Source organism: Streptomyces sp. ISL-36, from assembly GCF_018614205.1.
Lineage (GTDB): Bacteria > Actinomycetota > Actinomycetes > Streptomycetales > Streptomycetaceae > Streptomyces.
The window spans coordinates 1-57,671 of record NZ_JAGGOS010000069.1; the positions used below are offsets into that span (position 1 = coordinate 1).

Here is a 57,671-nt window from a genome sequence, read left to right on the forward strand (position 1 = left end):
CCAGGGCCTGCTCGTTCGGCATCTGCTCAGCCACGGCCGTAGGTCTCCTCTGCCTTCCAGAAGTAGATGAATCCGCCCGCGAACGTCACCAGCGCCCATCCGGCGGCGAGCGCCCAGACATGGGCCGGCAGCTGGTCGGCGGTGAAGCTCCCGACGAGTGCGAAGCGCATCAGGTCGATGTAGACGGCGGCGGGATTGGCCTGCAGAGCCGTGATCAGCGCGTCCGGGAGGCGGCCGCTCTCCGCCAGGTGCCGGATGGACCACATGGCGCCGGAGACGTACATCCAGGTGCGCAGCAGGAACGGCATCAGCTGCGCGATGTCCGGGGTGCGGGCGGCCAGGCGGGCCAGGGCGAGCGAGGCCCCGGCGTTGAAGAGCGACTGCAGGAGAAGTGCGGGGACGGCCAGGAGCCAGCTCCGGCGGGGGAACTCGCCGAAGCAGAACAGGATCGCGATCAGGGCGCAGAGCGACAGCGCGAGCTGCTGGAGCTGCTGGAGCGCGAGGGAGAGCGGAAGGCTCGCACGGGGGAAGTGCAGCGCGCGGACCAGCCCGAGGTTTCCGCTGATCGCGCGGGTGCCGCTCATGATCGACTGCGAGGTGAAGGTCCAGACGAAGATGCCCGTGATCAGGAACGGGACGTAGTCCGGGATGCCCTGCTGGACGTTCATCAGGACGCCGAAGATCAGGTAGTAGACCGCCGCGTTGAGCAGCGGGGTCATCATCTGCCAGAGCTGGCCCAGTCTCGCCTGGCTGTACTGGGCGGTGAGACGGGCGGTCGCGAACGCGCCGATGAAGGCGCGGCGCGACCAGAGCTGCCGGATGTACGAGGGGAGCGGGGGGCGGGCGCCGCTGACCGACAGGCCGTGGCGCAGGGCCAGTGCGCGCAGATCCTCGGCGGGGACGGTGGGCGTGGTGGGCGTAGTGGGCGTGGTGGGCGCGGCGGGGAGGGTGGGCACGGTGGTCGCTTTCGGGCTCCTTGACGACGGGACGGGTCCGTATCGTCGTTACGGGGAGGGTAGGGCGACCGTACGTCGGAACGCAACCGTCTCGTCGTGACGTGAGCGTTGGCTATCATCCTGGTCATGACCGAAGCCCCCGGCCCCGGACCCGCCCGCCGCGCCCCCGCCGGAGCCGCCGTGCTCCGCGAGGACGTCACGGAGGCCATTCGCGCCGCCGTCTTCGAGGAACTGGCCGCGGTCGGGTTCGCGCGCATGTCCATCGAGGGCATCGCCCGCCGCGCGGGCGTCGGCAAGACCGCCGTATACCGGCGCTGGAAGTCCAAGCTCTCGCTCGTCCTCGATCTCGTCGGCGCCTTCGCCGTCCAGGGGATGCCCGCGCCGGCGACCGGTTCCCTGTACGGGGACGTGCGCGCCCTCCTGGAGGTCGCCTCGCACGCCCTGCGCCACCCCGTGGCCTCGCAGGTGATCCCGGACCTGCTGGTGGAGGCCGCGCGGCAGCCGGAGATCGCCGCGGCGATCAGGGCGGCCCTGCTCGACGGCCAGCAGGGAGTGGTGGCGCAGGTGGTGCGGGAAGCCATCGGCCGCGGCGAACTCCCCGAGGGTGCGGACCCCGACCGGGCGCTCGACCTGGTCGTGGGACCGCTCTACTGGCGGCTCGTGGTGGTGCGAGGCGACCTTCCCCAGGGGTACCTGGACGATCTCGCGCGGTCGGCGGTGGCGGCGCTCATCGCCTGAGCCCAAGGCCCGAGTCCGAGACCCGACTCCGAGGCGTGAGTCCGAGGCGTGAGCCTGAGGCCCGAGCCCGAGGCGTGAGCCTGAGGCCCGAGTCCGAGGCGTGAGCCTGAGACCCGAGTCCGAGGCCTGAGCCCGAGACCCGAGACCCGAGCCTGAGGCCCGAGTCCCAGGCCCGAGCCCGTGGCGGCGCCCCTACTTCACCGCGCCCGCCATCACCCCCGACACGAACTGCCGCTGGAAGGCGAAGAAGACCGCCAGCGGAATCACCATCGACACGAACGCGCCCGGCGCCAGGACGTCGATGTTGTTCCCGAACTGCCGCACCTGCTGCTGCAGCGCCACCGTGATCGGCGGCGACTCGGAGTCCGCGAAGATCAGAGCGACCAGCATGTCGTTCCAGACCCACAGGAACTGGAAGATGCCGAGCGAGGCGATCGCCGGCCCGCCCAGCGGCATCACGACCCGCGTGAAGAGCCGGATCTCCCCCGCCCCGTCCAGCCGTGCCGCCTCCAGCAGCTCCCGCGGGATCTCCGCGAAGAAGTTCCGCAGCAGGAAGATCGCGAACGGCAGGCCGAAGGCGGTGTGGAAGAGCACGACCCCCAGCGTCGTCTCGAAGATGCCGATCGTGCCGAAGAGCTTCGAGACCGGGACGAGCGCGACCTGCACCGGTACCACCAGGAGCCCCACGACCACCAGGAACCACCAGTCCCGGCCCGGGAAGTCCAGCCACGCGAAGGCGTACCCGGCCAGCGAGCCGATGACGACGACGAGGACGGTCGCCGGCACGGTGATCAGCACGGTGGAGAGGAGTGAACCCGTGATCGTGTCGTTCGAGAGGAGGGCGGAGTAGTTCTCGGTGGTCAGCTGCGCCGGGGTGGTGAAGACCTGCCACCAGCCGCTCTCGCTGATGTCCGACGGTCCGCGGAGCGAGGAGAGCAGCAGCCCGACCGTGGGCATCAGCCAGAAGAGCCCCACGAGGACGAGGAAGATCCGCATCACACCGCCGGCGGCGCGGGCGGCGATCCGTGAGCCCAGGCCGCCTCCGTTCGACGCTGTCACCGGCGGGCCTCCCTTCGCATGCGGCGGATGTTGAAGGCCATCACCGGCAGTACGAGCAGCAGCAGGAGCACGGCGATGGCCGAGCCCACCCCGAGGTCCGCGTCCGTACCGAAGGACGAGCGGTACAACTGCAGCGCTAGCACGTTCGCGTCGTCCTGCGCCGAGCCCGGCGCGATGATGAAGACCAGGTCGAAGACCTTCAGCACGTTGATCACCAGGGTGACCAGGACGACGGCGAGGACCGGTGCGAGGAGCGGCACGGTGATCCGGCGGAAGACCTGCCACTCGTTCGCCCCGTCGACCCGGGCGGCTTCGAGGAGTTCACGGGGCACGCTCGCGAGACCGGCCGCGATCAGCACCATCGCGAACCCGGCCCACATCCACACGTAACTGCCGATGATGGCGGGGGTGACGAGCGAGGGGCCGAGCCACTCCACGCCGTTGTACTGCTCCCGGAAATTGCTCGCGGGCAGCCGCAGCCGGGTCCCGTCGGCGGCCGCCGGAAGGCTGAAGGTGCCGTCGGCGGCCGCCGTGGTGGACGCGACCACCGTGCCGTCCTCCCGTACGGCCTCGATACGCAGCCCCTTGAGGCCGCGCTCCTGCGGGTCGACGACGTTCGGCTTCCCGCCGCCGCCCTTGGTGAAGTCCAGCCAGGCGGCGCCGGTGATCCGGCCCTCCTCGGCAGGCGGTTCGTGCGCAGGCCGGGCGTCCTGCGGCATCTGCGCGGGCGCGACTCCGACCAGCGGCAGCCGCGCGATCTCTCCGGCACGGACCGGGTTCTTGGTGACGTACGCGCCACCGCCCGCCGCTTCCAGGGGGTGGACGGGCAGCGGACGCGCCTTCGGGAAGACGGAGGACTCGGCGAACGTGTCGTGGACACCGACCCAGACCGCGTTCGCCACGCCGCGGTCCGGGTCCTGCTCGTAGACCAGCCGGAAGATGATTCCGGCGGCGAGCATCGAGATCGCCATGGGCATGAAGACGATCAGCTTGAACGCCGTTCCCCAGCGCACCCGTTCGGTGAGCACCGCGAAGATCAGGCCGAGGGCGGTGGCGACGGTCGGGGCGAGGACCACCCAGATCGCGTTGTTCTGGACGGCGGTGAGGATGGTGTCGTCGGTGAAGAGCTCGACGTAGTTGTCGAGCCCGGCGAAGGCATCACCGGACTTGTCGAAGAACGAGCGGTAGACGGAGTACCCGATCGGGTAGACGACGAGCGCGCCGAGCAGCAGCAGGGCGGGGAAGAGGAACCCCACCGCCACTGCCTTACGGGTGCCGGTGACACTCCTGGTCGGTCCGGGCGGCTTGGGGGCCATGGTCATGGCGCCTCAGCTCTTGTACGCCTTGGCCGCGTCGGCCTCCAGCCGTGCCTGGGTCCCCGCGATGTCCTTGGGGTTCTTCAGGAAGTCCTGGAGCGCCTTCCACTCGCCCTTGCCGGGCGTCCCGCCGAACGACTGCGGCATCTGGTCCGACATGTCGAAGCGGAAGTCGTCCCCGGCCGCGATGAGGGCCTTGGCGATCTCGCGCTGCACGTCGTTGGGGTACGCCGCCGGGTCCAGGCTCTTGTTGGGCGAGATGAAGCCGCCGGCCTTCGCCCAGATGGCGGCCGCGTCCGGCGAGGCGAGGAAGGTCAGGAGCGCCTGCGCCCCCTTGGTGTCCTTCAGCGCCACGGCCGCGTCGCCGGCCGTCACCACCGGGGACTCCGCGCCCTCGCCGACGGCGGGGAAGGGGAACACCTTCGCGTCCGTACCGATCTTCGCACTGGTCTGCGCGATGTTGACCGTCACGAAGTCGCCCTCGAAGACCATCGCCCCCTTGGGCTGGTCGCCGCCGGTGAAGGTCTGGGTGACCGAGGCGGGGAACTCCGTCTGCAGTGCGCCGTCCGCGCCGCCCGCGAGCAGATTCGGCTTGCCGAACAGCTCACCGAGCGTGGTGAGCGCCCGGGTGACCGAGGCGTCCGTCCACTTGATCTGATGCTTGGCCAACTGGTCGTACTTCTCCGGGCCCGCCTGCGAGAGGTAGATGTTCTCGAACCAGTCCGTCAGCGTCCAGCCGTCCGCGCCGCCCACCGAGACGGGGGTGACGCCGGACGCGGAGATCGTCTCGGCGGTGGAGAGGAAGTCCTTCCAGGTCTTCGGCTCGGTGGCTCCCGCGTTCTCGAAGGCCGCGCTGTTGTACCAGATCAGGGACTTGTTGGCGGCCTTGAAGTACACGCCGTACTGGGTGCCGTCGACGGCGCCGAGATCCTGCCAGCCCTTGGAGTAGTGGGCGGCGAGCTGGGCCTTGGCCTCCGGGCCCACCGGCTTGATCCACTTTTGGGCGGCGGCCTGCTGGATCGCGCCGACCTGGGGGAGCATCGCCACGTCGGGCGGGGAGCCACCGGCGATCTTCGTACCGAGGAAGTTCACGATCGGGTCCTGGGCGGGCACGAAGGTGACCGTGGCGCCGGTGCGCTTCTCGAACTCCTTGAGGACCTTGGTGAAGTTCTCCTGCTCGGGGCCGGTCCAGACGGCCGCGACTTCGATCTTCTCGCCCTTCAGGGAAGGCAGGGAGAGACTCTTGCCGCCGGGGCTGCTGCTCGGCGGTTCGCCGGGGTCGGTGCCGTCGGCGCCGCCGCACCCGGCGAGGGTGAGGGCGCCGAGGGCGGTGAGGGTGGTGATCGCCGCCGCGGCCCTGCGTGTGCGAGGTGTACGAAGAGTTGTACGCATTGCTGCCCCGTCTCTCCTGTGCGCGTGCTCGTCCCGTGCGCGCGTGCTCCTGCTCATGCTCGTGCCGACAGGTCTACGCCGGGCGCTGGGGGCCCGCAATACCGCCTCGGGTGGGAACAGGGCGATCGTGATGGGCTCGTGACGTCCTGTCAGGCGGGTGGGGGCGGGTGGGGGCGGGTGTGTGCGGGCGCACGGACGGTGCGGCGGAGGTGAGCCGTCGGTGGACCGCGGCTCACCCGTCGGTGGATCTTTGTCGGCGCCGGGGTGGTGGTGTCGGTGGTGGTGGTGTCGGTGGTGGTGGTGTGTCAGCTGCGGACGGCGGGGGTGAGCGGAGGAACCGGCGTGGCGTCGACGGAGCGGGCGGCCCGGTCCAGGGCCGAGGCCAGCAGCGCCAGGTCGGTCGGGCCGTTGCCGAGTTCGCGGACGGGTCTGCGGGTGGGCGGGTCGCCCATCCGCTCCCACTCCAGCGGAACCACGGTCGGCCGGAGCGTCGCCGTGCGAGGGATCCGGCCGGTGACCCGGCCTGTCTGGAACGGGGTCACCCGCCCGTCGGGGTGCCCCAGCCTGCCCCGGCCGGGCGCGGGGTCGTCGGGGCCGGCCGCCACGGGGGCGGCGTCGAGCACGACCCGCAGCCGGGCGCCGTGGGCCAGTTCCGTGTCCGCCGTACGGTCCGGGCGGGCCGAGGCCGCGATCAGGTGCACGCCGAGCCGCTCGCCGCTGCGCGCCACGGCTTCGAGAGCCCGCACGACGGACCCGGCGGCGGGGCGCCCCGGCGACCCGAGAGCGGGTGCCACGAGCGCGTCGAAGTCGTCGACGAGGACGACGAGCCGGGGGAGGGGCGCGCCTGCCTCCCACGCGGCGGCGGTGCCGCCGGCGCCGCTGACGGGGTCGGCTGTTTCCGCGCGTGCCTCGGAGCGTGGCTCCGAGCGTGGATCGACCTGTGGGTCGTGACGCGGGTCGTGACGCGGGTTCTGGCGCGGGTCGTGACGGGGGTCGGTCCGCAGGTGCAGGGTCGCTCCGTTGTGCGGGTCGCGTTCCCCGCCGGGGTGGGGCACCCGGCCGGAGGTCTCGCCGTCAGGGGCCCGTCGGGGCAGCCTGCCGCTCGGGCGGTCACCGAGGTCGTCCGCGCCCGGCCGCGCGGTGCGGGTGCTGGGCCGGTCTCCGAGGTCCGCGTCACTCGTACGGAGGGTGCGGCCACTGGGGCGGTAGGTCAGTTCGTCGGCGCCCGTGCGCACCGTCCGGCCGCTGGGGCGGGCCTGGAGGTCGTCGCCGACCGGCTGGGGTTCGCGGGGGTCATGGGCGCCGGGGCGGGCGCCGATCGCTCCCGCGCCCGTGCGCAGGGTCCGGCTGCTGGTTCGGTCGGCGGAGGAGCGGTCGGTGGCCCGGTCGGCGGAGGAGTGCTCGGTGACGGAGCCGTTGGTGAGGGAGCCGTCGGCCGTGCGGGAGACCCGGCCGCTCGGGGTGTCGGCGAGGGCGCCCGGCGTGCGGGCGTCGGGGATGCGGGCGGTCGTGCGGGCGCCCGGCGACACCGTCTCCGCCGCGCTCGGCGTGCGCTGGCCGATCAGACGAGCGGCGCCCCGGCGGTCGGCGAAGTGCCCGTCCCCCAGGATCTCCGCACGGCGCTTCAACTCGGCGCCCAGCGCCTGCGCGAACTCGCGCATCCGCACCGGGTCCGAGGCGACCAGATGCTCGGTGACGTGCGGCAGCTCCGTACAGGCGGCCAGGCCCTCGCCCCGCTCGCCCCCGGCGCCGTCGACCAGGAGCAGCCCGAGCCGGTCCGGGCGGCCTCCGGCCGCCAGGGACGCGGCGATCGACCGGAGCAGCTCCGTGCGTCCACTGCCCGCAGGCCCTTCGATCAGCAGGTGCGGACCCTCCTGGGTGAGGTCGACCGAGACCGGCCCGCGCGGTCCGGCGCCCAGGACGGCCGTCCCGTCGCTCGCGGAGGCCCAGCGGGCCATCAGCGAGGCGGGGGTGGCCCGGGCGAGACCGAGCTCGTCGAGCAGCCGGGCCGACCGGGGGAGCGCCGCGGCGGAGGCCCGCCCGTGCGGGGCGGGCGCGTCGGTGCGCAGCGGGGCGAGCGCCCGCGCGAAGCGCTCCGCCCAGGCGACCGAGACCGCGTCCACCACACCGACGGTGCCGTGTCCCGCGGCCCTGCCTCCCGCCGTACGCAGCAGCCGCAGCGCCGTCGCCACGTCGCCGCTGAGCAGGGCGACCGCCCCGCACTCGCGGAAGGCGAGCGAGGCCGCGCACGCGCTCTCGTAGGTCGCCGCGACCGGGGAGACGGGCGAGGCGGCCGGAGCCTCGGCCAGACAGAGGAGGTGGATGCCCGCCGCCCTCCCTGCTCCGGCGAGCCGCGCGGTCGTCTCGCGCAGGGCCGCGGAACCTGGGTCGCCGTCCACGATCACGATCGTGACCGGTCCTTCGTGGCGCGCCGCCGCCTCGGCGACGGCCGCGCGGTCGGCGCTCGGCCAGCCGGGCCCGAGCGGTCCGTCGTCCAGCCGCCGGGTGAGCTCGGACGTACGGGCGTGGGCCTGATCGCGGTCGTACGCGAGGAGGAGGCGGCAGTCCTGGCCGTGCGCCGGGCGGAGGTGCGGGAGCCAGCCGAGCCAGCCCCAGGCACGGCGCCGTTCCTCCAGGGAACGGTTCCGGTCCGCGCTGATCAGCACGATCTCCAGGTCGGAGGGCGCGTGCAGGGCCGCGAGCTGGGCCACGACGGAGCGGGCGAGCCCGGCGAGCCGGTTGCCGGGCCCCGCGAGCCCGAGCGATCCGACCTCCCGCAGGCCGACGGTGACCGGCACACCGGCGAGCTCGGCCCGGTCGGTCGTGCCGAGCCGGACCACCAGGGCCTCGGGATGGTCCGTGCTCCGCTCCCAGAGCCGAGGGCCGGGACCGAGAGCGGTGAGCAGCACGGCGGCCGGGTCGGGCCAGGTCTCGGCGGACGGCAGCCGGCCGGCTGCCAGGGCCGTACCGGACGAGGCGCCGGCGGTTTGGGCACCGGCCTCGGCCGTCGCAGGCAGCTCCTCCTCCTTGGCACCCGCGAACCGCCGGGCCCAGGCTCCTATGCCGCGCCTGCCCCGAGAGGCCTGGAGGGGGGCCTGGCGCCGGGTCTGCCGGGTCCTGCTGTGTCCTTCGCCGCCATCGCCCTCGCCGTCCCGGCCGTCGGCCTCGGCGCGTGCGTGGGTGGGGGAGCCGCCGTGCGTGTCGTCCTGGGACCGCGGGCCCGCGCCGGAAGCGAGGCCGCGGCCGGGACCCGGCTCGGCCACCGTGCCGGAGCCGGCGCCGTACGTCTCGTACGTACCGGGGGCCGGGCCGCCTCGGCGGTGACCGTGACCGTCCTGCTCCGGCCGGGCGCCGGCCCCGTGGCCGTGCCCGAGCTCGTACGCACGCCCTGGCGCGGGCGCCTGCCCGTGCCCGTACGCGCCGCGGTCGTGTCTGCCGGAACCCACGGACGCGTCCGCACCCGCACCCGTACCCGCACCCGAGTCCGAGCCGATGCCCGAGCCGGTGTCCGTCCCGTTGGCGCCGCCGTAGCGCGCCCCTGAGCCCCCGCGCCCGCCCGCGCCGGAGCTCGCCCCGGTCCCGTACGCCTCCGCCTCCCGCGTGGCCGCTGTCTCCCGCCCGAGATCCACCCGCAGGTGGCCCTCGCCGTCCGGGGCCGTCGCCAGCGAGTCCGTACCGCAGCCGCCCGGTTCCGCGAGGCGGAGGGCGGACTCACCGAGGCGGAGCAGGGCGCCGGGCAGCAGCCGGACCGGGCGGGCACCGACCGCCGCGCCGTCCAGGGTCGTGCCGTTCGTGGAGCCGAGGTCCGCGACCGTGATCCGGCCGTCGCCTCCGACGGTCACCGTGCAGTGCACCCGGGAGACGTCCGGGTCGTCGAGCGGCACATCGGCGTCCAGGGAACGGCCGACCCTGATCGGGCCGCCGTGCAGCAGATGCACCCCGCCCGCGTCGGGCCCCGCGACCACATGAAGCCGGGCCTGGGCTTCCTCACCGAGCCGCTCGTCCTCGCCGGGGACCTGGAGCGTGAGCACCGCACCGTCGACGAGCGGCGGCTCGCCCAGCGCGCAGCGGCGGGTGTCGAGCCGCTCACGGCCCGCGTAGAGCACGGTCGTGCCGGAGGTGGAGGCGTCGGGGCCGGCGACGGCAGTGGCCAGCGCGGAGGCCACGGCGGAGAGGGCCGTCCCCGCCGGAGCGGTGACGAGCACGTCGCAGGCGCGTCCGGCGCCGTGGCCGGCGTGCGGCGCGAGGACGGTCAGCCGGATCTGCATCGCCGTCAGCGGTCCCTTCTGCGCGTGGTGCTCGGCAGGGGAACCGCCCCGTCTCTCCCCCCACCCGGCACGGACGCGTCGTCCGGTACAGGTCGGCACGGCGCAGGGGCTCCCGACCCCTGATGCGACGTGCTGGAGGCATCCTCGCACCTGCCGCCGACAACACGCCCGCGGGTCGCCTCCAAGTGATCTTGAATGGTCGGCTGTGGACGTAAAAGTGCCTGGTTGGGCACGTCGGGCGTCGCTTCTCGCAACCCGCGGTACGACAAACGCGTCTTGTTTTCGGACAAGTCCGGCGTCGGAATCAGCCAGGGACGACCGCTGGGTGACCCGTTCGGCGGCACTAAAGTGGGTCGGACACCCGGAGGGGTCACAACACATACAGGGACCCCGGGGACCACCCAGGACCACGATCAGCAGGGAGCGCGTGACGTGCGGCCAATCGGCAGCAAGTACCTGCTCGAGGAGCCGCTCGGACGCGGCGCCACGGGCACCGTCTGGCGAGCCCGCCAGCGGGAGGCGGCGGGCGCCGAGGCCGCCGTTCCGGGCCAGCCCGGAGAGACCGTGGCCATCAAGGTCCTCAAGGAGGAGCTGGCCAACGACGCGGACATCGTGATGCGCTTCCTGCGCGAGCGCTCCGTGCTGCTCCGGCTCACCCACCCCAACATCGTGCGCACCCGGGACCTGGTCGTCGAGGGCGATGTCCTCGCCCTCGTCATGGACCTCGTCGAGGGCCCGGACCTGCACCGCTACCTCCGTGAGAGCGGCCCGCTCACCCCGGTCGCCGCCGCGCTCCTCACCGCGCAGATCGCCGACGCGCTCGCCGCCAGCCACGCCGACGGTGTGGTCCACCGCGACCTGAAGCCCGCGAACGTCCTGCTCGCCGAGCGCGACGGCCAGATGCACCCGATGCTCACCGACTTCGGCATCGCGCGCCTCGCGGACTCCCCGGGGCTGACCCGTACGCACGAGTTCGTCGGCACGCCCGCGTACGTCGCGCCGGAGTCCGCCGAGGGCCGCCCCCAGACCTCGGCCGTCGACATCTACGGCGCGGGCATCCTGCTCTACGAGCTGGTCACCGGTCGTCCCCCGTTCGCGGGTGGCACGGCCCTCGAGGTGCTGCACCGGCACCTCAGCGAGGAACCGCGCCGTCCCTCGACCGTCCCCGGCCCGCTGTGGACGGTGATAGAGCGCTGCCTCAGCAAGAACCCGGACCAGCGGCCCAGCGCCGAGAACCTGGCCCGTGGGCTGCGTGCGGTCGCCGCCGGCATCGGCGTCCACGCCACGCCCGCGCAGATCGAGGCGGCCGACGGCGTCGGCGCCCTGCTCGCGCCCGACCCCTCGCCCGCTCCGGTCCCGGAGACGCCCGGAGCGGCCGATCCGACCCAGGTGCTGCCCAGCGGCGGTGGAGCGCACCAGTACGACCCGGCCGCGGCGACGAGCGTCATGCCCACCAGCGGCCCGACGGGCGGACCGGGCGGCGGCGCCGATCCGACCGCGGTCATGCCTCCCGTACCGCCGCAGCCTCCCCAGGCTCTGCAGGGCGAGGAGCCGCACCCCTGGCAGAGCCAGCTGCGCGCCGCCCGGGACCGCAACGAGCAGACGCAGGTGCAGTACCTGGATCCGAGTCAGGACCCGCTGCGCCGTCGTCCGCAGCGCCAGCCGCAGCCGCCGCAGCATCAGCCGCAGTCGCAGCAGTACGCGCAGCAGCCACCGCAGTACCAGCAGCCCCAGCGCCCGCCGCAGCGGCAGCAGTACGCCCCGCAGCACCAGCCTCAGCACCAGCAGTCCCCGCAGCAGTACGCGCCGGCCCCGCAGCCCCGGCAGCAGTACGCGCCTCCGCAGCCGCCGCCCCAGGCGCCGGCCCCGCGAGAGCCGCGGCAGCCGCGGCAGCGCAGCGCGAATCCGATGCGGATCCCGGGGCTCGGGTGCCTGAAGGGCTGCCTGGTCACGATCGTGCTGTTCGTGATCGCGGGCTGGCTCATCTGGGAGCTGACCCCGCTCCAGAGCTGGATCGCCGAGGGCAAGAGCTACTGGGAGGCCATCGGCGACATGATCTCGACCGTGTCCACCTGGGTCTCCGACCTCGGCGGCACGGACAGCGGCGGTACCACCGGCGGTGCTACCGGCGGTACGGGGCAGTAGGAGACGGCAGTACTGCCGATTTATCGACTTCCGAGGGGTGATTTCCCCTCGGAAGTGACGGCGGGCGCCCGCGGACGCGTAACTTTGTCGCGACCGCCAGCCGCTGAGGGAGCAGTCTTGGCACGGAATATCGGCAGCCGCTACACGGCCCACCAGATCCTCGGGCGGGGCAGCGCCGGCACGGTGTGGCTCGGCGAGGGCCCCGAGGGCCCCGTCGCCATCAAGCTGCTGCGCGAGGACCTGGCATCGGACCAGGAGCTCGTCGGCCGCTTCGTCCAGGAGCGCACCGCCCTGCTCGGGCTCGACCACCCCCGGGTGGTCGCCGTCCGCGACCTCGTCGTCGACGGCAACGACCTCGCGCTCGTCATGGACCTGGTCCGCGGCACCGACCTCCGCACCCGGCTCGACCGGGAACGCCGGCTCGCCCCCGAGGCGGCCGTCGCGATCACCGCCGACGTCGCCGACGGCCTCGCCGCCGCGCACGCCGCGGGGGTCGTCCACCGGGACGTCAAGCCGGAGAACATCCTCCTCGACATGGAGGGCCCGCTCGGCCCCGGCGGCGCCCATCCGGCGCTCCTCACCGACTTCGGCGTCGCCAAGCTCATCGACACGCCGGGCCGCACGAAGGCGACCCGGATCATCGGTACGCCCGACTACCTGGCCCCCGAGATCGTCGAGGGCCTGCCGCCGCGCGCCGCGGTCGACATCTACGCCCTCGCGACCGTCCTGTACGAGCTCCTGGCCGGCTTCACGCCCTTCGGCGGGGGCCACCCGGGCGCCGTGCTGCGCCGCCACGTCACCGAGACGGTCGTCCCGCTCCCCGGCATCCCCGAGGAGCTGTGGCAGCTCATCGTCCAATGCCTCGCCAAGGCCCCGGCCTCCCGCCTGCGCGCCTCGGAGCTCGCCGCCCGCCTGCGGGACGTCCTGCCGCTGCTCGCCGGGATCCCGCCGCTCGACGTGGACGAGCCGGACGCCGAGCCCGCTCCGGAGACGCAGGAGGAGGACCCGTATCCGACGCGCGCCGAGGGCAGCGCCCCGCGCCGCGCCGCCGTCCCCCTGGTCCCCGGCGCCTCACCCGACTCCAACCGGGACACCCACACCTCCATGCGGGTCCCCGCCCCCGACGAGCTCGCCGGCGGCCCCCTGGGCACGGCCCGCGCCCCCCGCCCGGCCGGCGCCCGGCGCCCCGGCTCGGCCCGCCACAAGGCGGAGGCGGTCCGCAAGCGCCGTATCACCCTGTCGATCGCGGCGGTCGTGGTCATCGGCGCGCTGGGTGCGGGCGGCTACCTGGCGACCGCGGGTGACTCCGACGCACCGCCGCAGGACTCCAAGACCTCGTCGCAGCCCCAGGAGCCCTAGGGGTCACGGCCATGGGGAGGGACGGGGATTTGCGGGGAGCCGTTACGCTGGACGCGTGGCAGTCGTCGATGTATCCGAAGAGCTGAAGTCCCTCTCCTCGACCATGGGGTCGATCGAGGCCGTCCTGGACCTCGAAAAGATGAGGGCCGACATCGCCGTGCTCGAAGAGCAGGCCGCGGCCCCGTCCCTCTGGGACGACCCGGAGGCGGCGCAGAAGATCACCAGCAAGCTTTCGCACCTCCAGGCCGAGGTCCGCAAGGCCGAGGCCCTGCGCAGCCGGATCGACGACGTCGGTGTGCTCTTCGAGCTCGCCGAGGAGATGGACGACCCGGACACCCGCGCCGAGGCGGAGACGGAGCTCGTCTCCGTCCGCAAGGCGCTGGACGAGATGGAAGTCCGTACGCTCCTCTCCGGCGAGTACGACGAGCGCGAGGCCCTGGTCAACATCCGCGCCGAGGCGGGCGGCGTCGACGCCGCCGACTTCGCCGAGCAGCTCCAGCGCATGTACCTGCGCTGGGCCGAGCGGCACGGCTACGGCACGGAGGTCTACGAGACCTCGTACGCGGAAGAGGCCGGCATCAAGTCGACCACCTTCGTGGTGAAGGCCCCGTACGCCTACGGCACGCTCTCGGTCGAGCAGGGCACGCACCGCCTGGTCCGCATCTCCCCCTTCGACAACCAGGGCCGCCGCCAGACCTCCTTCGCGGGCGTCGAGATCCTCCCGGTCGTCGAGTCGTCCGACCACGTCGAGATCGACGAGTCGGAGCTGCGCGTGGACGTCTACCGCGCGTCGGGCCCGGGCGGCCAGGGCGTCAACACGACCGACTCGGCGGTGCGCATCACGCACCTCCCGACCGGCATCGTGGTCTCCTGCCAGAACGAGCGCTCCCAGATCCAGAACAAGGCGAGCGCCATGAACGTCCTCCAGGCCAAGCTCCTCGAGCGCCAGCGCCAGGAGGAGCGCGCCAAGATGGACGCCCTGAAGGGCGACGGCGGAAGCTCCTGGGGCAACCAGATGCGCTCGTACGTCCTCCACCCGTACCAGATGGTCAAGGACCTGCGGACCGACTTCGAGGTCGGCAACCCGCAGGCGGTCCTGGACGGCGAGATCGACAGCTTCCTGGAGGCGGGCATCCGCTGGCGCAAGCAGACGGAGAAGTAGGAAGCGCTCCTTCCGCACGACGCCGGGCCCGTCACACCTATGCGTGTGACGGGCCCGGCGTCGTTGTCCGTCGAGCCGGCGCTACAGGGGCAGATCGTCGGGGAGGACGCGGAAAACCTTGTGGCGGCCGAGGGTGTGTACCGCGCGGAAGTGGCGGCGGTCGAGGGTGAGAACGGCGTCGGTGTCGTAGTCGGCGGCGAGCGCCACGTTGACCGCGTCGGCGAGGTCGAGGCCCAGCGCCGCGTAGCGTGCGCGTACGGACTGGGCGGCCCCGAGATGGTCCTCGGTGATCTCCGGCACGGAGACCCGGCCGCGCCGCATCCACCGCCGGATGTCGTCCACGGCGCTGACCGCCGCCTCCCGGCCGAGCTCGCGGGTCGCGACGTGGTCGAGCTCGGCGAGGAGAAGAGGGGACATGATGAGGAGCCCGGCGGCCATGATCGCTTCGTTCGCCGCGTGATGCTCGGGGTGGGTGGAGTCGAGCGCGGCGATGAGGCCGGACGTGTCGGCCACGACGATGATCACGCGGCGGTTCCGGTCTCCCGCTGCACCGCGTCGGCGACCGCTTCCCGGACATCGGGTCGGGAGGGTGTACGGCCCGTCCCCTCGAAGGTCCGCGAGAAGAGCGGCTCCTCCCAGACGCGGTTGGCCATGGCGGCGAGGTGGATGCCCTGCCGGATGATCTCGGCCTCGCTGATGCCGCGACGCGTGGCCGCCTCTTTGATGATGGCGAGGTCTTCGGGGTCGGCGTAGACGTTGGTTCGCTTCATCGGCATGTACCAAGCGTAGTCCATGTACCAGATTGATGTATGGGGCAGGGGGCGGGGTGCTGTCGACGACGAAGGCGCCGGACCGGTCGGCGGACGGTACGGGTGATTCGCGGGCGCAAGCGGAAACGGGTGTTGCAGGGCGCTTTGTCGACAAGGGAACTGGCGTGGGGCGGGCGGAAGTTCGGCGTTTACGTCACAGTTGCATCCCCGCATGGCGGGCAACTGGTGATCTTTCGGGCATCGCACGCGCAACGACCTTGACGCGTATGCGGAAACTCGGAAGGGTGGCACGCGGCATGCGTATCTCTGGGGCGCGTGTGAACGGGGGCCGGGTCAGTGAGAGTGACCGCACCCCAGTGTCCGAGCCCCCGAGCGCTGCTCCATGACGAGATGAGCTACTGGGGGTAGCAGCCAGATGACCAAGAAGACGCGCGTTCGTATCGCGCGGATAGCCGCCGGTGCCGTGATTGCCGCCGGCGCGTCGCTCACCGCGGCGGGCGCCGCTCAGGCCGTCGGTGGCGAGCTGACCATCGGTTTCGATGTCGAGCTGCCGGACGCGGACCCGACCTGCATTCCGGGCGAGCCCGGCTGCGAGGTGCCGCCGACGACTCCGCCGACCGTGCCGCCGACGACGGAGCCCACCACGCCGCCGACTGTGCCGCCGACCGTGCCGCCGACGATTCCGCCGACCGTCCCGCCGACGACCCCGCCGACGACGCCGCCCACCACGCCGCCGACGACCCCGCCGACGACGACGCCCACGACCCCGCCGACGACGGAGCCCACCACGCCGCCGACGACGGAGCCCACGGACGGGCCGACGACCAGCCCGACCACGCCGGGTGACGACTCCACCGAGGGCCCGGGCACCTGCACCGTCGACCTCGACGGTGCCGAGTGTGTCGACAACAACCCCGACACCAACAACGGCGGCTCGACCCCCGTCGAGCAGGGCAAGGCCAAGGAGGAGCTGGCCGAGACCGGCGCCGCCGAGACCTCGTTCCTGATCATCGGTGCCGCCACGATGATCGCCGGTGGCATCGGCTTCCGGATGCTTCCGCGCCTTGTCGCCGGTGGACGTACCGCCGTCTGAGGCATGTGACGCAACGACGAAGGGCCGGGGGACTTCCCCCGGCCCTTCGTCGGCCTACAGGCCCTTTCCGGCCCGTACATACGTCTCGCTAGGTGGTCTGCAGCGCCGCGAGCAGCGCCACCGCCACCACCAGAGCGACGATCAGAGTCAGCAGCTTCGCCGGAGTCAGGCCCGTCGACGGGTCCAGGCGTTCCCGGTTCGCGCGGCAGACGCGGCAGCGGCCCTCTGCGACGGGGGCCGCGCAATTGGCGCACACCAATCGGTCGTAGGTCATGCGCTCTCCTCTCCCGCACGGGGATCCACACCGGCTCAACGCTCGGCGGCACCCGGGCGTTCCCCCTACCACTGTGCCAGCTCCGGAGCGTTTCGGCGCGCCCCGTCGGATTGCACCCGTTCCGCCCGAAAGGACGAAAAGGATAAAGCACGCAAGCCCGGACCGCGACTGCGCGGGCCATCCCCGGTCGCGTAAGGTCGCGCACACCTACTCCCGGCCGACCGTGGTGCATCCGTGATCCGATTCGACAACGTCTCCAAGTCCTATCCGAAGCAGAACCGCCCCGCCCTGCGGGACGTGTCCCTGGAGATCGAGAAGGGGGAGTTCGTCTTCCTCGTCGGTTCCTCAGGCTCCGGAAAGTCGACTTTCCTTCGGCTGATCCTGCGCGAGGAGCGCTGCAGCCACGGCCAGGTGCACGTCCTCGGCAAGGACCTGGCCCGGCTGTCCAACTGGAAGGTGCCGCACATGCGCCGCCAGCTGGGGACGGTCTTCCAGGACTTCCGCCTGCTGCCCAACAAGACCGTCGCCGAGAACGTGGCCTTCGCCCAGGAGGTCATCGGCAAGCCCCGCGGCGAGATCCGCAAGGCCGTGCCCCAGGTCCTCGACCTCGTCGGCCTCGGCGGCAAGGAGGACCGCATGCCGGGCGAGCTGTCCGGTGGTGAGCAGCAGCGCGTCGCCATCGCCCGCGCCTTCGTCAACCGGCCCATGCTGCTGATCGCCGACGAGCCCACCGGCAACCTCGACCCGCAGACCTCCGTCGGCATCATGAAGCTGCTCGACCGCATCAACAGGACAGGGACCACCGTCGTCATGGCGACGCACGACCAGAACATCGTCGACCAGATGCGCAAGCGCGTCATCGAGCTCGAAAAGGGCCGTCTCGTCCGTGACCAGGCGCGCGGCGTCTACGGATACCAGCACTGAGCCCGTAGCCATCAGTCAGTAGGAGAAGGCAGAACCCATGCGCGCTCAGTTCGTGCTCTCCGAGATCGGTGTCGGTCTTCGGCGCAATCTCACGATGACCTTCGCCGTCATCGTCTCCGTAGCCCTCTCGCTCGCCCTCTTCGGCGGCGCGCTGCTCATGCGCGAGCAGGTCAGCACGATGAAGGACTACTGGTACGACAAGGTCAACGTCTCCATCTTCCTCTGCAACAAGAACGACGCGGCCACCTCCACCAAGTGCGCCAAGGGCGCGGTGACGGCCCAGCAGAAGGAGCAGATCGAGGCCGATCTGAAGAAGATGGACATCGTGGACACGGTCATCCACGAATCCACCGACGAGGCGTACAAGCACTACAAGGAGCAGTACAGCGACACCGCCATCGCCTCCGTCATCACGCCGGACCAGATGCAGGAGTCGTTCCGGGTCAAGCTGCACGACCCGGAGAAGTACAAGGTCGTCGCCACCGCCTTCGCCGGCCGGGACGGGGTCGAGTCCGTCCAGGACCAGCGCAACATCCTGCAGAACCTCTTCGACCTGATGAACGGCATGAACATCGCCGCGCTCGGCGTCATGGGACTGATGCTGGTCATCGCGCTCATGCTGATCGTCAACACGGTGCGCGTCTCCGCCTTCAGCCGACGGCGTGAGACCGGCATCATGCGGCTGGTCGGCGCCTCCAGCTTCTACATCCAGATGCCGTTCATCATGGAGGCCGCCTTCGCCGGACTCCTCGGCGGCGCCGTCGCCTGCATCATGCTGCTGGTCGGCCGGTACTTCCTGATCGACCACGGCATCGCGCTCGCCGACAAGATGCAGCTCGTCAACTTCATCGGCTGGGACGCCGTTCTCGCCAAGCTGCCGCTCGTCATCGCCATCGGGCTGCTGATGCCCGCCCTGGCCGCTTTCGTGGCGCTGCGCAAGTACCTCAAGGTGTGACAAGCGACGCGTGAGTGAGCGGGGCGCCGTACGGTCAACCACCGTACGGCGCCTTTCGCTTGTCCTAGAGTGGGCGCCATGCCGGCCGGCCCCGGGCTGCGTCCCGACCACTGTCTCCGGCCCCGCGGAGTCCTCCGTGGGGCCGCTCTGACGTTGGTCTTCGCCGGGGTGCTCGCCACCGCCGCCGCCACCGGATCGCTGCCCCGGCAGGAGCCGGACGCCGTGAAGACCGTACGGGCCACGCCCTCGCGGGCGACCGTCGACCGGACCGCCCTCGCCCGCGCCGCCGCCGAGGCGATGGCGGACGGGAAGTCCGGCAAGAAGGCCGCCGAGGAGTTCGTCAGCCGCAGCGGCGACCGCTGGGGCGCGGTGTACGACCAGGCGGAGTACGAGGAGTTCGAGCAGGCCCTCGACGGCTCGTACACCGGCGTCGGGCTCTCCGCGCGCAAGGCCGGCCCGGGGCGGGTCGAGATCAGCCGTGTCCGGGCCGGTGGTCCCGCCGCCCGCGCCGGACTGCGCGCCGGCGACCGCCTCGTCACCGTCGACGGGCGCCCCGTCGGCGGCCTCTCGGTCTCCGAGGCCGTCTCCCTGCTGCGCGGCGACGGCGTCCCCGGCACCACCGTCGTGCTCGGCGTGGAGCGCGGCCGCTCCGCCTGGACCGAGACCCTGAGCCGGGCCCGGCTGTCCACCGAGGACGTCATCGTGCGCCGCCTCGACGACGGGACGGTGCTGATCAAGGTGTCCGCCTTCACCAAGGGTGCGGGCGAACGGGTACGGGCGGCGGTACGCAGCGCCCCGGCCGGCTCGGGAGTCCTGCTGGACCTGCGGGGCAACGCCGGAGGCCTGGTCACCGAGGCCGCCGTCGCCGCCTCCGCCTTCCTCGACGGCGGCCTGGTCGCCACGTACGACGTCGACGGCGAGCAGCGCGCGGTGTACGCCCAGAGAGGCGGGGACACCGTCCGGCCCGTGGTGGCGCTGGTCGACGGCGGCACGATGAGCGCGGCCGAGCTCCTGACCGGCGCCCTCCAGGACCGCGGCCGGGCGATCACCGTCGGTTCGCGGACCTTCGGCAAGGGCGCGGTGCAGATGCCGAGCACCCTGCCCGACGGTTCCGTCGCCGAGCTGACCGTCGGCCACTACCGCACCCCCGCCGGGCACGGCGTCGACGGCCGCGGCATCACCCCGGACCTGACCGTCGGCGACGCCGGCGGCGAACGGGCCGAGGAACGGGCGAGAACGGTATTGAGTGGCCTCGGAGGGGGCTCGTAGTGCGAAAATGGCCGCACTATGGCAAAGGGACTGGTCAACGTACAGGGCAAGCCGGCGGCGAAGAAGGACAAGGAGCCGGAGCGCAAGCTCATCGCGCAGAACAAGAAGGCGCGGCACGACTACCACATCATCGACACCTACGAGTGCGGGCTCGTGCTCATGGGCACCGAGGTGAAGTCACTCAGGATGGGCCGGGCGTCGCTGGTCGACGGCTTCGTCCAGATCGACCGGAACGAGGCGTGGCTGCACAACATCCATGTCCCCGAGTACTTCCAGGGGAGCTGGACCAACCACGCCGCGAAGCGGAAGCGCAAGCTGCTGCTGCACCGCGAGGAGATCGACAAGCTGGAGTCGAAGTCGCAGGAGACGGGACACACGATCGTGCCCCTCGCGCTGTACTTCCTCAACGGCCGGGTCAAGGTCGAGATCGCGCTCGCCAAGGGCAAGAAGGAGTACGACAAGCGGCAGACTCTCCGCGAGAAGCAGGACACGCGGGAGACCAACCGCGCGATCGCGGCGGCGAAGCGGCGCCAGCGGGCCGCGCAGGCCTGACGCCGGGGCCACGCAGGACTGAGCCGGCGGCCCGGCCGCTGCGGCCCGCGGGAATACGCTGGCGACGGCGCGCGTTGGTCACGTACGATGGGGCACGCACCTCACAGCGGGTGCGCGCATTGAAAAATCAACATGGGGATGATCGGTTTCGACAGCGGATGTCGAAGCAGGGGAAGCGTGTCGAGGAAGCGGCAATGATCTCGTAAACCATATGTCGCAACCAATAATCGCCAACTCCAAGAGCGATAACTCCCGCTTCGCCCTCGCTGCCTAATTTTAGGTAACGAGTAGAAGCCTCTGTGAGGAGCGTCAGCCCGGGGGTGGTCCCGACCCGGATCCTGGCGTCATCAAGGGATCTAAACCTCTAGCCCCGGTCACGGGGGCCTGAGGGAAATCAAACAGTGACTGAGCCCGTCGGAGACTTGTCCGCGTGATCTCCGGGGCTGAGAAACTCCTAGCGGACTGCACACGGAGAAGCCCTGATTCTGCACCGTTGGACGCGGGTTCGATTCCCGCCATCTCCACCGAGCGTCCGAGTGGGTCACCCCGCCCGGACACCTCATCCCATGTGGGCCGAGGCCCGGCAGTCGTCACGACGACCGCCGGGCCTTTGTCATGCCGGTCGTCGCCACGCACAGCGTGAGCGCCAGGGCCGCCGCGACGGTCGGGGTCAGGAAGGCGTACGTCGTCGTCGGGGCGTGCTCGACCGTCCAGCCGCCGAGGGCCGAGCCGGCCGCGACGCCGCCGAGGAGAGCGGTCACGGCGAGGGTCATGCCCTCGTTGAGCCGGCCGGGCGGCGTCAGGCGCTGGACCAGGGTCATGCCCGTGACCATCGTCGGCGCGGTCGCCATGCCCGCCGCCAGCAGGCCGCCCGCCAGCGCGGCCAGGGAGCCGGTCCAGGCGCCGAGGAAGGGCAGCGTCATCAGGCAGGTCATCGCCGCCAGGCAGGTGCGCAGCCCCGCCGAGCGGCCCGCGCGGCCGTAGACCAGGCCGGCCGCGCAGGAACCCGCGGCCTGCAGGGCGAGGACGGGACCGGCGAGCGGGCCGTCCACGTGCGCCAGCGTGACGATCTCCATCGCGCCGAAGACCGCGCCCATGGCGAGGAAGACGCCGAGCAGGGATGCCGTACCGGGCGCCCGGAGCAGGGAGCCGGAGGCGGCGGCGGAGCGGGGGGCGACCGGTGGCTCCGTGGCCCGCTGGGCCGCGAAGATCAGGACCCCCGTGAGCAGCAGGACCGCACCGACCAGCGTGCCCGCCTCGGGGAACAGCGCCGAGCAGAGGAAGGCGGCCAGCACCGGGCCCAGCATGAAGCACAGCTCGTCGGCGGCCTGCTCGAAGGCGTTGGCCGTGTGGAGGGACGCCGGGTCGCCCCGGTGGAGGTGGGCCCAGCGGGCGCGGGACATGCCTCCCGTGTTGGGCGTGGTGGCGGTCGCCGCGTAGGCGAGGAACAGGCTCCAGACCGGTGCCTCGAAGTGCACGCACAGCAGCAGGGCGAGGGAGCCGAGCGTGGCCAGCGCCGTGGCGGGCACCGCGATCCGGGCCTGCCCGTACCGGTCGACGAGCCGCGCCGTCCACGGCGCGACGACGGCGGTGGCCGCGAGCCCGGTCGCGGTGACCGCGCCCGCCAGCGCGTACGAGCCGTACGACCCGGCGATCATGATCACCGCGCTGACGCTGAACATCCCCATGGGGAGGCGGGCGATCAGATTGCCCAGGGTGAAGGCGCGGGCGCCCGGCGTCGCCAGGAGCCGGACGTAGGGGTTGCGCCGCCGGACGGGCGGCAGGGGCCGGTCCCGGTAGCGGGGTGTGAACGCGGGGCCCGCGGGGGTGAGGGTGAGGTCGTGGTGCGGCATGCGAGAAGCCTCGCGGCACAGGCCTCGGGCGGTCCAACACCTGCTCCGTGGCCATTCACCGGCCTGTGTTGTTAAATGCGGGGTGGTCTCTTCCCCGTATGCGCACGACATCGAACCACGGCTCCTGCGGGCCTTCGTCTCCGTCGCCGACGAGCTGCACTTCACCCGGGCGGCCGCCCGCCTGTACGTCGCGCAGCAGGCGCTCAGCCGCGACATCCGCCGCCTGGAGCGCGAGCTGGGCGCGGAGCTGTTCGTACGGACCACCCGGCAGGTCTCCCTCACCCCGGACGGCGAGCGGCTCCTCCCGTACGCCCGGAGGGTGCTGGCCGCCTGCGACGAGCTCGCCGACGCCTTCCGTCCCGGCTCCCGCGCCCTGCTCGTCGACGTCAACAGCCCCGGCCTGGCCCACAGCCGCGTCCTGGAGCGGGCGCGCGAACTCGCCCCGGAACAGGAGCTCATGGCCCGCTACGAGAGCGGCCTGACCGGCGCCGCGGCGCAGATCCTCGCCGGGCGGCTCGATGTCTCCTTCGGCCGGTACGGGGGGCTGGAACCGGCCACGCGGGCCCGGCTCGCCTCGCAGTTCGTCCGGTACGAGCCGATGGCGGTCGTGCTGCCCGCGGACCATCCGCTGGCCGAGCGGGAGACCGTCCCGCTGGCCGCGCTCGCCGGGGAGAGCGTCTACGCGGGCGCCGGCAACGACCGCACGCCCGAGTGGACCGGTCTGGCCGCCCGCCTCTTCGCGGGGCGGGGCATCGCGATCGCGCCGCCGGCGCCGATGGCGGTGGGGAAGGAGGAGTTCCAGCGGATCATGGCCAAACTCCGCACCCCCGTCCTCGCCGTCGTCGACTTCCCGCCCATGCCGGGCAGCGTGCTGCGCCCCCTCGTCGACCCCGTGCCGCTCTCGCCGGTCAGCCTGGTCTGGCGCAAGGGCCTGCGCCACCCGGGCCTGGACGCGCTGCGGGCGGCGGCCACGGAGATCGGCGCCCGCGAGGGCTGGCTGGAGCGCCCGAAGGACGCATGGCTCCCGGAGGGCGAGCCGGGGGTGCCGCCGACGGCGGCCGCGTGACGTTTCCCCCGGGGCCGGGGCCGGGGCCGGGGGCTCGTGGGCGGGGGCTTGTGGGCGGGGGCTTGTGGACGGGGGCGCTCACACCCGGTGTCCGCGCCGGGTGAGAGCAAGGTTCCGTACCCGTCACCTCCCGCCACCGCTCTGAAACGCGGCCTGCCTAGCGTCTGACGCCAAGAGGTCCAGAGCATCTGGACGCTCGGGACCCGACACCGTGGAGGTACGTGATGGGCGGCCGGTGGATCGAACGGTGGGAGCCGGAGGACGAGACCTTCTGGCGTGAGAAAGGGGAGCGGATCGCCCGGCGCAATCTCGCCTTCTCCGTCCTCTCCGAGCACATCGGCTTCTCCATCTGGAGCCTGTGGTCGGTCATGGTCCTGTTCATGGGACCGCAGTACGGCGTCGACCCCGCCGGAAAGTTCTTCCTGATCGCGACCGCCACGTTCGTCGGCGCGCTCATCCGCATCCCGTACACCTTCGCCGTCGCCCGGTTCGGCGGCCGGAACTGGACCGTCTTCAGCGCGCTGCTGCTCCTCCTGCCGACCGGCTTCGCCTACGCCGTGATGGAGCCGGGCACCTCGTACGGCACCTTCCTCCTGGTGGCCGCCCTCACCGGCGTCGGCGGCGGCAACTTCGCCTCCTCCATGACCAACATCAACGCCTTCTTCCCGCTGCGGAAGAAGGGCTGGGCGCTCGGTCTCAACGCGGGCGGCGGCAACATCGGCGTCCCCGTCGTCCAGCTCGTCGGACTGCTCGTCATCGGCACCGCCGGCGCCCTGCACCCGCGGATCGTCCTCGGTGTCTACCTGCCGCTGATCGTGATCGCCGCCGCGTGCTCCGCGCTCTTCATGGACAACCTGGCCCCGGTCAAGAACGACACCGGTGCGGTCAAGGAGGCCGTGGCGGCCAAGCACACCTGGATCATGGCCTTCCTGTACATCGGCACGTTCGGCTCGTTCATCGGCTACAGCTTCGCCTTCGGCCTCGTCCTGCAGACCCAGTTCGGCCGCACCCCGCTGCAGGCCGCCTCGCTCACCTTCATCGGCCCGCTGCTCGGCTCCCTGATCCGGCCCGTGGGCGGCTCGCTCGCCGACCGGCACGGCGGCGCCCGCATCACGCTGGGAACCTTCGCCGCGATGGCCCTCGCGACCGGAATCGTCGTCTACGCCTCCGTCATCGAGTCCCTCGCCGTCTTCCTCATCGGCTTCATCGGCCTCTTCGTCCTCAGCGGCCTCGGCAACGGCTCCACGTTCAAGATGATCCCCGCGATCTTCCTCGCGCAGGGGCACCGCAAGGGGCTCTCCGGCGAGGAGGCGGAGGCGTACGGCCGCAGGCTCTCCGGGGCCTCCATGGGGCTGATCGGTGCGGTGGGCGCGCTCGGCGGCCTCGCCATCAACCTCGCCTTCCGCCAGTCCTTCCAGACGGCCGGTACCGGCACCTCGGCCTTCGTCGCCTTCCTGGTCTTCTACGCGGCGTGCATGGTCGTGACCTGGGCGGTATACCTTCGCCGGCCGGCCTCCGTCCCGGACACGGCGGAGGCCGCGGAGGCGGCGGAGGACAAGAAGCCGCAGCTCGGTTACGCCGAGGTGTGATCCGGAGTGGTCCGTAACGGCCAAGAAATACGGGCGAACCGAGTCTGTCACGCTTCACCGGCAGGCTCGGTGCCCATGTACGAGCAAGAGCAGGGTCCCCTCGCGGGGTTCACCGTCGGAGTCACGGCGGCGCGGCGCGCGGACGAGCTCGGCGCGCTCCTCCGCCGACGCGGCGCGGCCGTCGTCCACGGTCCCGCGCTGCGGATCGTGCCGCTCGCCGACGACACCGAACTCCTCGCCGCGACCAAGGAACTCATCGACCACGCGCCCGATGTCGTCGTCGCCACCACGGCGATCGGCTTCCGGGGCTGGGTCGAGGCCGCGGACGGCTGGGGCTACGGCGAGGAGCTGCTCGACTGCCTCCGGGGCGTCGAGCTCCTCGCCCGCGGCCCCAAGGTCAAGGGCGCGGTACGCGCGGCCGGACTCAAGGAGACGTGGTCGCCCTCCTCCGAATCGATGGCCGAGGTCCTCGACCGGCTGCTCGGCGAGGGCGTCGCCGGGCGGCGGATCGCACTGCAGCTGCACGGGGAGCCGCTGCCGGGGTTCGTGGAGGCGCTGAAGGAGGGCGGCGCGGAGGTCGTCGGCGTCCCCGTCTACCGGTGGATGCCACCGGAGGACATCGGCCCGCTCGACCGGCTCCTCGACGGGGTGCTGACCGGCACGCTGGACGCGGTGACCTTCACCAGCGCCCCCGCCGCCGCGTCACTGCTGACCCGGGCCGAGGACCGGGGCGTGCTGCCCGAACTCCTCGCGGCGCTCCGGCAGGACGTACTCGCGCTGTGCGTGGGGCCGGTGACGGCGCTGCCGCTCCAGGCGCACGGCATCGACACCCTCCAGCCCGAGCGCTTCCGGCTCGGGCCGCTGGTCCAGCTGCTCTGCCAGGAGCTGCCGTCCCGGGCCCGTACGCTCCCGGTGGCCGGCCACCGCGTCGAGATCCGCGGCCACGCGGTCCTCGTCGACGGCTGCCTGCACCCGGTGCCGCCGGCCGGAATGGCCCTGATCAACACGCTGGCCCGGCGCCCCGGCTGGGTCGTCTCCCGGGCCGACCTGCTGCGCGCACTGCCGGGCGCGGGCCGCGACGAACACGCGGTGGAGACGGCGATGGCCCGGCTCCGCACGGCGCTCGGCACGCCGAAGCTGATCCAGACGGTGGTGAAGCGGGGCTACCGGCTGGCCCTGGACCCGGTGGCGGACAGCAAGTACGGGACGGACACCTAGGTGTATTGACCTGCAGCGTTGTTGACACGGCTGATCGGTGGTTGGCCGTTGAGTGCGGTGTGGCAGCGGTGGTGGTTGTAGGTGTGGAGGAAGTCTGCCAGGGCTTCGGTCCGCTCAGTGTTCGAGGTGTAGGGCCGTAGGTAGGCCCACTCGTCGAGCAGGGTGCGGTTGAAGCGTTCGACCTTGCCGTTCGTCTGCGGCCGGTAGGGGCGGATCTTCTTGTGGACGATGCCGGCCGCGATGAGGTTCTGGGTGAAGAGCTTCGACTTGTAGCAGGCGCCGTTGTCGGTCAGCACCCGCTCGACGGTGACGCCGTGAGCCTGGAAGAACGCGTTCGCCCGCTGCCAGAAGCCGATCGCGGTGTGCTGGCGCTCGTCGGAGAGGACTTCGCTGTAGGCCAGACGGGAGTGGTCGTCGACGGCGGAGTGGATGTAGCTGTAACCGATCACCGGCTTGCAGCTGCGGCGCTGGCCGGTGGTCGCCTGGCGGTTCACCTCGCCGGCTTCTCTGCCGACCACGCGCCAGCCCCCGCCGTTGGGGATGTTGCCGAGTTTCTTGATGTCGACGTGGACCAGTTCGCCGGCCCTGGCGCGCTCAAAGCGGCGGATCGGCTCGCCGGTCGGCCGGTCGAGCCAGGCCAGGCGGTTCAGTCCGTGCCGGACCAGGATGCGGTGCACGGTGGATGCGGGAAGGCCCAGGATCGGGCCGATCCGGGCCGGCCCGAGCTTGCGGGCCTGTCGCAGGTCACACACCCGCGCCTCGATGGCGGCCGGGGTCCGGTGCGGCGTCGTGAGCGGGCGGCTGGAACGGTCGGCGAGACCCGCCTCGCCCTCGGCCCGCCAGCGGCGGATCCATTTGTGGGCCGTTGCCCGCGAGATTCCCATCTCGGCCGCGACATGAGCGACCGGACGGCCCGATACGACACGTTCGACCAGCAGGCGTCTCCCGAAGACAGTCAGCCGGGCATTACGGTGGGACACGAAGGCCTCCGTGCGGTGAAGATTTCGACACCTCCACCACACACGGGGGCCTTCGCCATGATCAAGACCCATCCGTGTCAACAACGTCCGTGATCAATACACCTAGGCCGCTGGTCCGCTGTGCGCACGGCGGGCTACGGTACGAGAGTGATCCACATCCGCCCCGCGACCCCCGCCGACGCCCCCGCCCTCGCCGAGGCTCTCGTGCGCAACCGGGAGTACATGCGCCCCTGGGAGCCGTACCGGACCGAGCGGTACTACACCGCCGAGGGACAGGCGGAGCGGCTCGCGGACGGAGGCGAGCGCTGGTTCGCGGTCGACGGGGACCTCGTCGTCGGCTGCGCCACGCTCTCCGGGATCGTCCTCGGGCCCTTCCGCAGCGCCTCCCTCGGCTACTGGGTCGACGGCGCGTACACCGGCCGGGGCCTGGCCACCCGGCTCGTCGAGGAGGTCTTCCGGGCCGCCCGCGAGGAGCTCGGTCTGCACCGGATCGAGGCCGGCACGCTCCTCGACAACCACGCCTCGCAGCGCGTCCTCGCCAAGAGCGGTTTCGAGCGGATCGGCACCGCGCCCCGATACCTGCACATCGACGGCGCCTGGCGCGACCACCACCTCTTCCAGCGCATCCTTCACGACAACCCACCGCCCCGGGGCTAGGTCGTGCCCGGAAAGTCTTGCCTGGCCCGCGGGCCCCGCCCTTCGGGCGGACGGCAATACTTTCCGGACGCTCCCTAGCCGCGCAGACCGTTCGGGGGCACTCTGGTCGGGCGCCCGAACGGCTTCCGACCGCGAGGTGGTGACAGGGGCATGACCGTACGGTTCGACTCCGGGCGGATCTGCCTGGACCTGGCCGCCCAGCCGCTCGACCGCCCCGAAGCGCTCGACCATTTCCTGCACACCACCGGGCTCGTCCCGGACGCCACGGCGCTGCGCGCGCTCGACGCCCGGTGGGTCGCCCGCTTCCGCGAACTGCGGGAGTGCGTCGGCGCCTTGGTCGACGCCCAGCTCGACGGCGGGCTCCCGGCGACCGCCGCCCCCGCCCTGGAACGGCTCAACGCCCTCGCCGCCGCCTCCGCACCGCCCGCCCCCCGCGCCGTACGGGCCGAAAGCGGTCTGCTCGTACGGGCGTTGGACGACGAACCCGACTGCCGCGCCCTGCTCGCCGCCGTCGCCCGTGACGCCGTCGACCTGCTCACCGACCCCACCGCCCGCGCCCTGCTTCGCCGGTGCGAGGGCGACGGCTGCCACCGCTGCTACCTCGACACCTCCCGCGGCCGCCGGCGCCGCTGGTGCTCCAGCGAGGCCTGCGGCAACCGGGAGCGCGTTGCCCGGCATCGGGCAGCCCGGCGCGGAAAGACGACCGCCTGAAATTCCTCGCACCCGCGTTGAGCACAACCCGCCCCGGCTCCGTACTCCTTGGCGACCACAGGGGCTCGACCGGGAGGTGCAGGTGCGCAAGGATGCGGCCGTGGCCGATGACCGTCCGCATCGGGCCCGGCATCGCAGCGAGGAATCACGCTTCCGACCCGCCGTCCCCGACGAGGAGTTGATGCGTGCTCTCTACCGCGAACACGCCGGTCCCCTGCTCGCCTATGTACTGCGCCTCGTCGCCGGCGACCGCCAGCGCGCCGAGGACGTCGTACAGGAGACGCTCATCCGTGCCTGGAAGAACGCCGGTCAGCTCAACCGGGCGACCGGCTCTGTCCGACCCTGGCTGGTGACGGTCGCCCGGCGCATCGTCATCGACGGCCACCGAAGCCGGCAGGCCCGGCCGCAGGAGGTCGATCCGTCACCGCTCGAGGTCCTGCCCGCGGAGGACGAGATCGACAAGGCGCTGTGGCTGATGACGCTCTCTGACGCACTCGACGATTTGACCCCCGCCCACCGGGAAGTGTTGGTCGAGACCTACTTCAAGGGGCGTACGGTCAACGAGGCGGCCGAGACGCTCGGCATACCGGCCGGGACCGTGCGTTCCCGGGTCTTCTACGCACTGCGTTCGATGAAGCTCGCGCTGGAGGAGAGGGGGGTAACGGTATGACGTCGCCACATGACGCGGCAGGTGCGTACGTGCTCGGCGTCCTGGACGCCGCCGACGCCGCCGCGTTCGAGGCTCATCTGGCGAGCTGTGACGTGTGCGCCGCGCACGTGGAGGAGTTCGCCGGTATGGAGCCGATGCTGGCCATGCTGGCGGAGGCGCCCACCCCGGCCCCAGACCCCCGCCCCACCGGCAGCGCCTCAGGCCTGTACGCCGTCGACCCCCACCCCGTCGACCCCTACTCCGACGACGCCTTCGACGCCTTCGCCCCCCGCCCGCCCGTGCCCCCCGCCCGCGCCGCCGCCCGCGCCCCCGAGCCCGCCGTCGCGGCCGGAACCGGACCAGGGCCCCAGCTCCTCGACCGGCTCATCGACGAGGTGGGCGCCCGGCGGGCCCGCTCCCGGCGCCGCACCTTCGCCCTCGTCGCGGCCGCCGCCGTCCTCGTCGTCGGCGGCCCGGCCGTCGCCGTGGTCGCCACCTCCGGCGGCGAGAGGGAGAACCGGGCCGTCGAACCCCACCCCACCAGCCCCGCCGAGGACTCGTTCTTCCACCACATGGAGGAGAAGATCGAGGCCACCGATCCGGTCACCAAGGTCAGCGCCACCGTCGGCCTGGAGAAGAAGGGCTGGGGCACCCACACCGTCCTGGAGCTGAAGAACGTCAAGGGCCCCCTGAAGTGCCGGCTCGTCGCCGTCTCCAAGAGCGGCGAGGAGGAGGTCGTCACCTCCTGGGCCGTGCCGAAGTGGGGATACGGCATCCCCGGCGCCACCCAGGAGAGCGCCAAGAACCCGCTGTACATCCACGGCGGAGCGGCCATGGACCGGGGCGACATCGACCACTTCGAGGTCCGGACCTTCGACGGCACACCCCTGGTGGAGGTCGACGCCTGACATACGCCTCCGCGTGGCATAAGCTCGACGGCTGCCCAGTGCACATCAGAAGGGGGCCTCGGTGGCCGCGCAGGAAGCCGTCGATACGGTCCGGGACCGCGAGATCGGTGTCGAACAGGAACATCTTGATCAGGTCTACCGCCGCCTCGAGGAGAAGATCCACGAGGCGGAGTTCCTGATGAACGACGCCGCCCAGCGCGGCCAGGTCGGCACGCCCGGTGCGCTCGCCGAACGGGACGCCCAGGTCTTCCGGGCCGGTGTCCACCTCAACAGGCTCAACAACGAATTCGAGGACTTCCTCTTCGGCCGCATCGACCTGCTCCACGGCAAGGACGGCAAGAAGGGCCCCGACGGCGCGTTCACCTCCATCGAGCCCGCCGAGGACGCCGTACGGTCCGACGGCACCCAGCAGTACGCCGACATCGGCGAGACCCTCCACATCGGCCGGATCGGTGTCCTCGACTCCGACTACGCGCCGCTGGTCATCGACTGGCGCGCCCCCGCCGCCGCGCCGTTCTACCGCTCCACCCCGGTCGACCCCGGCCGTGTGGTGCGCCGCCGGGTCATCCGCTCCAAGGGCCGCAAGGTCCTCGGCGTCGAGGACGACCTGATGCGCCCCGAGCTGAAGGCGACCCTCGACGGGCGCGAGCTGCCGGTGATCGGCGACGGCGCACTGATGGCCGCGCTCGGCCAGGCCCGCAGCCACACCATGCGGGACATCGTCTCCTCCATCCAGGCCGAACAGGACCTGGTCATCCGCGCGCCCGCCGCCTCCGTGACGTACGTCGAGGGCGGCCCGGGCACCGGCAAGACCGCCGTCGCCCTGCACCGGGCGGCCTACCTGCTCTACCAGGACCGGCGCCGGTACGCGGGCGGCATCCTCATCGTCTCCCCGACCCCGCTGCTCGTCTCGTACACCGAAGGCGTGCTGCCCTCGCTCGGCGAGGAGGGCCAGGTCGCCATCCGCGCGCTCGGCTCCCTCGTCGACGGCGTGGAGGCCACGGCGTACGACGATCCGGCCGTGGCCCGGGTCAAGGGCTCCTCCCGCATGGTCGCCGTCCTGCGCAAGGCGGCCAGGGGCGCCCTGGAGACCCCGGCGCCGCGACCCGCCCGGGCCGACCAGCTCTCCTTCGGAGCCGACCAGCTCCCCTTCGGAGCCGACCAGCTCCCCTTCGGAGAGGACGAGACCTCCGCCGCGCCCGTCGCCCCGGTCGGCACCCCCACCCGCCTCCGGGTCGTCGCCTTCGGCCGCCGCCTGGAGCTGGAGGCCGACGAGCTGCAGCGCATCCGCCACAACGTCCTGGGCGGCTCGGCACCCGTCAACCTGCTGCGCCCGCGCGCCCGCCGGCTGCTGCTCGACGCGCTGTACGCCAAGTCCGGCGCCGTCGGCCGCCACAGCGACCCCGAGCTCGCCGCCGAGCTGCGCTCCTCCTTCGACGAGGACGTCTCCACCGAGGACTCCTTCCTCTCCTTCCTCGACGCCTGGTGGCCCGAGCTCACCCCGCGCCAGGTCCTCGCCGCGATGGCCGACGAGAAGCGCCTCGGCCGCTGGGCCCGCCGCATCCTCAACCCGGGCGAGGTCCGGCGTCTCGCCCGCTCCCTGCGCCGCGACGCCCTGTCCGTCCACGACGTGGCGCTCCTCGACGAGCTCCACACCCTCCTCGGCGCCCCGGCCCGGCCCCGCAAGAAGCGGGAGTACGACCCGCTGGACCAGTTGACGGGCCTCGAGGAGCTGATGCCCGTACGGGAGGAGACGCAGCGCGAGCGGGCCGAGCGCCTCGCCGCCGAGCGCACCGAGTACGCGCACGTCATCGTCGACGAGGCCCAGGACCTCACCCCCATGCAGTGGCGGATGGTCGGCCGGCGCGGCCGGCACGCCACCTGGACGGTCGTGGGCGACCCGGCGCAGTCCTCCTGGTCGACCCCGGACGAGGCGGCCGAGGCCCGGGACGAGGCGCTCGGCAGCCGCCCCCGCCGCCGTTTCGAGCTGACCGTCAACTACCGCAACCCGGCCGAGATCGCCGAGCTGGCCGCCAAGGTGCTCGCCCTGGCCATGCCCGGCAAGGAGTCGCCGAGAGCGGTCCGCTCCACGGGGGTCGAGCCGCGGTTCGTCGCCGTGGGGGAGCCTGCGGAGGGTGGCGACGGACTGGCCGAGACCGTGAGGTTCGAGGCGCGCCGGCTGCTCGAACGGGTGGAGGGCACGGTCGGCGTCGTGGTCGCCATGAACCGGCGCGAGCAGGCCGCCCGCTGGCTGGCCGATCTGGGCGACCGGGTGGTGGCGCTCGGCTCCCTGGAGGCCAAGGGTCTGGAGTACGACGCCACGGTGGTGGTCTCGCCCGCGGAGATCGCGGACGAGTCCCCGGCCGGGCTGCGCGTGCTGTACGTGGCGCTGACCAGGGCCACGCAGCAGCTGACGGTGGTCTCGGGCGCCCGGGACGTGCCGGACGCGCAGGGCGTCCCCGACCTGCTGAGGGACTGAGCGATCTCCTGAGGGACCCGAGGGCCGGTCGGGGCGTGGCCGAGAGCTGTCGAAGGCTGATTTCAGGTCAACCCGCGCCGGGGGAATCACTTACCAGGGTGGTTTGTTAGCCTTGTCGTGGCACCGGCTCGATCCAAGCCCCCGGGCCCAACCTTCGTCCCTCAGAGGGACCACTTGCCGCGAGGCGAGCATGGCGGGTCGGTGCCACTTGTACGTACATACAGAAGAGGTCCGTGTCACCCCCCGGGTGATCACGGGCCTCTTCTGTTTCCCTGTGGTTTCTCGTATGGTGGAAACTACTTTCCGAAAACAAAATGACCGCATTACCTGCTACCGGCAGGTAGGTGCGACCATCGGAGGGCGCCGCCGGGCAACCAGCCGGGGCGGCGTAGCAACGAAGCTCAGGGAAAGCAGAGGAACTCGGCCATGGCAACGGCGCCCAGCGTCTCGTACTCGATGACGGTCCGGCTGGAGGTTCCCGCGAGCGGGACCGCGGTCTCCCAGCTCACCACGGCGGTGGAGTCCCACGGCGGTTCCGTCACCGGCCTCGACGTGACCGCCTCCGGCCACGAGAAGCTCCGGATCGACGTCACCATCGCCGCGACCTCCACCGCGCACGCCGACGAGATCGTCGAGCAGCTGCGCGGCATCGAGGGCGTCACGCTGGGCAAGGTCTCCGACCGTACGTTCCTGATGCACCTCGGCGGCAAGATCGAGATGGCGTCCAAGCACCCCATCCGCAACCGTGACGACCTCTCCATGATCTACACCCCGGGCGTGGCCCGGGTCTGCATGGCGATCGCCGAGAACCCCGAGGACGCCCGCCGCCTCACCATCAAGCGCAACTCCGTCGCAGTCGTGACGGACGGCTCCGCCGTCCTCGGCCTCGGCAACATCGGCCCCAAGGCCGCGCTGCCCGTCATGGAGGGCAAGGCGGCCCTCTTCAAGCGCTTCGCCGGCATCGACGCCTGGCCGCTCTGCCTGGACACCCAGGACACCGACGAGATCGTCGCCATCGTCAAGGCGATCGCCCCCGGCTTCGCGGGCATCAACCTCGAGGACATCTCCGCACCGCGCTGCTTCGAGATCGAGGCCCGGCTGCGCGAGGCCCTCGACATCCCGGTCTTCCACGACGACCAGCACGGCACCGCGATCGTCGTCCTCGCCGCCCTCACCAACGCGCTGCGCGTGGTGGGCAAGGGGATCGGCGACGTACGCGTCGTCATGTCCGGCGCCGGCGCGGCCGGTACGGCCATCCTCAAGCTGCTCATCGCGGCCGGTGTCAAGCACGCCGTCGTCGCCGACATCCACGGCGTCGTGCACGCGGGCCGCGAGGACCTCGTCGAGGCCGCCAAGGACTCGCCGCTGCGCTGGATCGCCGACAACACCAACCCCGAGGGCGTCACCGGCACCCTCAAGCAGGCCGTGGTCGGCGCCGACGTCTTCATCGGCGTCTCGGCCCCGAACCTGCTCGGCGCGGACGATGTCGCCGCCATGGCGGAGGGCGCGATCGTGTTCGCGCTCGCGAACCCCGACCCCGAGGTCGACCCGGCAATCGCCCGTCAGACGGCGGCCGTTGTGGCCACCGGCCGCTCGGACTTCCCCAACCAGATCAACAACGTGCTGGTCTTCCCCGGTGTCTTCCGCGGCCTGCTGGACGCCCAGTCCCGCACCGTCAACACGGAGATGATGCTGGCGGCCGCCACGGCCCTCGCCGAGGTCGTCACCGACGACGAGCTGAACCCGAACTACATCATCCCCTCGGTCTTCAACGACAAGGTGGCGGGCGCCGTTGCCGGTGCCGTCCGCAACGCCGCGAAGGCCGCCGGTGCGGGAGCGGACAGCGGTGGTCAGGGGCTGTGACCGGCCCCACGTCCGCCCGGTGAACGGCGCGTCGCGAGTCGCCGCGCCGTAAACCCGCCTTTAGGGTGGCTGTTCGGCTCCAAAGAGTTTCGGCGGAGTCGACGGAACGTCACCACGTCAGAGGCCGTGGCGCTTTTCGTGTGACCCCAGAGGGTGCCGGATTGGCGTTCCCGCCGCTGGTGGGGGCAGGATGCCTATTCGGGCGCGAGGGTCTGTCAGTAGACCCGGGTCCGGGGACTGTCCGAGGGCCCTGGCAGCATCGGCTTCGATCTCACGCCTCACAGGCAAGAAGAACACGGGAGTAACAACATGAACCGCAGTGAGCTGGTGGCCGCCCTGGCCGACCGCGCCGAGGTGACCCGCAAGGACGCCGACGCCGTGCTGGCCGCTCTCGCCGAGACCGTCGGTGAGGTCGTCGCCAAGGGCGACGAGAAGGTCACCATCCCCGGCTTCCTGACCTTCGAGCGCACCCACCGTGCCGCTCGCACCGCTCGTAACCCGCAGACCGGCGACCCGATCAACATCCCGGCCGGCTACAGCGTGAAGGTCTCCGCGGGCTCGAAGCTCAAGGAAGCCGCCAAGGGCAAGTAAGCCTGTAGGCAGTACCGCCGAGGGCGCGTAGGCAAGCCTGTAGGCAACGAAAAGGGCGGCCACCCTGTCAGGGGGTGGCCGCCCTTCCGTTTGCCTCTGTACGGGCCTGCAGCGGGCCTTTACGCGGCGGGCCCGGTCGTGACGGGCCCGCCGCGCGGCGATTCAGACCAGAGCGCTGCCGGGGAGCTCGACCTTCGCGCCGAGCTCGACGAGCTTCTCCATGAAGTTCTCGTAGCCGCGGTTGATCAGGTCGATGCCGTGGACGCGGGAGGTCCCCTGCGCCGCGAGCGCCGCGATCAGGTACGAGAAGCCGCCGCGCAGGTCCGGGATGACCAGGTCGGCGCCCTGGAGCTTCGTCGGGCCGGAGACGACCGCGGAGTGGAGGAAGTTGCGCTGGCCGAAGCGGCAGTCCGAGCCGCCCAGGCACTCGCGGTACAGCTGGATGTGGGCACCCATCTGGTTCAGCGCGGAGGTGAAGCCCAGCCGGGACTCGTACACCGTCTCGTGGACGATGGAGAGGCCGGCGGCCTGCGTCAGCGCCACCACCAGCGGCTGCTGCCAGTCGGTCTGGAAACCGGGGTGCACGTCCGTCTCCAGGGCGATCGCGTTGAGCGAACCGCCCGGGTGCCAGAAGCGGATGCCCTCGTCGTCGATCTCGAAGGCGCCACCCACCTTCCGGTAGGTGTTGAGGAAGGTCATCATCGAGCGCTGCTGGGCGCCGCGCACGTAGATGTTGCCCTCGGTCGCCAGCGCCGCCGACGCCCAGGAGGCCGCCTCCAGGCGGTCCGGGAGCGCCCGGTGGGTGTAGCCGTCGAGACGGTCGACACCGGTGATCCGGATCGTCCGGTCGGTGTCCATCGAGATGATCGCGCCCATTTTCTGCAGGACGCAGATCAGGTCCTCGATCTCCGGCTCCACGGCCGCGTTCGAGAGCTCGGTGACACCCTCGGCCAGGACGGCCGTGAGCAGCACCTGCTCGGTCGAGCCGACCGAGGGGTACGGGAGCCGGATCTTGGTGCCGCGCAGCCGCTGCGGGGCCTCCAGGTACTGGCCGTCCGCCCGCTTCTCGATCGTCGCGCCGAACTGACGCAGCACGTCGAAGTGGAAGTCGATCGGCCGCCCGCCGATGTCGCAGCCGCCCAGGCCCGGGATGAAGGCGTGGCCGAGGCGGTGCAGCAGCGGACCGCAGAAGAGGATCGGAATGCGCGACGAACCCGCGTGGGCGTCGATGTCCGCCACATTGGCGGACTCGACGTGCGTCGGGTCGAGGACCAGCTCACCGGGCTCGTCGCCGGGGCGGACGGTCACACCGTGGAGCTGGAGGAGTCCGCGCACCACGCGCACGTCGCGGATGTCGGGCACATTGCGCAGTCGGCTCGGACCGCTGCCGAGCAGGGCGGCGACCATCGCCTTGGGCACGAGGTTCTTCGCGCCGCGGACGCGGATCTCGCCCTCCAGCGGGGTTCCGCCGTGGACAAGCAGTACATCGTCTGTGCCGGTCATGAATCTCGCGTTCCGGAGAGGTCGGGCAGGGGGCCAGGGAAAAGGGTAAGGGGGGAGAACCCCTCTTACGGCAGTCCGAGGGCGCCCCGCAGATGTAATGAATTCGGCACAACACCCTCTGTTCATATGATCTTGCGGAGTGTCACCGTCCGCTTCTACCCCCGATTGTTCCGCCCATCCGTCCTGAACTGCGCCGGTGCGCGACTGGGGGTGACTGCACCGGACAGCACCCGCGAAAGCCGAAGATGCGGGATCATGTGTCGCATGACCGAGGTGTCCTCGCTCACAGGACGGCTGCTCGTCGCCACGCCCGCCCTGGCCGACCCGAATTTCGACCGCGCGGTGGTCCTGCTCCTCGACCACGACGACGAGGGCTCGCTCGGCGTGGTCCTCAACCGGCCGACGCCCGTCACGGTCGGCGACATCCTCGCGCCCTGGGCCGACCTCGCCGGCGACCCGGGCGTGGTCTTCCAGGGCGGCCCGGTCTCCCTGGACGCGGCGCTCGGCATCGCGGTGATCCCCGGCGACGAGGGGCCCCTGGGCTGGCGCCGGGTGTTCGGCGCGATCGGCCTGGTGGATCTGGAGACGCCGCCGGAGCTCCTCGGCCCCGCGCTCGGCTCCCTCCGGATCTTCGCGGGGTACGCGGGCTGGGGCCCCGGCCAGCTGGAGACGGAGCTGGGCGACGGAGCCTGGTACGTGGTCGAGTCCGAACCCGGCGACGTGTCCTCCCCCCGCCCGGAAACGCTGTGGCGCGATGTCCTGCGCCGGCAGCGGAGCGACCTGGCGATGGTGGCGACGTACCCGGACGATCCCTCCCTCAACTGAGCCGTCCGGTTTTCAGTACCCTTGGTTCTCATGAGCACTCTCGAGCCCGAGCGCGGGGCAGGTACGGGAACCCTCGTCGAGCCGACGCCGCAGGTGTCCCACGGTGACGGCGACCACGAGCGCTACGCCCATTACGTCCAGAAGGACAAGATCATGGCGAGTGCCCTCGACGGCACTCCCGTGGTGGCACTGTGCGGAAAGGTCTGGGTACCGGGGCGCGACCCCAAGAAGTACCCGGTCTGCCCCATGTGCAAGGAGATCTACGAGTCCATGGGCCCGGGCGGGGACAAGGACAAGGACAAGGGCGGCAAGGACAAGAAGTAGGACGGTCCTGCCCCGGGGAGGCCCCCGGTGCGCGTACTTCGGTGCGCGTGCCGGGGGCCGTTTCGTTCGTGCGGCCGTTGCACGGGGTGCCTCCGCTGGTCACAGAGTGGTTGAGACCACTTGTCCGGGCGTTGGTCCGGCCCTAACCTCTCGCGTGTTGTGCAGCACGAAACGCCCGTTGCGCATGCTGCAACGCTGATTGGTGGGAGCCCCCAATGAAGCTTTCTGCCCGCATCGCCGCCCCGGTCACCGCACTCGTCCTGGCCGGCCTCACCGCCACCGCCTGTGCCCCGCAGACCTCGAACAACAAGGCCGGGAGGGACGACAGGAGCGGCACCCTGCGCGTCTGGCTCTTCCAGGAGGTCGACAACGCCCCCAAGAAGCAGATCGTGGACGCGGCCGTCGCCGCCTTCGAGCAGCGGAACAAGGGCGCCGAGGTCGAGGTCGAGTACATCCCCGTGGACACCCGCGCGCAGCGCGTCAAGGCGGCCTTCAACGACCCGAAGTCGGCCCCCGACCTCATCGAGTACGGCAACACCGACACCGCCGGCTACGTGAAGGACGGCGGACTGGCCGACATCACCGCCGAGTTCGGCGCCTGGGCCGACGCCGAGGACACGGACCCCACCGCGAAGTCCTCGGTCACGGTCGACGGCAGGATCTACGGCGCCCCCCTCTTCGTCGGCGTACGCGCGCTGTACTACCGCACCGACGTCTTCAAGGAGCTCGGTCTGACCGCCCCCAAGTCGCAGGCCGAGCTGATCTCCACGGCGAAGAAGATCCACAAGGCGAAGCCGGACCTGTACGGCATCGCCGTCGGCGGCGCGTACACCTACGGCGCCGCGCCGTTCATCTGGGCCAACGGAGGCGAACTCGCCACCGCGAACGGCTCGACGTACACCTCCGCCATCAACAGCGAGGCGGCCCGCAAGGGCATCGCCTCCTACACCTCGCTCTTCGGCGACGACAACTGCCCTGCCGCCAAGTGTGCCCAGATGGGCGGCAACGCCACCGTCACCGCCTTCGCCTCGGGCAAGGCGGCGATGGCGATCGGCGGCGACTTCAGCCACGCGGCGGTCGAGGCGGGGGCGGTGAAGGGCCGGTACGGGGTGGTGCCGCTGCCGGGTGTGACGGCGGGCTCGATCGCTCCGGCCTTCGCCGGCGGCAACAACCTCGGTGTGATGAAGAGCAGTTCGCACCGCACGCTCGCCGTCGACCTGATGAAGTCCCTCGCCGGCAAGGAGACGCAGGGCAAGCTCTTCGACGCGATGGGCTTCCTGCCGACCTACACCGACATACGGGCGGAGGCGGCGCGCAAGGAGCCCTTCGTGAAGCCGTTCATCGACTCCCTCGCCGCAGGCACCAAGTTTGTCCCGGCGTCCCCGGGTTGGGGTCAGATCGACGCCTCGCTGGTCCTGCCGACGATGTTCCAGGAGGTCGTCAGCGGCCGGAAGGACGTGAAGACCGCGTCGGACGACGCCGCGAAGAAGATGGACGCGGCCTTCGCCGCCGCGGGCCGATGACGATGACGAATCCGGGCGGTACGCATTCGGGCGGTACGGGTCCGAGGGGTACGGAGCCGAGCGGTGCGAGCGGTGCGAGCGGTACGAGGGGTGCGAGCGGTACGAGCGGTGCGAAGGCGGCCGTGGGAACCGTCGCCCGCCCGGGCACCGCAGGGTCCGGGTCCGGGTCCGGGTCCGGGTCCGCGGATCCCGCCGTCCCGGGCCGGCGCCCCGACGAGGTTCCCGGCCCCCGCAAGGCGTCCGGCCGCCCGGCGCGCCGGCCCCGCCCGGGATCCGGCCTCCGGGGCGGCTCCGCCTGGACGCCCTGGCTCTACCTCCTGCCCGCGCTCGTCGTCCTCGGCGGGCTCCTGATCTACCCCGTCTACCAGCTCGGGCTCATCTCCTTCCTGGAGTACACCCAGGCCCAGGTCAGCGGCGGCGAGCCCACCTCCTTCCAGGGGTTCGGCAACTACACCGCCCTCTTCTCCGACGCCCAGTTCTGGCAGGTCCTCCTCGCCACCGTCCTCTTCGCCGCCGCCTGCGTGGTCACCACGCTGGCCGTGGGCTGCGCGCTCGCGGTACTCCTGACCCGCGTACGGGCCCTGCCCCGCCTCGCACTCATGCTCGCCGCGCTCGGCGCCTGGGCCACCCCCGCCGTCACCGGCTCGACCGTCTGGGTCTTCCTCTTCGACCCGGACCACGGCCCCGTGAACCGGCTGCTCGGACTGGGCGACTTCTCCTGGACGTACGGCCGCTACAGCGCCTTCGCACTGGTCCTCTTCGAGGTCGTCTGGTGCTCGTTCCCGTTCGTGATGGTGACGGTGTACGCGGGCATCAAGGCCGTCCCCGGCGAGGTCCTGGAGGCCGCTGCCCTCGACGGCGCCTCGCAGTGGCGTATCTGGCGCTCCGTCACGGCACCGATGCTCAGGCCGATCCTGGTCGTCGTCACGATCCAGTCGATCATCTGGGACTTCAAGGTCTTCACCCAGATCTACGTGATGACGGGCGGCGGCGGCATCGCCGGCCAGAACCTCGTCCTCAACGTGTACGCGTATCAGAAGGCGTTCGCCTCCTCCCAGTACAGCCTCGGCTCGGCGATCGGCGTCGTCATGCTGCTGATCCTGCTGGCGGTCACGTTGGTGTACCTCCGACTCCTGCGCCGCCAGGGAGAAGAACTGTGAGCGGACGAAGCGCTGTGAGCGGAGAAGAACTGAGCGGAGAAGAACTGTGAGCGCATTCCGTATCCGGCTGCCCCGCCGCCCCGGACGGCTCGCGGCCGAGGCCACCGCCCTCCTCGTCGCCGTCGTCGTCGCCTTCCCGCTCTATTGGATGGTGCTCTCGGCCTTCAAGCCGGCCGGCGAGATCCAGTCGGCCCACCCCCGGCCGTGGACCCTGTCCCCGTCCCTCGACTCCTTCCGCCGCGTCTTCGAGCAGCAGGAGTTCGGCCGGTACTTCCTCAACTCGCTCGTCGTCGCGAGCGCGGTGGTCCTGGCATCCGCCCTGATCGCCTTCCTGGCGGCGACGGCGGTCACCCGGTTCCGGTTCCGCTTCCGGACGACCTTGCTGATCATGTTCCTGGTCGCCCAGATGGTGCCGATCGAGGCGCTGACCATCCCGCTGTTCTTCCTGATGCGGGACTTCGGCCAGCTCAACACACTGGGCTCGCTGATCCTGCCGCACATCGCCTTCTCCCTCCCGTTCGCGATCTGGATGCTGCGCGGCTTCGTGAAGGCGGTCCCGGAGGCGCTGGAGGAACAGGCCCAGATCGACGGCGCGAGCCGTACCCGGTTCCTCTGGCAGATCCTCTTCCCGCTGGTCTTCCCCGGGCTCGTCGCGACGAGCGTCTTCTCGTTCATCTCGACCTGGAACGACTTCCTCTTCGCGAAATCGTTCCTCATCAGCGACACCTCGCAGTCGACCCTCCCGATGGCGCTGCTGGTCTTCTTCAAGCCCGACGAGAACGACTGGGGAGGAATCATGGCGGGGTCGACCGTGATGACGATCCCGGTGCTCGTCTTCTTCGTACTCGTACAGCGCCGCCTGGTCTCCGGACTGGGCGGGGCGGTGAAGGACTGACTGACGTGACGTTCGAGACGGACCTGATCCCCGCGGCGCTGGTGGCGGAATGCCGCGGCGGCGCCCCCGGCCTCCTCTCGCTCGACGAGCGGACGACGCTCGACGCCGGCCCGGGCACGGAGCGCACCGCGCGCTGGCTGCGCTCGGCGCTCGGCGCCGCCACCGGACTGCCGCTCCCGGACGGGCCGGGCCCGCACCGCATCCTGCTGCGGATCAGCGCCGACGTGGAGCGTGTGCACGGCCCGGAGGGCTACCGGCTGTCGACCGACGGCTCCGTCGCGGACGCGGCCGTCGTCATCGAGGGCGGCGGCCCCGCCGGGGTCTTCTGGGGGGCCCAGACCCTGCGGCAGCTCCTGGGGCCCGACGCGTACCGGAAGGCGCCCCTCGGGCGCGGCGAACGGGACCTGCCCCCGCTCACGGTGGAGGACGCCCCCCGCTTCCCGTGGCGCGGTCTGATGCTCGACGTCGCACGGCACTTCATGCCCAAGGACGACGTCCTGCGCTACCTCGACCTCCTCGCCGCGCACAAGCTCAACGTCCTCCACCTCCACCTCACCGACGACCAGGGCTGGCGCATCGAGATCGAGCGCTACCCGAGGCTGACGGAGGTCGGTGCCTGGCGGGCGCGGACGAAGTGGGGGCACCGGGCGTCACCGCTGTGGAACGAGACCCCGCACGGCGGTTACTACACCCAGGACGACATCCGCGAGATCGTCGCCCACGCCGCCGAGCGGCACATCACCGTCGTCCCCGAGATCGACATCCCGGGCCATTCGCAGGCCGCCATCGCCGCATACCCGGAACTGGGCAACACCGACGTCGTCGACACCGGCGCGCTCACCGTCTGGGACACCTGGGGCGTCAACCCGAACGTCCTCGCCCCCACCGACGCCGTCCTGCGCTTCTACGAGGGCGTCTTCGAGGAGGTTCTCGACCTCTTCCCGTCCCCCTTCGTGCACGTCGGCGGCGACGAGTGCCCCAAGGACCAGTGGAGGAAGTCCCCGGCGGCCCAGGCCCGTATCGAGGAGCTCGGACTCGCCGACGAGGACGCGCTGCAGTCCTGGTTCATCCGCCACTTCGACCGCTGGCTCGCCGAGCGCGGCCGGCGCCTCATCGGCTGGGACGAGATCCTGGAGGGCGGACTCGCGGAGGGTGCGGCCGTGTCGTCCTGGCGCGGCTACGCGGGCGGGGTCACCGCCGCCGAGGCCGGCCACGACGTCGTCATGTGCCCCGAGCAGCAGGTCTATCTGGACCACCGTCAGGCGCCGGGCGAGGACGAGCCGATGCCCATCGGTTACGTACGGACCCTGGAGGACGTCTACCGCTTCGAGCCCGTGCCACCGTCCCTCTCGCCCGAGGCCGCCGCCCATGTCATCGGCGCCCAAGCCAACGTCTGGACCGAGGTGATGGAGAACCGGGCCCGCGTCGACTACCAGGTCTTCCCGCGTCTCGCCGCCTTCGCAGAAGTCGCCTGGTCGGCCCTCCCGGCACCGGCCGAACGGGACTTCACCGATTTCGAACGGCGCATGACCGCCCACTACCGGCGCCTCGACGCCCTCGGGGTCGACTACCGGCCGCCCACCGGCCCGCGCCCGTGGCAGCGGCGCCCCGGCGTCCTCGGCCGCCCCATCGAGGGGGCGCCCCCGAAGGTGTGAGACAGCTCGCGCCCCGACGTCACCCAAGAGCGGCAAAACGGAAGTTACCGTCTCTGGTGGGGCGTCCGGGACGGAACCATCCTTCGTGGACCCTCGCGTCGGACGGCTCGGAAGATGTGCCAGAGTTGCCACGTCCGGGCTGTGAGCACGTACGGTACGGCCACACACGCTTGTCGGCGCAGGCGTGACAGCCGGGGACGGTCGGGGACCGCCGGGGACACCGGGAAGGGGCAGCGGGTTGACCACGCACGCACCACAGACGGCGCAGTCCGTGACGCTGCCCGCCTCGCTCGACGAGGCCGTGGCGGCGCTCACCGCCATGCCCGCCGCCGTACCGGTCGCCGGTGGAACCGACCTGATGGCGGCCGTCAACAAGGGGCAGCTCCGTCCCGCCGGACTCGTCGGCCTGGGCCGGATCAACGAGATCCGCGGCTGGCAGTACCAGGACGGCCATGCCCTGCTCGGCGCCGGCCTCACCCACTCCCGGATGGGCCGCCCCGACTTCGCCGCCCTCATCCCCGCCCTCGCCGCGGCCGCCCGTGCGGCCGGACCGCCCCAGATCCGCAACGCGGGCACCCTCGGCGGCAACATCGTGACCGCCGCGCCCACCGGCGACTCGCTGCCCGTCCTGGCGGCCCTGGAGGCCGACCTGGTGGTCATGGGTCCGCTCGGCACCCGCGAGATCCCCGTCTCCCACCTGCTGGCCGGCCGCGACCTGCTGGCGCCCGGCGAACTGGTCGCCTTCGTCCGCGTACCCCTGCTGCACGCCCCCCAGGTCTTCCTCAAGGCCACCGGCCGTACGGGACCGGCCCGCGCCACCGCCTCGGTCGCCGTCGTCCTCGACCCGGCCAGACGCGGCGTGCGCTGCGCGGTCGGCGCGATCGCCCCGATGCCGCTGCGCCCGCTGGAGGCGGAGCACTGGATCGCCTCGCTGGTGGACTGGGACGGGGCGCGGGGGCTGGCCCCGGAGGCGCTGACGGCGTTCGGCGAGTACGTGGCCGCGGCCTGCATCCCGGACCCGCAGGGCGACGAACAGTTGCCACCGGCCGTACTGCACCTGCGGCGCACGGTCGCCGCGCTGGCTCGACGGGCACTGGGGAGGGCGCTGTCGTGAGCAACGAACACCATGACCATGACCACGGCCAGGGGGGCGGCTGGCAGCCGATCCCGCAGAGCGAGGGGTACGACGGCGACGCCACCGCCTTCGTCCAGCTGCCGCCGGACTTCATGCTCGACGGCGTCCCGCTGGAGGCGCCCGGTCACGGCTACGTACCGCCGATGATCACCCCGCTGACGCCCGCGGCGGCGACGGACCCGGCGGCGACGGGGTCGTGGATGGAGCAGCTGCCGACGCCCGCGGAGATGATCGAACCGGGTGCGGCTGCGGGTGCGGCTGCGGGTACGGAGCCGCTGCCGGAGCCTCCGCACGCGGCCGACCCGCACGCGATGGATCCCTACGCCAGGGATCCGCACGCGGCCGACCCGCACGCCACGGGCCAGTGGAGCTTCCCGGAGCAGGCGGAGTCGGCGACCACCGGCCAGTGGAGGATCCCGGTCGTCTCCGACGCGGCGGACTCCTCGGACGAATCGGGTGAGTACACGGCGTCGACGCTGTCGCAGTACGCGGGCAGCGCACCGGCGACCCTGCCCGGAGGCGCGCCGGCGCCGTGGGCGGTACACGAGCCGGAGCAGGGCCAGGAGCCGGCGCCTGCGCAGGAGCCCGAGCCCGTACGGGACGAGGCGCCGGACCAGGAGCCGCAGCCGGAGCCGCAGCCGGAAACGGCGGTGGGGCCGGAAGCGGTCGTGGAGCCGGAAACGGCGGTGGAGCCGGACGCGGCGGTGGAAACGGCGGCTGTCTCCACGGGCAGCAGCGCGGACAGCGACGAGCACCCGCACACCTCGTACGTCCTGCGGGTGAACGGTGCCGACCGCCCCGTCACGGACTCCTGGATCGGCGAGTCCCTGCTCTACGTGCTGCGCGAGCGGCTCGGTCTGGCCGGTGCCAAGGACGGCTGCTCGCAGGGCGAGTGCGGCGCGTGCAACGTCCAGGTCGACGGCCGGCTCGTCGCCTCCTGCCTGGTGCCCGCGGCGACCGCCGCCGGGAGCGAGGTGCGGACCGTCGAGGGCCTCGCGTCCGACGGTGAACCGTCGGACGTGCAGCGAGCCCTCGCCCGGTGCGGCGCGGTCCAGTGCGGATTCTGCGTCCCGGGCATGGCCATGACCGTGCACGACCTGCTGGAGGGCAACCACGCCCCCACCGAGCTGGAGGCCCGCCAGGCGCTCTGCGGCAACCTGTGCCGCTGCTCCGGCTACCGGGGCGTGCTCGACGCCGTACGGGAGGTCGTCGCCGAGCGCGAGGCGAGCGCGGCGGCGACGGCAGCGGCGAACGAGGCCGCGGACGAGGCCCGTATCCCGCACCAGATCCCCCACCCGTACGACGGAGGCATGGCGTGAGCAGCGACGCGACCACCGCCACCACCGCCGGCTCCGGCGCCGGCCCCACCGACACGGCGCTCGACGGCCCCGAGCAGGAGACGGCCGAGCACGGCCTGGGCGCCTCCCTCGCCCCGGCCGACGCGCGCGCCAAGACCGAGGGCACGTTCCCGTACGCCTCCGACCTGTGGGCCGAGGGGCTGCTGTGGGCGGCGATCCTGCGCTCCCCGCACCCGCACGCCAGGATCGTCTCGATCGACACCACGGCCGCGGCCGAGATGCCCGGCGTACGGGCCGTGGTCACCCATGCCGACGTGCCGGGGGAGCCGACGTACGGCCGTACGGTCGCCGACCGGCCCGTCTTCGCCTCCGAACTCGTCCGCCACCACGGCGAGTCGATCGCGGCCGTGGCCGCCGACCACCCCGACACGGCCCGTCTCGCGGCGGCGGCCATCGCCGTCGAGTACGAGATCCTCGAACCGGTCACCGACCCGGAGAAGGCCTTCGCCGCCGAGGCACTGCACCCGGACGGCAACCTGATCCGCCACATCCCGCTGCGCTTCGGCGACGAGCAGGCGACGGGCGAGGTCGTCGTCGAGGGGCTGTACCGGATCGGGCGCCAGGACCCGGCACCGATCGGCGCCGAGGCCGGGCTCGCCGTACCGCGCCCCGACGGCGGCGTGGAGATCTACACCGCCTCGACCGACCCGCACACCGACCGGGACCTGGCCGCGGCCTGCTTCGGCCTGCCGCCCGACCAGGTGAAGCTCGTGGTCACGGGCGTACCGGGCGCGACGGGCGACCGTGAGGACCCCGGCTTCCAGATCCCGCTCGGCCTGCTGGCGCTTCGTACCGGCTGCCCGGTCAAACTCACCGCTACGCGCGAGGAGTCCTTCCTCGGCCACGCCCACCGCCACCCGACGCTGCTGCGCTACCGCCACCACGCGGACGCGGAGGGCAGGCTGGTGAAGGTGGAGGCGCAGATCCTGCTCGACGCGGGCGCCTACGCCGACGCGTCCTCCGAATCCCTCGCCGCGGCGGTCTCCTTCGCCTGCGGCCCGTACGTCGTCCCGCACGCCTTCGTCGAGGGCTGGGCGGTCCGTACCAACAACCCGCCGTCCGGCCATGTGCGGGGCGAGGGTGCGATGCAGGTGTGCGCGGCGTACGAGGCCCAGATGGACAAGCTGGCGGCGAAACTGGGCCTGGACCCGGCCGACCTGCGGATGCGGAACGTCCTGGCGACCGGCGACATCCTGCCCACGGGCCAGACGGTCACCTGCCCCGCGCCCGTCGCCGAACTCCTCGCGGCCGTCCGCGACTTCCCCCTCCCCGCCCTCCCCAAGGACTCCCCGGAGGGCGACTGGCTGCTCCCCGGCGGGCCGGAGGGCGCGGGCGAACCGGGCGCGGTGCGCCGGGGCGTCGGCTACGCCCTCGGCATGGTCCACATGCTGGGCGCCGAGGGCACGGACGAGGTCTCGACGGCGACGGTGAAGGTCCACGACGGGGTCGCGACGGTCATCTGCGCGGCGGTGGAGACCGGTTCGGGCTTCTCGACCCTGGCGCGCCAGATCGTCCAGGAGACCCTGGGCATCGAGGAGGTCCACGTCGCCTCGGTCGACACGGACCAGCCCCCGGCGGGCCCGGCGACGCACGGCCGTCACACCTGGGTGTCGGGCGGGGCGGTGGAACGGGCCGCGAAGATGGTTCGTACACAGCTTCTCCAGCCGCTGGCGCACAAGTTCGGCATGTCGACGGAGCTGCTGCAGATCACGGACGGCAAGATCACGTCGTACGACGGCATCCTGTCGATGACGGTCGCCGAGGCGATGGACGGCAAGGAGCTCTGGGCCACGGCCCAGTGCCGCCCCCACCCGACCGAGCCCCTGGACGACTCGGGCCAGGGCGACGCGTTCGTGGGCCTCGCCTTCTGCGCGGTGCGCGCGGTGGTGGACGTCGACATCGAACTCGGCTCGGTCCGCGTGGTGGAGATGGCCGTCGCCCAGGACGTCGGCCGCATCCTCAACCCGGCCCAGCTGACCGCCCGCATCGAGGCCGGCATCACCCAGGGCGTCGGCGCGGCCCTGACGGAGAACCTCCGCACGACCCGCGGCCTGGTCCGCCACCCCGACCTGACAGGCTACGCACTCCCGACATCCCTGGACGCCCCGGACATTCGCATCGTGAAACTGGTCGAGGAACGCGACGTGGTGGCCCCCTTCGGCGCGAAGGCGGCGAGCGCGGTCCCCGTGGTCACCTCCCCGGCAGCAGTGGCGTCAGCAGTACGCGCGGCAACCGGACGCCCCGTCAACCGCCTCCCGATCAGGCCGCAGGCGGCGGTGGGCGTGCCCAATTCGTAACCACGTGATGCGCGTTGCTTCTGCAACCAGGAGGTGCGCGGTGTCACTCCTCCTCGGTACAGTGAACTTCTAGGCTTTGTTAATACGGGGAGGCGTCGATGGCGGAGGCGACGGACGGCGGGTCGAGCGGGGGTACGCCGGGATTCATCCCACCCATAGTCGGCGGGGTATTCGGCGTGGCCGCGGCCGCCCAGAAACTGGTTGTCGAACTCGGAGAGATGGACAGCCTCAAGAAGCGGGTGGACAAGCTTCTCGAGGACTTCGGCACGTCACAGGCCGGTCCGACGAAGATCGGCGACGAGTGGCTGGACAAGAACCGGCTCGGGGGACCCGGCTTCAAGGAAGCCGAGTTCCTCTACGGCTCTTACAACGTCGTCCGGGACCAGCTGGTGAAGTTCTCGAAGGTTCTGGAACTGCAGATGGAGAGCATGAAGCTCGCGATCCATGCCTCGCAGAACGGGTACCAGTCCATCGACGACGACATCCGCGCCCGGATGAAGCGGCTGAACAGCGAGATCGCCGACATCCAGAAGCGTGACGACGAGAGGGCCGGCGCCAAGGGCATGGGCGGCTCGTCCGACCAGCCGCTTCCGCAGGAGAAGTCGTCGGCCGGCGGCGAGAGCGACTACTAGTGCACTTCCAGAAGGAAACGGGGGAAGAGTCGAATGGGTAGCAAGCCGGAGACACCGCAGGCACAGGAGACGCCGCTCGAAGGCCTGACCAACGAGCAGCTGCTTGCGATGCTGACCCCACTGCAGAAGGACCGGGCCAGCCTCCTGTCCCAGAAGCTCACAGCGGCGGGCGACGAGATCCTGTCCATCGGCACGGACCTCCGCCTTCGCGCGTCCCTGCTGCGCTGGGACGGCGAGGGCGCGGACGCGTTCGTGGAGTGGACCGGAGCGACGGCTCTCGCCACGATGAAGCTCGGTGAGTACGCCAAGAAGGCCGGTACTTGCCTGAGCGACGTCGCCCAGGCGATCGCCGAGGCGTCGAGTGGCGTGGACGGCCTGGCCAAGTCGAGCGCGGGGGCGCAGAGCAGCTACACGAGTGCACAGAAGGCCCTCCACGCGGCGAAGCACGACCCGGACGCGGGCAAGGACGCGGCCAAGGACGCCTCGTCGAAGATGGCGGCGGCGGAAGCGACCCGCGAGGCCACGCGCATCGCGGCGATGATGAAGCTGCGGAGCCTGGGGCAGACGTACACGCACTCGGGGCAGCAGATAAACAAGGAGCCGGTACCGGAGTTTCCGCCTCCGGCCGGCTACTTGGGCAAGAGCTGGGTCGACAGCGGCGGCTACACGAACGTGTCCAGCAGCTCTTCGCGCAGCGGGGTGTCGTCGCGTGGTGACGACACCACCGGACGTTCGAGGACGACGGGCAGCAGCGACGGGTCCGTCGTGGGCACGGGCGACAACGGCACGGTTCGCCCGGGCGAACCGACCAGGCCCGGTGAACCGACGAGGCCCGGCATTGTCGTTCCCGACCGCCCGGTCGACATGGAGATCGACGGCATCACGACTCTGCCCGAGCGGACGACCACTCCGACGGTACCGCCCACCACGCTTGCGCCGAGGCCCGACGGCCCTGGCCCGTACCCGGGTATCGCGACGCCGTTCCCGCCGACGACCTACCCCGGCGGTGCCCAGCAAAGCACCCTGCCGCCGGGTGGGACCGGACGGACGGCGCCCGGCATGCGCGGCATCACCGGGCCCGGTATGGCTCCTGGTGGGACCACTGCCTCGCGCATGCCGCGTGAGACCGGCATCGTCGGAGGTCGTGCGGTACCGGCGAACTCGGGCCGACCGACCGGCGGCATTCCGCGTGGCACCGTGATCGGCACCGAGAACGGCGGCTACGGGCGTGGCATGGCGGGCGGTGGCATGGCCGGCGGTCACGGCGGCATCGGCGGGCAGGGTGGAACCGGCGCCGGCCGGCGTCTGGCCACGGAGACCGGTGGTGTCGTGGGCGGTCGCGCCCAGCATGCGGGGCAGGGCGGCGCACGACCGTTCACCCCTGGCGGTTCCGGACTCGTCCGGGCCGGCCAGCCCGGCGCCCGCTCCGGTGACGAACGTCGCGACGAGCGGAACGGGGAGCGTCCCGACTACCTGGTCGAGGACGAGGAGACGTGGCAGCCGGGTAGCCGTCGTATCATCCCCCCGGTCGTCGACTGACCTCATAGGCAAGGACACGGAGAAGCGCATGCGGACCAGCAGTGGACGGGCCATCGGTTCCGGTTCCCTCGTGGCAGCAACCATGGCCCTGACACTGCTGGGCATCGGCGCGACGCCGGCCCACGCGGAGACCGTGCGTGACCGGCAATGGCACTTGGATGCCATGAAGGCCGACGAGATGTGGAAGGTCAGCAAGGGGGAAGGCGTTGTCGTTGCCGTCATCGACTCTGGCGTCGACAAGTCCGTCGCCGATCTGCGGGGCCAAGTTCTCCCCGGCAAGGACTACTCGCTTCTGAGCGGTGACGAGAACACCGACATCGACAACCATGGCACCAGCATGGCGGCCCTCATCGCCGGAACAGGCGCCCGAGGGGCTGCGGAGGGCTCGTTCGGCCTGGCGCCCGCCGCAAAAATTCTGCCCATCCGGATTCCGTACAGTCAGGAACGGTGGTCCCAGAAGAACCGCGTCAGGGAAACCTCCGCGCAGAGCATGGCGAAGGCCATCCGGTACGCGGCTGACTCGAAGGCCAAGATCATCAGCATCTCGGTGGCTGAGAGGAAGGACGGGCCGGAGCTCGCCGAAGCGGTCAAGTACGCCCTGGGCAAGAACAAGCTCATCTTCGCCGGTGTCGGAAACAGTGCCGACGAGGGCAACGGTGTGCTCTACCCCGCGGGAACCCCCGGGGTTGTCGGCGTTGGCGGTCTGAACCGGAAGGCCGCCTGGTGGCCGGAGTCGCAGTCGGGGCCCCAGGTCGACCTCGCGGCGCCGGCCGAAGACATCATCAAGGCGTGTTCCGGTGGGACTCAGCTCTGCGACGGCGACGGAACGAGTAACGCCACCGCCCTCGCCTCCGCCTCCGCGGCTCTCATCTGGGCCGAGCACCCCGACTGGACCAACAACCAGGTCCTCCGCGTCATGCTCAACACCGCGGGCAAGCCCAAGAGCGGAGAGAAGCGCACCGATCTCATCGGCTACGGCGCGGTGCGGCCCCGTATCGCCCTGACGGCGCCCGGGGATCCCGGACCCGCCGATGTCTACCCGCTGCCCGATCTCGCCGCCGCCGAGCCCAAGGCGCCGTCTGCGAGCGCCTCTTCCGCGCCCGCCCCCGCAGAGCAGGGCAAGGGGTCCGAGAGCGACAAGCCGGCTACGGCGGCCCCCGTCGCAGCGTCGGACAGCGGCAGCGGCACGGGGCTCTGGATCGCACTCGGCGTCGGTGCCGCGCTGCTCGTCGGCGGAGCGGTGGTCGCCCTGGTGGTCCGTGCCCGTCGTCGCGGTGCCGCTCCCGCGCAGCAGCCGCCGACGATGCCCCAGTACGCACCCTCCTACGGGCAGCCCCAGCCGGCGCCGTACCAGCAGAACCCCCCTTACGGCACGCCCCCCGGACCGGGGCAGCCCGGCTGAGGCCGCGCCTTTCGGAGGCCGGCGATTGCGAAGGTGAAGCGCGCGTGCGCAGGTCGTGAAGGAGCCGGGAAAGCCTCGCTTTTCCAGGAGACCAGCGGCGAGCACGGCATGGGCGGGCTAGGATCATTCCGTCTCTGTGGGCGAGGAAACTTGCTGAGGCGAAGTCGAGAAGGCCACCACTTCGGGGGGATCATGTCGTTCGACGAGGAGTGGGCGTCAGCCCGCACCCATGCTCAGGCCGATGTGAGTATGCGCCTCAACCAGGTGCCGGCCGATCCCGGAGGCGGCAGCGGGAACGCCGACCTCGGTGTCGATCAGGACAAGCTCGGCGCCATCGGCAGCGCCGCCTACGCGCTCCACGGCCGGCTGGTGAAGGACGGGAGCCACGCGCGGACGACTACGACGGAAGCCGCGACCTCGCTGTCCACCCACGGCTTTCTCACCGGATCGGCGATGGCGACCGTGCAGGAGACGTGGGGTTCCCAGCTGAGCACGCTGCTCGACGCGTGCGCCAACATCTCCAACCATCTGGACTACAGCGCCGCTTCCCACGCCAAGGAAGAAGCGGACATCCAGGCGGCCCTCGCCGCCTCCCAGATCAACGAGTATCTGAAGTAGGGGCGGGGAGCAGGAGCCGTGCTGACCTTTGACAACGTCTACCAGGCGCCTCTCGACAAGATGAAGGCCGCGGCCGACAACTGGTCGGAGATGAAAGGCAAGCTGGACAAGCTCGCCGAGGACGCCCGTACGACCATGGCCGCCAAGGCCAAGGACGAGTACTGGCGTGGTGTGAACGCCGAGGTAACCAAGCCGTTCGTCGACAAGACGGCGAAGGAGTTCGACGACGCGGCGAAGGCCGCCGGCGGTATCCACCGAATCCTCGAGGACGGCTACAACGCCTTCAAGAAGGCGAAGGACGACCTCAAGAAGATCGTCGACGTCGACGCTCCCGCTGAGCACCTGCTGGTGAAGCCGGACGGCAAGGTCGAGGCGAGGAACCCGCTGTCGGCGATCAAGGACCCCGGCGCGCGGCACGATCCCGACTATCCCGAGCTGGTACGCAAGGAGCGTGCCGCGATCGATGCGATGCAGCGGCGGATCGACGCGATCCTCGAAACCTGTGATGACGCCGACGTGGCCTGCTCCAATGCCCTCAAGGCCAACATCACCGGCGACAAGCACAACTTCAGTGCGCCCAAGTACGGCAGCATCGACGCAGAAGAGGCCCAACGCGCACTCGACCTGGCCAAGAAGGGCCGAGACCTCTCCCACGAGGAGCTGGAGCGTCTCAACGAGCTCCTCAAGGACAACAGTTCGTCCAAGGACTTCTCCAGGACGTTCTACAACGGGCTCGGGCCCAAGGGCTCGCTGGAGTTCTTCGGGCAGCTCTCCACGGATACGTACGACTACGCCAAGCTGGACAAGCAGCGCCTCGCCGACGTGCAGGAGCTGCAGAGAAACCTCGGTCTCAACCTTGCCACGGCCACGCAGGGCGGCGACAAGTGGACCGAGAACTGGTCCACCGAGATGCGCAAGCTCGGCACCGAACGTATTCCGCTCGCCAAGAACGACTACAACGGACCGTTCGGTTATCAGCTGCTCGGCGGCATCATGCGCAACGGCAACTACGACCCGAAGTTCCTCAACCCGATCGCCGAGCATGTGACGCAGCTCCATGCCAAGGACCCGTACATGTTCGCCGACAACAAGGTGATCGGCGGATGGCAGAAGAACCCGTTCAACCCTTCCGGTGTAAACGGGTCGGGCTACGACCCCATGGTGTCGATGCTGGAGGCGCTCGGACACAGCCCCGAGGCCGCGAAGCAGTTCTTCACCGCCGACCCCACGTCGTACAACAAGGACGGCACGGTCGGCGGAACGGTGGACCTCGACCCCAAGAAGGACGGGAACCAGTTCACGGGCTATCTGGACTACTTCCAGAACGGTGACTACACGTTCTTCCCGGACGTCGACAGCCATCACCCCGACGAGGCCAAGAAGACTGTCGCCTACATGCCCGACGCCCTGGGGCACGCACTGGAGGCGGCGACGACGGGACATGGTTGGGACGATCCGAGTCCCGTCCTCCGACGCGACGAGGACTCAGTAGCGATCATGAAGGAAGTGATCAGCGACTACGGGGGTGACTCCGGGCTGCGGGAACGCCACGCGTCGATGACGGACAGCCTGGGCAGAATGGGGGCGGCGTACATCGACGACCTCAACTACTCCATCGACAACTTCGGCAACACCGGAGATGCTGTCGGCCGCGACGAGCTCTTCCCTGCCAGCAGTGACGGGAGTACACGAACGGACTTCGGGCAGGGGGCAACCCTGAAGTTCATGGCAGCCGTGGCCGGGGACGAGGAAGCCTACAAAACGATGTCCGCGGCGCAGCAGGTGTTCGAGGCAAGTGGCATCAAGGCGCTGAATGGCGACAAGGACGATGTCATCGCGTTTGCTCATAACGCCACGAAGGTTCACGGAATCCTTGACGAATCCCGCGTCATGCAGATCGCGGACGACTTCAAGAGCGACGAAGACCAGCGCAATCTGGAGCTCGAGAAGCAGGCCGAGTGGCGTAAGTCGGCTGTGAGCGGGGGTGTCGCGACGGTCGTGGGCGTGGGGTCCGCCCTGGTGCTCGGGCCGGCTGCCGGCCTGGTGGCGACCACTGTTGTGCCACTCGTCATGGAAAGCGCCGGATCCACCCTCGATACGGCTTACGCCACGGACACCCTTCAGTACCTGAAGGACAACGAGTACAAGAACGACGACGAAGCGCTGGACGCGATCTACCGGACTCAGCTGTCCGGGCAGAGCAGCGCCATGGTGCCTTTGCTCAACTACGCGGAGTCCGTCGGTATGACGGTGGAGGAGAAGCGTGAACTCTTCCAGGACGCGGAGGACGCCTACAACAGAGGCGTGATCGCGGTCGGCGGCAAGATGAAGGTCATGTGAGCATGTGGAACGCCCGGCGATGGTGCGGCCAGGTTGCCCTTCTCCTCGTTGTCGCTTCGTCCGCGACGGCTTGTTCAGGGGACGAAGCAGGCAAGGGGGGCGAGGATGCGGCGACACAGGCGTCACTGAAGACGTGTGAAAGCCTTCTCGGAGCGGAGAACGTGGCCTCCGTCCGCGCTGATCTCGGGGGGGACGTCCGTGCGGAGAGCTCTTCTCCGGAGAGGGCCAAGGGCCTCTTGCTCGAGAAGGCGGAGAAATGGACTGCGGACGGCGATGATCTCAAGCGGGCCACCTATCAACTCTGCCTGATGAGGGCCGCGGGCGAGGAGGACCGGGGGCCCGTTGTCGCCGGAGTGAAGTGGTCGCTTCTCACCATGGACTGGGTGTCCAAGGGGAAGCACGCCGCGGAATGGCGCAAGGCCGCAGAGCATGTGTACGTGCAGCGGCTCGCTCGTAACCCCGGCCTCGCAGCCGTCGTCCCGTGCACGTTGCCCGGTACCGCACCGGGGCAGACCGAAGGACTGCCACTGGAGATCTCAGTGCTGGACGCGGGGCTGAGCAAGGACAGCGGCGCTCTGTCGGGGCGTTTGCTGTCGGCGCTTGTACGGAAGACACACGAACTCCTCGGCTGCCAGGACTCCCTTGCCGTTCCGGAATCCCTCACTCCTGAGAAGTGACAGGTGACTCAGATGAGAGAGCGCGGGATGACGCTGTCCGCCGCAGTGGTCTTCGGGCTTCTCTGCGGGGCCGTGGGGTGTGGCAGTACGGACGGCAAGGAGGGTGGGGCGACTACCTCGCCGCAGGTGACGAACGCGGCGGAGCAGCTCTGTGGGGGTGCGGTCTCGGCCGCGGCCCGGTCGGCGCTGGGGCTGCTGGCCGGGGGTTCGGCGCTGCACCCGACCGACCCCGCCGAGAATCCGAGCGCGGCGGCCGATGAGCTGGTCGCCCACTGGGCGCCGTTGAACACACCGCCCCACAAGCGGGATCCGGTCGATCTGTGCGCGATTTCGGCGGAGAAGAACCTCGGGGCGGGGCCTGCCGACGTCCGGATCGAGTTCCGTCTCTCCGACGCCGAAGAGGCCAAGGGGGACGGGAAGATCGCGGCCTCGCTGGAGCGGTACGACGTGGGCGTGCGGGCCTCGATCGGCACCCAGCGGGCGTACCTGTGGTTCTCGTGCGTGAGTGGCCGACTGAGCGGATCCGAGCAGGGTCCCGCGTATCTCCTCGCATCGGTGGAGAGCGCGCGGGCCCCGAAGGGCGAGGCGGGCGCGCTGAAGGACGCCAACGCCACGGTCGTGCACTCCGCGGCTCTAGCCGTGGCACAGAAGTTGAGCTGCGACGGTGACGGCGGTCTCGCGCCGAAGCCGGCGCTGAAACACGCGTAAGGCGGCCGGGCCGCCGCGAACGAGGTCGCGGCGGCCCGTGCCGGTCAGAAGACCGGCATGGCGGCGACCATGCCGCGACTGATGAGGAACGCCCGGTTGCCGGCCCCCGCCATGGTCCAGGGGCCCTGGTTGTCCCGTTCGTAGGTCCAGACGCGTTTGTCGCTCGGCTTGGAGAGGGCGGAGACTCCGAACTCCGGCGTGCCCTCGATCACCCAGATGCAGTTCCCCTGGATCACGGGAGGGGTCAAGGGCGGCCGTGTGCCCTTCAGGTCGGCGAACAGTGCAATGTCCCGCGTCCCGGACGCGCTGAACCGGTAGACGAAGGCGCCGTCGGCCGCGATGATCCCCTCGCCGTCCAAGGCGGGAGGGCCCCAGCCGCCCAGCGTGCCCTCCGGCTTCGTGTACGAATCCATCGCCCACAACTGGCGTCCCTCGGCGAGGGTCACGGCCGTCAGGGTCCGGCCCCCGAGGTAGACGACGTCGCTGTCGATCAGAGGCTGCAGGGCAGTCGTGCCCTGGCCGCGGATCTCCCACACCGAGCGGCCCGTCGTGGTGTCCACGACCGAGACATTGCCGCTCGGCAGGGACAGGACGAGGCGGCTTCGGCCCGCTGCGGCGAACGGTCCGGCGTCGCCCGTCGCCGTCTTGACGGACGGACCGGTCCAGCGCACCTGGCGGCTCGCCGTGTCGACGGCCCGTAGTTTTCCCGCGCGCGTGAGGAAGTAGATGCCGCCCGGCTCCGCTGCCAGCAGGACGGCCACGTCTGCGTCCGCCACCGTCCACTTCTCCGCGCTGGTCGATGCTTCGAGGACCAGGAGTCTGCCGGATTCGTCGGCCGCGACGACATAGTCCTCGTCGAGGGCGAGCTGACGGGCCTTGGCCGACAGATGGGGCAGTGTCCACTTCTCTGTCCCGTCGGTGACCTTGAGGGCCGTGAGGCCACCGTCCCTGGCCGCGAAGATCACAACGTCCCGCAACACGACAGGGGTGGGCAGGGGACCCCGGGCGGCTGCCTCGACGGGACCCCACAGCGGCTTCGGCCTGATGCCCTCGTTCTCCGCCTTGAGCAGGACGGCGTCCGGGGCATCCCCCGCCGGTGGCAGCGCGTTCGCGGCGCGGTCCGCGAGCCACCAGGCGGTTCCGCCTCCGCCGGCCAGCAGCACGGCGCCGCCGGCACCGCACAGGGCGAGGAAGCGGCGCCGGTCGGGCGCGGATTCCACCGTGGTTCTGGCCGAGGCTGTCTGCCTGCGGACGGCCGTCTCGCGCCGCTTGATCTCCTGGAAGACGGGTCCACGGCGCCACAGAGACCGGACGCTCTTGGACGTGGAGAAGACGCGGCTGATCTGTTCCGGCGACGGGCGAAGGGTCGGGTCCTTCGCGAAGCAGGGAGCGAGGAGCTGGTGCAGCCGCGGTGACAGCGCCGCGAGATCCGGCTGCTCGTGCACCACGGCGTACTGGACGGCCGCGACATGGGGGCCGTCGTACGCCCGCCTGCCGGTCGCCGCGTACACGAGGACGGCGCCCAGCGAGAACACGTCGGCGGCGGCCGTGACGCGCTGTCCCAGCACCTGTTCCGGCGCGCCGTACCCGGGCGTGACCGGGATCTGACCCGTCGTCGTCAGGGTCAGCCCGTGCTCGGGGCGGGCGATGCCGAAGTCGATGACGCGGGGCCCGTCCGAGGTCAGCACGATGTTGGCCGGCTTGATGTCGCGGTGGATCAGCCCGGCCGCGTGGATGACCCCCAGGGTCTCGGCGAGCGAGGAGGCCAGCGCGTGGACGGTCTGGTCGTCGAGAGCTCCGTGCGCGGACACCGCCTCCTCCAGCGTCGGGCCGGCCAGGAACTCGCTGGCGATCCACGGCCTGCCGCCCTCCATCTGCGCACCCAGCACCCGGGCGACACCCTTGCCCGTCACCGTCTGTGCGGTGTGTGCTTCGCGGACGAAGCGCTGGGCCAGGTGCTGGTCGTGGGCGAGTTCCGGGCGGAGCACCTTCACCGCTGCGGGACGGCCGCTCTGATCGGTCGCCAGGTAGACCTTGCCCATGCCGCCTTCGCCCAGTACGCCGATGAGGCGGTACGGGCCGAGCCGCAGCGGATCACCTACACCGAGGGGGTTCATGGGTGGGTCACGTCCTGTCTGTACGGGTCAACGGGGCGAGGGAGCAACGGGTCACTGAAGGGGGAGGGCGATCAGGAAGTCCTCGCCCACGGCGAAGAGCCGTCCGTCCCGCTCCTGCGCGACGAGCCGGCCGACGTCGGTCTGGAAGACCCAGTTGCTGCGGTGGG

At 71.2% G+C, this 57,671-nt stretch carries 48 protein-coding genes and 1 other RNA gene (1 of these 49 running past the window's edge); 36 read left to right on the forward strand and 13 right to left on the reverse strand.

What is annotated here, in order from left to right; genetic code table 11:
• Positions 1 to 26 precede the first annotated feature (26 nt).
• Positions 27 to 956: an ABC transporter permease gene (locus J7E93_RS18985; RefSeq protein ID WP_215071029.1), complete on the reverse strand. Its 930-nt coding sequence runs from the start codon at positions 954 to 956 to the stop codon at positions 27 to 29.
• 126 nt (positions 957 to 1,082) lie between these two features.
• Here J7E93_RS18985 and J7E93_RS18990 point away from each other — a divergent pair, with 126 nt between their 5' ends.
• Positions 1,083 to 1,694, forward strand: a complete 612-nt coding sequence (locus tag J7E93_RS18990) for a TetR/AcrR family transcriptional regulator (protein ID WP_215071031.1) — start codon at positions 1,083 to 1,085, stop codon at positions 1,692 to 1,694.
• 192 nt (positions 1,695 to 1,886) lie between these two features.
• Here the strand turns inward: J7E93_RS18990 and J7E93_RS18995 are convergent, their stop codons facing one another.
• From J7E93_RS18995 to J7E93_RS19010, 4 genes are all read right to left on the reverse strand, one after another.
• Positions 1,887 to 2,690 carry a carbohydrate ABC transporter permease gene (locus J7E93_RS18995; protein WP_251066762.1) on the reverse strand — a complete coding sequence of 268 codons (804 nt, stop codon included), beginning with the start codon at positions 2,688 to 2,690 and terminating at the stop codon, positions 1,887 to 1,889.
• Between the two features lie 59 nt (positions 2,691 to 2,749).
• A complete protein-coding gene (locus J7E93_RS19000) occupies positions 2,750 to 4,075 on the reverse strand; it encodes a carbohydrate ABC transporter permease (protein ID WP_374105404.1) in 1,326 nt (441 codons plus the stop codon).
• A 6-nt stretch (positions 4,076 to 4,081) separates the two neighbouring features.
• On the reverse strand, positions 4,082 to 5,461 hold the full coding sequence (locus J7E93_RS19005; RefSeq protein WP_215071035.1) for an ABC transporter substrate-binding protein: 1,380 nt from the start codon (positions 5,459 to 5,461) through the stop codon (positions 4,082 to 4,084).
• 305 nt (positions 5,462 to 5,766) lie between these two features.
• On the reverse strand, positions 5,767 to 9,729 hold the full coding sequence (locus J7E93_RS19010; protein ID WP_215071037.1) for an FtsK/SpoIIIE domain-containing protein: 3,963 nt from the start codon (positions 9,727 to 9,729) through the stop codon (positions 5,767 to 5,769).
• Positions 9,730 to 10,161: 432 nt separating this feature from the next.
• Here J7E93_RS19010 and J7E93_RS19015 point away from each other — a divergent pair, with 432 nt between their 5' ends.
• The 3 genes from J7E93_RS19015 (at position 10,162) to prfB (ending at position 14,395) form a co-directional block, all read left to right on the forward strand.
• Entirely contained in the window at positions 10,162 to 11,874 is a 1,713-nt protein-coding gene (locus J7E93_RS19015; RefSeq protein ID WP_215071039.1) for a serine/threonine-protein kinase, read from the forward strand.
• 117 nt (positions 11,875 to 11,991) lie between these two features.
• Positions 11,992 to 13,233: a serine/threonine-protein kinase gene (locus tag J7E93_RS19020; RefSeq protein ID WP_215071041.1), complete on the forward strand. Its 1,242-nt coding sequence runs from the start codon at positions 11,992 to 11,994 to the stop codon at positions 13,231 to 13,233.
• A 55-nt stretch (positions 13,234 to 13,288) separates the two neighbouring features.
• Positions 13,289 to 14,395, forward strand: coding sequence for a peptide chain release factor 2 (prfB, locus tag J7E93_RS19025; RefSeq protein ID WP_215071042.1), 1,107 nt, complete (start codon positions 13,289 to 13,291; stop codon positions 14,393 to 14,395).
• Between the two features lie 81 nt (positions 14,396 to 14,476).
• On the opposite strand, the gene J7E93_RS19030 is transcribed toward prfB, so the two are convergent.
• Together J7E93_RS19030 and J7E93_RS37835 are read right to left on the reverse strand one after the other, a co-directional pair.
• Complete coding sequence (locus J7E93_RS19030; protein ID WP_215071044.1) at positions 14,477 to 14,920, reverse strand: type II toxin-antitoxin system VapC family toxin; 444 nt, start codon at positions 14,918 to 14,920, stop codon at positions 14,477 to 14,479.
• The gene (locus J7E93_RS37835) at positions 14,917 to 15,171 is read right to left on the reverse strand and encodes a CopG family transcriptional regulator (protein WP_215071046.1); all 255 of its coding nucleotides are present in this window, start codon (positions 15,169 to 15,171) and stop codon (positions 14,917 to 14,919) included. The genes J7E93_RS19030 and J7E93_RS37835 overlap by 4 nt, the downstream gene beginning before the upstream one ends.
• Positions 15,172 to 15,580: 409 nt before the next feature.
• Here J7E93_RS37835 and J7E93_RS19040 point away from each other — a divergent pair, with 409 nt between their 5' ends.
• Positions 15,581 to 16,258: an LPXTG cell wall anchor domain-containing protein gene (locus J7E93_RS19040; protein WP_215071048.1), complete on the forward strand. Its 678-nt coding sequence runs from the start codon at positions 15,581 to 15,583 to the stop codon at positions 16,256 to 16,258.
• Positions 16,259 to 16,346: 88 nt separating this feature from the next.
• On the opposite strand, the gene J7E93_RS19045 is transcribed toward J7E93_RS19040, so the two are convergent.
• Positions 16,347 to 16,532 carry a hypothetical protein gene (locus J7E93_RS19045; RefSeq protein WP_215071050.1) on the reverse strand — a complete coding sequence of 62 codons (186 nt, stop codon included), beginning with the start codon at positions 16,530 to 16,532 and terminating at the stop codon, positions 16,347 to 16,349.
• A gap of 234 nt (positions 16,533 to 16,766) precedes the next feature.
• Here J7E93_RS19045 and ftsE point away from each other — a divergent pair, with 234 nt between their 5' ends.
• The 5 genes from ftsE (at position 16,767) to ssrA (ending at position 20,759) form a co-directional block, all read left to right on the forward strand.
• Positions 16,767 to 17,456 carry a cell division ATP-binding protein FtsE gene (ftsE, locus tag J7E93_RS19050; RefSeq protein WP_215071052.1) on the forward strand — a complete coding sequence of 230 codons (690 nt, stop codon included), beginning with the start codon at positions 16,767 to 16,769 and terminating at the stop codon, positions 17,454 to 17,456.
• 37 nt (positions 17,457 to 17,493) lie between these two features.
• Positions 17,494 to 18,411, forward strand: a complete 918-nt coding sequence (ftsX, locus tag J7E93_RS19055; RefSeq protein ID WP_215071054.1) for a permease-like cell division protein FtsX — start codon at positions 17,494 to 17,496, stop codon at positions 18,409 to 18,411.
• 78 nt (positions 18,412 to 18,489) lie between these two features.
• On the forward strand, positions 18,490 to 19,680 hold the full coding sequence (locus J7E93_RS19060) for a S41 family peptidase (protein WP_215071056.1): 1,191 nt from the start codon (positions 18,490 to 18,492) through the stop codon (positions 19,678 to 19,680).
• Between the two features lie 18 nt (positions 19,681 to 19,698).
• Complete coding sequence (smpB, locus tag J7E93_RS19065; protein ID WP_251066759.1) at positions 19,699 to 20,232, forward strand: SsrA-binding protein SmpB; 534 nt, start codon at positions 19,699 to 19,701, stop codon at positions 20,230 to 20,232.
• Between the two features lie 134 nt (positions 20,233 to 20,366).
• Positions 20,367 to 20,759, forward strand: a transfer-messenger RNA (tmRNA) gene (gene ssrA, locus J7E93_RS19070).
• A 63-nt stretch (positions 20,760 to 20,822) separates the two neighbouring features.
• On the opposite strand, the gene J7E93_RS19075 is transcribed toward ssrA, so the two are convergent.
• A complete protein-coding gene (locus J7E93_RS19075; protein ID WP_251066760.1) occupies positions 20,823 to 22,085 on the reverse strand; it encodes an MFS transporter in 1,263 nt (420 codons plus the stop codon).
• 82 nt (positions 22,086 to 22,167) lie between these two features.
• On the opposite strand from J7E93_RS19075, the gene J7E93_RS19080 reads away from it, so the two are divergent.
• From J7E93_RS19080 to J7E93_RS19090, 3 genes are all read left to right on the forward strand, one after another.
• Positions 22,168 to 23,151 (forward strand): LysR family transcriptional regulator, encoded by a 984-nt coding sequence (locus J7E93_RS19080; RefSeq protein WP_308368718.1) that lies wholly within the window; start codon positions 22,168 to 22,170, stop codon positions 23,149 to 23,151.
• A 224-nt stretch (positions 23,152 to 23,375) separates the two neighbouring features.
• Positions 23,376 to 24,740 (forward strand): NarK/NasA family nitrate transporter, encoded by a 1,365-nt coding sequence (locus J7E93_RS19085; protein ID WP_215071060.1) that lies wholly within the window; start codon positions 23,376 to 23,378, stop codon positions 24,738 to 24,740.
• A 75-nt stretch (positions 24,741 to 24,815) separates the two neighbouring features.
• On the forward strand, positions 24,816 to 25,958 hold the full coding sequence (locus J7E93_RS19090) for a uroporphyrinogen-III synthase (protein ID WP_215071062.1): 1,143 nt from the start codon (positions 24,816 to 24,818) through the stop codon (positions 25,956 to 25,958).
• On the opposite strand, the gene J7E93_RS19095 is transcribed toward J7E93_RS19090, so the two are convergent.
• Complete coding sequence (locus tag J7E93_RS19095) at positions 25,955 to 26,938, reverse strand: IS481 family transposase (protein WP_215071064.1); 984 nt, start codon at positions 26,936 to 26,938, stop codon at positions 25,955 to 25,957. The two genes, J7E93_RS19090 and J7E93_RS19095, sit on opposite strands and share 4 nt — an antisense overlap.
• A gap of 147 nt (positions 26,939 to 27,085) precedes the next feature.
• Here J7E93_RS19095 and J7E93_RS19100 point away from each other — a divergent pair, with 147 nt between their 5' ends.
• From J7E93_RS19100 to J7E93_RS19130, 7 genes are all read left to right on the forward strand, one after another.
• Positions 27,086 to 27,595, forward strand: a complete 510-nt coding sequence (locus tag J7E93_RS19100; protein ID WP_308368719.1) for a GNAT family protein — start codon at positions 27,086 to 27,088, stop codon at positions 27,593 to 27,595.
• A gap of 150 nt (positions 27,596 to 27,745) precedes the next feature.
• Positions 27,746 to 28,306: an ABATE domain-containing protein gene (locus J7E93_RS19105; protein ID WP_215071068.1), complete on the forward strand. Its 561-nt coding sequence runs from the start codon at positions 27,746 to 27,748 to the stop codon at positions 28,304 to 28,306.
• Positions 28,307 to 28,382: 76 nt separating this feature from the next.
• Complete coding sequence (locus J7E93_RS19110) at positions 28,383 to 28,976, forward strand: sigma-70 family RNA polymerase sigma factor (RefSeq protein ID WP_215071116.1); 594 nt, start codon at positions 28,383 to 28,385, stop codon at positions 28,974 to 28,976.
• Positions 28,973 to 29,863 (forward strand): anti-sigma factor, encoded by an 891-nt coding sequence (locus J7E93_RS19115; protein ID WP_215071070.1) that lies wholly within the window; start codon positions 28,973 to 28,975, stop codon positions 29,861 to 29,863. The genes J7E93_RS19110 and J7E93_RS19115 overlap by 4 nt, the downstream gene beginning before the upstream one ends.
• 61 nt (positions 29,864 to 29,924) lie before the next feature.
• Entirely contained in the window at positions 29,925 to 32,342 is a 2,418-nt protein-coding gene (locus tag J7E93_RS19120) for a UvrD-helicase domain-containing protein (protein ID WP_215071072.1), read from the forward strand.
• A gap of 426 nt (positions 32,343 to 32,768) precedes the next feature.
• The gene (locus J7E93_RS19125; protein ID WP_215071074.1) at positions 32,769 to 34,205 is read left to right on the forward strand and encodes an NAD-dependent malic enzyme; all 1,437 of its coding nucleotides are present in this window, start codon (positions 32,769 to 32,771) and stop codon (positions 34,203 to 34,205) included.
• A gap of 309 nt (positions 34,206 to 34,514) precedes the next feature.
• A complete protein-coding gene (locus tag J7E93_RS19130; protein ID WP_017237029.1) occupies positions 34,515 to 34,796 on the forward strand; it encodes an HU family DNA-binding protein in 282 nt (93 codons plus the stop codon).
• 162 nt (positions 34,797 to 34,958) lie between these two features.
• Here the strand turns inward: J7E93_RS19130 and murA are convergent, their stop codons facing one another.
• Positions 34,959 to 36,299 carry a UDP-N-acetylglucosamine 1-carboxyvinyltransferase gene (gene murA / locus J7E93_RS19135; RefSeq protein ID WP_215071076.1) on the reverse strand — a complete coding sequence of 447 codons (1,341 nt, stop codon included), beginning with the start codon at positions 36,297 to 36,299 and terminating at the stop codon, positions 34,959 to 34,961.
• 264 nt (positions 36,300 to 36,563) lie between these two features.
• Here murA and J7E93_RS19140 point away from each other — a divergent pair, with 264 nt between their 5' ends.
• The 16 genes from J7E93_RS19140 to J7E93_RS19215 all read left to right on the forward strand — a co-directional run bounded on the left by J7E93_RS19140 (position 36,564) and on the right by J7E93_RS19215 (position 55,387).
• Positions 36,564 to 37,124 (forward strand): YqgE/AlgH family protein, encoded by a 561-nt coding sequence (locus J7E93_RS19140; RefSeq protein ID WP_215071078.1) that lies wholly within the window; start codon positions 36,564 to 36,566, stop codon positions 37,122 to 37,124.
• A gap of 30 nt (positions 37,125 to 37,154) precedes the next feature.
• Positions 37,155 to 37,448, forward strand: coding sequence for a DUF3039 domain-containing protein (locus J7E93_RS19145; RefSeq protein WP_215071080.1), 294 nt, complete (start codon positions 37,155 to 37,157; stop codon positions 37,446 to 37,448).
• 215 nt (positions 37,449 to 37,663) lie between these two features.
• Positions 37,664 to 38,971: an extracellular solute-binding protein gene (locus tag J7E93_RS19150; RefSeq protein ID WP_215071082.1), complete on the forward strand. Its 1,308-nt coding sequence runs from the start codon at positions 37,664 to 37,666 to the stop codon at positions 38,969 to 38,971.
• Between the two features lie 122 nt (positions 38,972 to 39,093).
• On the forward strand, positions 39,094 to 40,131 hold the full coding sequence (locus J7E93_RS19155; RefSeq protein WP_308368720.1) for a sugar ABC transporter permease: 1,038 nt from the start codon (positions 39,094 to 39,096) through the stop codon (positions 40,129 to 40,131).
• A gap of 46 nt (positions 40,132 to 40,177) precedes the next feature.
• On the forward strand, positions 40,178 to 41,026 hold the full coding sequence (locus J7E93_RS19160) for a carbohydrate ABC transporter permease (protein ID WP_215071084.1): 849 nt from the start codon (positions 40,178 to 40,180) through the stop codon (positions 41,024 to 41,026).
• 5 nt (positions 41,027 to 41,031) lie between these two features.
• Positions 41,032 to 42,681 carry a beta-N-acetylhexosaminidase gene (locus J7E93_RS19165; protein WP_215071086.1) on the forward strand — a complete coding sequence of 550 codons (1,650 nt, stop codon included), beginning with the start codon at positions 41,032 to 41,034 and terminating at the stop codon, positions 42,679 to 42,681.
• Between the two features lie 238 nt (positions 42,682 to 42,919).
• Positions 42,920 to 43,795, forward strand: a complete 876-nt coding sequence (locus J7E93_RS19170) for a xanthine dehydrogenase family protein subunit M (protein ID WP_215071088.1) — start codon at positions 42,920 to 42,922, stop codon at positions 43,793 to 43,795.
• Positions 43,792 to 45,135, forward strand: a complete 1,344-nt coding sequence (locus J7E93_RS19175; protein WP_215071090.1) for a 2Fe-2S iron-sulfur cluster-binding protein — start codon at positions 43,792 to 43,794, stop codon at positions 45,133 to 45,135. The genes J7E93_RS19170 and J7E93_RS19175 overlap by 4 nt, the downstream gene beginning before the upstream one ends.
• Positions 45,132 to 47,471, forward strand: coding sequence for a molybdopterin cofactor-binding domain-containing protein (locus J7E93_RS19180; RefSeq protein WP_215071092.1), 2,340 nt, complete (start codon positions 45,132 to 45,134; stop codon positions 47,469 to 47,471). The genes J7E93_RS19175 and J7E93_RS19180 overlap by 4 nt, the downstream gene beginning before the upstream one ends.
• Before the next feature lie 98 nt (positions 47,472 to 47,569).
• Complete coding sequence (locus J7E93_RS19185; protein ID WP_215071094.1) at positions 47,570 to 48,103, forward strand: hypothetical protein; 534 nt, start codon at positions 47,570 to 47,572, stop codon at positions 48,101 to 48,103.
• Between the two features lie 33 nt (positions 48,104 to 48,136).
• Entirely contained in the window at positions 48,137 to 49,642 is a 1,506-nt protein-coding gene (locus J7E93_RS19190; protein WP_215071096.1) for a hypothetical protein, read from the forward strand.
• Positions 49,643 to 49,670: 28 nt separating this feature from the next.
• The gene (mycP, locus tag J7E93_RS19195) at positions 49,671 to 51,044 is read left to right on the forward strand and encodes a type VII secretion-associated serine protease mycosin (RefSeq protein ID WP_215071098.1); all 1,374 of its coding nucleotides are present in this window, start codon (positions 49,671 to 49,673) and stop codon (positions 51,042 to 51,044) included.
• Between the two features lie 192 nt (positions 51,045 to 51,236).
• Positions 51,237 to 51,662 (forward strand): hypothetical protein, encoded by a 426-nt coding sequence (locus J7E93_RS19200; protein ID WP_215071100.1) that lies wholly within the window; start codon positions 51,237 to 51,239, stop codon positions 51,660 to 51,662.
• 18 nt (positions 51,663 to 51,680) lie between these two features.
• Positions 51,681 to 54,002 carry a DUF6571 family protein gene (locus J7E93_RS19205; RefSeq protein ID WP_215071102.1) on the forward strand — a complete coding sequence of 774 codons (2,322 nt, stop codon included), beginning with the start codon at positions 51,681 to 51,683 and terminating at the stop codon, positions 54,000 to 54,002.
• Positions 53,999 to 54,679 (forward strand): hypothetical protein, encoded by a 681-nt coding sequence (locus tag J7E93_RS19210; protein ID WP_215071104.1) that lies wholly within the window; start codon positions 53,999 to 54,001, stop codon positions 54,677 to 54,679. Before J7E93_RS19205 ends, J7E93_RS19210 begins: the two co-directional genes overlap by 4 nt.
• Before the next feature lie 3 nt (positions 54,680 to 54,682).
• Positions 54,683 to 55,387 (forward strand): hypothetical protein, encoded by a 705-nt coding sequence (locus tag J7E93_RS19215; RefSeq protein WP_215071106.1) that lies wholly within the window; start codon positions 54,683 to 54,685, stop codon positions 55,385 to 55,387.
• A 44-nt stretch (positions 55,388 to 55,431) separates the two neighbouring features.
• Here the strand turns inward: J7E93_RS19215 and J7E93_RS19220 are convergent, their stop codons facing one another.
• Together J7E93_RS19220 and J7E93_RS19225 are read right to left on the reverse strand one after the other, a co-directional pair.
• Positions 55,432 to 57,504, reverse strand: coding sequence for a protein kinase (locus J7E93_RS19220; protein ID WP_215071108.1), 2,073 nt, complete (start codon positions 57,502 to 57,504; stop codon positions 55,432 to 55,434).
• A gap of 51 nt (positions 57,505 to 57,555) precedes the next feature.
• Positions 57,556 to 57,671, reverse strand: partial view of a protein kinase gene (locus J7E93_RS19225; protein WP_215071110.1) — the 3' portion only. 2,053 nt of this gene lie beyond the right edge of the window; the window shows 116 of its 2,169 coding nt (coding positions 2,054–2,169); its start codon lies beyond the right edge, outside the window; its stop codon occupies positions 57,556 to 57,558.

Excerpts from the sequence above, each read along its gene's own strand:
- J7E93_RS19140 (WP_215071078.1), top strand. The coding sequence starts at position 36,564 with ATGACCGAGGTGTCCTCGCTCACAGGACGGCTGCTCGTCGCCACGCCC.
- J7E93_RS19090 (WP_215071062.1), top strand. The coding sequence starts at position 24,816 with ATGTACGAGCAAGAGCAGGGTCCCCTCGCGGGGTTCACCGTCGGAGTC.
- J7E93_RS19130 (WP_017237029.1), top strand. The coding sequence starts at position 34,515 with ATGAACCGCAGTGAGCTGGTGGCCGCCCTGGCCGACCGCGCCGAGGTG.
- J7E93_RS37835 (WP_215071046.1), bottom strand. The coding sequence starts at position 15,171 with ATGCCGATGAAGCGAACCAACGTCTACGCCGACCCCGAAGACCTCGCC.
- J7E93_RS19190 (WP_215071096.1), top strand. The coding sequence starts at position 48,137 with ATGGGTAGCAAGCCGGAGACACCGCAGGCACAGGAGACGCCGCTCGAA.
- J7E93_RS19010 (WP_215071037.1), bottom strand. The coding sequence starts at position 9,729 with ATGCAGATCCGGCTGACCGTCCTCGCGCCGCACGCCGGCCACGGCGCC.
- J7E93_RS19075 (WP_251066760.1), bottom strand. The coding sequence starts at position 22,085 with ATGCCGCACCACGACCTCACCCTCACCCCCGCGGGCCCCGCGTTCACA.
- J7E93_RS19115 (WP_215071070.1), top strand. The coding sequence starts at position 28,973 with ATGACGTCGCCACATGACGCGGCAGGTGCGTACGTGCTCGGCGTCCTG.
- J7E93_RS19045 (WP_215071050.1), bottom strand. The coding sequence starts at position 16,532 with ATGACCTACGACCGATTGGTGTGCGCCAATTGCGCGGCCCCCGTCGCA.
- J7E93_RS19150 (WP_215071082.1), top strand. The coding sequence starts at position 37,664 with ATGAAGCTTTCTGCCCGCATCGCCGCCCCGGTCACCGCACTCGTCCTG.
- J7E93_RS19005 (WP_215071035.1), bottom strand. The coding sequence starts at position 5,461 with ATGCGTACAACTCTTCGTACACCTCGCACACGCAGGGCCGCGGCGGCG.
- murA (WP_215071076.1), bottom strand. The coding sequence starts at position 36,299 with ATGACCGGCACAGACGATGTACTGCTTGTCCACGGCGGAACCCCGCTG.
- ftsX (WP_215071054.1), top strand. The coding sequence starts at position 17,494 with ATGCGCGCTCAGTTCGTGCTCTCCGAGATCGGTGTCGGTCTTCGGCGC.
- J7E93_RS18995 (WP_251066762.1), bottom strand. The coding sequence starts at position 2,690 with ATGCGGATCTTCCTCGTCCTCGTGGGGCTCTTCTGGCTGATGCCCACG.
- J7E93_RS19040 (WP_215071048.1), top strand. The coding sequence starts at position 15,581 with ATGACCAAGAAGACGCGCGTTCGTATCGCGCGGATAGCCGCCGGTGCC.
- J7E93_RS19185 (WP_215071094.1), top strand. The coding sequence starts at position 47,570 with ATGGCGGAGGCGACGGACGGCGGGTCGAGCGGGGGTACGCCGGGATTC.
- J7E93_RS19145 (WP_215071080.1), top strand. The coding sequence starts at position 37,155 with ATGAGCACTCTCGAGCCCGAGCGCGGGGCAGGTACGGGAACCCTCGTC.
- smpB (WP_251066759.1), top strand. The coding sequence starts at position 19,699 with ATGGCAAAGGGACTGGTCAACGTACAGGGCAAGCCGGCGGCGAAGAAG.
- mycP (WP_215071098.1), top strand. The coding sequence starts at position 49,671 with ATGCGGACCAGCAGTGGACGGGCCATCGGTTCCGGTTCCCTCGTGGCA.
- J7E93_RS19200 (WP_215071100.1), top strand. The coding sequence starts at position 51,237 with ATGTCGTTCGACGAGGAGTGGGCGTCAGCCCGCACCCATGCTCAGGCC.
- J7E93_RS19220 (WP_215071108.1), bottom strand. The coding sequence starts at position 57,504 with ATGAACCCCCTCGGTGTAGGTGATCCGCTGCGGCTCGGCCCGTACCGC.
- J7E93_RS19105 (WP_215071068.1), top strand. The coding sequence starts at position 27,746 with ATGACCGTACGGTTCGACTCCGGGCGGATCTGCCTGGACCTGGCCGCC.
- J7E93_RS19060 (WP_215071056.1), top strand. The coding sequence starts at position 18,490 with ATGCCGGCCGGCCCCGGGCTGCGTCCCGACCACTGTCTCCGGCCCCGC.
- J7E93_RS19000 (WP_374105404.1), bottom strand. The coding sequence starts at position 4,075 with ATGACCATGGCCCCCAAGCCGCCCGGACCGACCAGGAGTGTCACCGGC.
- J7E93_RS19085 (WP_215071060.1), top strand. The coding sequence starts at position 23,376 with ATGGGCGGCCGGTGGATCGAACGGTGGGAGCCGGAGGACGAGACCTTC.
- J7E93_RS18990 (WP_215071031.1), top strand. The coding sequence starts at position 1,083 with ATGACCGAAGCCCCCGGCCCCGGACCCGCCCGCCGCGCCCCCGCCGGA.
- J7E93_RS19125 (WP_215071074.1), top strand. The coding sequence starts at position 32,769 with ATGGCAACGGCGCCCAGCGTCTCGTACTCGATGACGGTCCGGCTGGAG.